The following is a 57,671-nucleotide window of genomic DNA, read 5'->3' as shown; positions in this document are numbered from 1 at the left end:
CGATGGCCGTGACGCCTCCGAGGCCGGCCGGGACCAGGCCCTCGCCCAGCCCGTTGCTGCCCCACGACGTGACGGTGCCGTCGTTGCCGAGCGCGAGGCTGTTGTCGCGGGAGGACGAGATCGCGACGATCCCGGTCAGCGCGGCACTCCTCGACACCTGCCCGTCGCCGTCGTAGCCCCAGGAGACGACGGTCCCGTCGCTCTTCAGCGCATGGCTGCTGTAGTCGCCGGCGGAGACCGCGACGACCCCCGTGAGACCGTCGGGGACGCTGGTCTGCCCGTACGACCCGCGGCCCCAGGCGACGACCCCGCCGTCGCCTTTCGCGGCGAGGCTGTGGGTCCGGCCCGCGGCGAGGGAGAGGACGCCCTCGACCCCGGCCGGGACCGTGGTCTTCCCGTCGGTGCCGCTTCCCCAGGCCGCCACCCCGAGGACAGGGGCGGACGGAGCGGCGACCGCCGCGAGAGGAACGGCGGTGCCGACGAGGAGCGCGACGGCCGCGGTCAACCCGAGCAGACCCCGCCGGAGCCGCCGCGCCGCTCCTGGATCCCGCGGCTGCGACGTGCCGTCCTGGACGGCGGGCGGACGAGGGACGGTGCTGGAGCGCATGTGCTGCCTTCGATCGGGACGGCCCTCATCGGCCGTCCTCGAACCGTGGCACGGCCGTCCCGCCGCTGACAATGTCCTCTAGCGGCCCTGTCCGGAAGAGGGCGCCGCGGAGCTCCGCGGAGGGGACGTAGGCCCGGTCTCACTGCGGCCGAGCGCTCCCGCCGCGGGCCCGTGACGGTCAGCGCATCCCGAGGGACGCCGTCGCGTCCGGACCGCTCAGCGGGGTCGGAACGGGGACCCCGGCTCTCCCGCGTACGGGGCGTCCGCCTGGTCGAAGTCCCAGCGGCCCGCGGTGGACGGGCGGACGACGGGGGTCTTCGTCGGGGTCGGCGTCGCCGACGGCGCCGGCGCGGCGGCCAGCCCGGCGTGCCAGCGGAAGATCGCGTCGATGCCGTCCTGGTTCACCCACGACGGTGCGTTGTGGCCGAGCGCGTGCGTCCGGACGGTCGCCTCCCTGGCCGTGGCCGTCGCCTTCTTCACGAGGGCGAGCCCGTGCAGTGCCGGCGGCACGCTCGGGTCCGGGTGGGCCGTGTCGGACACCACCGCGCGGATGTTCGCGCCGGCCCAGGCGGAGGCGGGCAGCCGCTTCGGGTTGTGGGAGTCGATCTGAGCGGTGCTGCCGCCGAAGGCACCGCCGATCGAGAAGCGGCCCCGCGTCGTGCGGTCGTGGGTGTCGCGGAGGTCGTAGACGCCGTTGACCAGGTAGACGCCGTTGATGCCGGGGAAGACCCGCGCGCCGTAGTCCTCGCAGGCGAGCGCGCCGCCGGCCGACATCGCCCAGAGGTAGCTGGCGGCGATCGGGAACTGGCCGGAGAGGTAGGCGTAGCCGTTCCGCTGGTGCTTCTGCGCGGTGTCGTTGGTCCAGATCGTTCCGCCGAGCGTCTGGCAGATCGCGATGGCGCCCCGCTCGACGGCGAGCTCGGCCGGGTACGCGAAGACGCTGGACAGCGAGGTGTGGTCGGCCTGCGCGGAGTGGATGAACCAGATCACCGGTACCGCCGCGGCCTGCCGCGGCTTCACCGTCTGCGGCACGAAGATCCGCGCGAGGTCGCCCGCGATCGAGACCGTGAGGACGTCGTAGAGCACGCCGCGGTTCTTCGTCCTCACGTTGATCGTGCGGGTCCTCTCCCCGGGCAGGCCGGGCACGGGGGAGGCGGAGGCGGAGGCGGCCGGGAGCGTCGCCGCGCCCAGAGCGAGAGCACCCGTGAGGGCGCCGCCGATGACGGCGCGCCGCCGGAGGCCGGGAGTTCGAGAGGGGGGTACTGCTGAATCGTCGGGGGACACGGGGGCTCCTCGTGCAGGGACCGCGAACCGACGAGGTCGGCGGAGCGGTCCGGGTCGGCGGGGGGTGTGCCTGCAACGCTAGCCGGAGGACCGGCCGGACGACCCGTCGATGCGCGCCAGTCGCGGGACGGCGGAGGGACGACGCCGCACGGACGGAACGGTCGGCGGCTCGGCGACCGCATCGGCGGCGGATCGAGGCGCTCAGGAGGCGAAGGAGAGGCCCGTTCCTGATCGTCCGCCCCGCCGGTTCCGACCCTTTCGCCCCGTTCGGGAGCACTTCCCCGCACCGGTCTGGCCCCCCGGTGTGAAGGCTCCCAGGTTCCTCGCGCTCGTCGGCGGACCGGTGCCAGCGTGAAGGGACCGAGAAGCAGAAGGAGAAACGACCATGACTCTTCGACGAACTCTTGCCACCCTCGCCCTCACGGGCGCCATCGCCTCCGTCGGCGTCGTCGCTGTCGCGACGCCCGCCTCCGCGGCCGAGGTCGCGAACGGACAGTACGTGAGCGCCGGGAACTACGCGTGCGGAGCCCAGGAGGTGGCCACCGGCGCCACCCTCGGACCCGAGGGCGTCCTGCGCCAGCGCGCTCTCGTCTTCCGCAACTGCGGGTCGAGCACGGTCGAGCGCAAGGCCGACATCATCGCCGACTTCGACGGCAGCTGCTACTCCGTGGCGCCGGGCAAGGCCCGAGTCCTCGACGCGCTGTTCGTGGCGGCGGGACGCAACACCTACCGCGCGTCCAAGGCCTGCTGAGGTCGCGTGCTCCGCCGGAGGGGCGGGTCGGGGACATCCCCGGCCCGCCCCTCCAGCTGTCCGGAACGACCACGCCGTCCGAGCCGTCCTCCCGTCGACCCGCCCGAGCATCACTCCAGCACAGGCCCCAGCTCCGCCAGGACCTCCGCGACCCGGGCCCGCGCCCGTGCACCGAGCCCGCGGACCGGACGCGGGAGGCAGCGCGCCTCGGCGAGACCGAGCTGCTCCGCCATCGCTGCGACCACGCGGTAGCTGCCGCCGTGCTCCGCGAAGAGGTCCCAGACGGGCTGCAGGCGTGCCGATCCCGCGATCGCGGCCGCCTCATCGCCCGACTGCGCCGCCCGGGCGATCGACAGCGCCGTCCGCGGGAAGATGCCGCCGATCACCGAGTACCAGGCGTCGCAGCCGCCGAGCAGCCCGCGCGCACCCGCGGCGTCCCCCGAGACCCCGACGGTGACCCCCTCCGGCACCCGCGCCCGGATCTCGCTGACGCGCGCCGCCGCGGCGCCCGGTCCCTCCGGCACGCCGGGGATCTTGAGGGAGGCGACCTGCGGCAGCCGGGCGACGGCCCCGTAGAGGTCGTCGGAGAAGGAGAAGCGCGTCGTCCCGGGGTTGTCGTACACGACGAGCGGCACCGAGAGCTGAGCCGTCACGTCTTCGTAGAGCCCCAGCACGTCCTCGTCCGTCAGCGGCTGGTAGCCGAGCGGCGCCAGGAGCACCGCGCTCGCTCCGGCGCTCTGCGCGTCCTCGGCGAGCGCCAGCACCTGCGAGGTGCGCAGCGCCCCGATCCCGACCACGACCGGCACCGGGCCGGCGCCGCGGACGGCGATCTCGGCGGCGCGCCGGCGCTCGCCGCGGTCCAGGTACGGAGCCGAGCCGGTCGAGCCCAGGGCGCCGATCGAGTCGACTCCCGCCCGCGCGAGCCGCTCGACGAGAGCGGCGAACGACCGCTCGTCGATGCTGTCGTCGCGGAGCGGTGTGAGGGGGAAGGCGCTGAGTCCGGTGAGCACGTCGGTCCGTTCGCTGAGGGCGGGAGGGGCCCGGACAGTCTCCCCGGCGGCAGGGGCCCGGTCGAGGCCAGAACCGCCGGGGGCCGGGGGACCAGCCGTCACTCCGCGTCGAGCACCACTCGGGAGTGGAGTCCGAGCCGGTCGAGGAACGCCTCGTCGTGGCTGACGACGACCAGGCCGCCCCGCCAGGCGGCGAGAACGTCGACGAGGTGGTCGGTCGTGGCGAGATCGAGGTCGTTCGTCGGCTCGTCGAGCACGAGCAGCTGCGGAGCCGGCTGCGCCAGCACGAGCCCGGCGAGCGCGACGCGGAACCGCTCGCCGCCCGAGAGCGACGCGATCCTCCGATCGACCACGTCGCCGCGCACCAGGAGCCGCGCGAGGGCGTTCCGCAGCTCGACCGCAGGACGATCCGGCGCGGCCCGGGAGACGTGCTCCCGCACGGTGGCCTCCTCGTCGAGGAGTCCCTCGCGGCGCTGGGGGAGCCAGCCGACCCGCTCCGTCAGCGCTCGGGCCGTGGTGCCGGCGAGCGGATGCTCCCGCGCACCCGGCGCCCCGACGAGGTGCTCGAGCAGGGTCGTCTTCCCCGTCCCGTTCGCGCCGACCACGGCGATCCGCTCCGGCCCCTGGAGCACCGTCGTCCGGCCGCGCACCGTCACCTCCGCCAGCCGGCGCCCGGCCGCGACCCCGGGGTCCGGCAGGTCGAGGCGGACCCGGTCGTCGTCCCGGACTGCTCGCGACGCTGCGTCGACCTGCTCGCGCGCCCGCGCCTCCGCGGCCCCGTGCCCGGAGCGCAGCCGTCCCGCGGTCGCCTCGGCTCGTCCTCTCCGCGCGTTCGCGAGGATCGCGGGCATCGACTCCGCCGATCGCGCCCCCGCCCGCGCGCGGCGGGCGATGGTCGTCTCGGCCTCGATGCGCTGCCGCCGCTCGGCGCGGAGAAGCCGGTCGGCGTCGCGCAGATCGCGCTCCGCGGCCGCCTGCTCGAGGGCGAGCCGCTCCTCGAACGCCGAGAACGTCCCGCCGGAGGTGCGGACCGCCCCGTCGCGCAGCTCCGCGATCTCGTCGACGTGCTCGAGCAGCTCCCGGTCGTGGCTGACGAGCACGAGCGTCCCGCGCCACCGGTCGACCAGGTCGAGCAGAAGCCCTCGGGAGCGCCGGTCGAGGTCGTTCGTCGGCTCGTCGAGCACGGCGATCGGCCGACCGCGCAGCCGGACGCCGGTCACGGCCGTGAGGACGGCCTGCCCTCCGGAGAGGGTCGCGACCGGCCGCAGCAGGTCCGCCTCCTCCAGGTCGAGACCGGCGTCGCCGAGTGCGGCGAGCGCTCGGGCCTCGAGGTCCCAGTCGTCCGCGAGCACCTCGAAGTGCCGCGGATCCGCGTCGCCGCGGAGGATCGCGTGCAGAGCGTCCAGGCGATGCCGGATCCCGAGGAGATCGGCGACGGTGTCGTCGGGCCCTCGCCGGAGGCGCTGGGGCAGCAGGTCGACGGGTCCCGTCGTCGAGACGCTCCCGGCGGTGGGGGAGAGGCCGCCGGTGACGAGGCGGACGAGGGTCGACTTGCCGGCGCCGTTCGCGCCGACGAGACCGGTGCGCCCGCGTCCGAACGCAGCGGTGACGCGGTCGAGGACGACGGAGCCGTCGGGCCAGGCGAACGTGCAGTCGTGGAGGACGACGGCGGGCGGGGTGGTGCGGGACGAGGAGGGCACGGTGCTCCAGTGGTCGGTGTCGGCGCACGACGACCACCGGGCTCCGAGGGAGCAGGGGCTCGCCCCTGAGGGGCGGGCACGGGGGACGTCAGTGCGAGAGCAGCTGCTGCGTCGTGGACGCAGTACCGGTGCTGGAGCGCAAGAGTCCGTCTTCCGTGCGGGGGGCCCCCGTGACCGCGAGCCGCTGGATCGGCCGGTGTGGCGGCCGCACCGACGTCGCGGCTCGCGACGAGGTACCCGACGACCGTACGTGCCCGTCGATACACGCGCAACCGTGACCGACTGCTCGTCCGCGGCCTGCGTCCGTCGGCGCCGTCGCGCGGCTCGCGGCGGACGGCTCTCCACCCACGGCGGGACGGCCGGACCGCCCTGGTATGCACGCTGCTGCCCACCGGTCGAGGGGGTCGCCGGCGGGCCCTCCCGTCGCCGGGCCCTCACTACGCTGAGCCCATGGTGACCATTCGCGACGTCGCGGCCGATGCGGGGGTGGCCCGCAGCACGGTGTCCTACGTGCTCTCCGGCAACAAGAAGCTCCCGGAGGCGACCCGCCTGCGCGTGCTCGCGAGCGTGGAGCGGCTCGGCTACCGGCCCGACCCGATGGCGCGGGCCCTGGCGCTGCGGCGCACGAACATCCTCGGCTTCTTCGCCTCCGTCGATCCGGAATCGCGGCAGACCGATGTCGACGTCTTCATGCGCTTCGTGCGGGCGGCGATGTACGCGGCCCGCGCCCGCGGCTTCGACCTGCTGATGATGGGCACGGGCGAGGGGGAGCTCGCGCGCGACGTCCTCGCCGATGCGCTCGTCGTGATGGACATCCGCCGGGACGACCCCCGGCTGCCGGTCCTCGCGAGCATCGGCCTGCCGACCGCGCTGGTCGGCTACCCGGGCGAGGGCAGCCCGTTCAGCGCGATCGACCTCGACTTCGACGGCGCGGCGCGGGTCGCCGTCGACCACCTCGCCGACCTCGGGCACGTCGAGATCGCGGTCCTCGGGATGGGCCCCGACGCCTACGAGAGCGGCTACGCCTTCGCCCTGCGGTTCCGCGAGGGCTTCCTCGACCAGTGCCGCCTGCGCGGCGTGCGGGGCGCCGTCATCCCCAGCACCGACGACGTCGACGACTGGTTCGAGCAGGCGCAGGAGCAGCTCCCCGGCCTGAGCGCCGTGGTCACGCACGGGCCGGGCGTGCTCGAGCCGTTCCTGCAGCGCCTCAGCGGCCTGGGCCTGCGCGTCCCGGAGGACTGCTCGATCATGACCATCGCCCCGGAGGCGGTGATGCGGCACGCCGACCAGCCGGTCACCGTGGTGGATCTGCCCGGCGACGAGATGGTCTCGCGGGCGGTCGACCTGGTGCTCGACGAGCTCGCCGGCACCGCGACTCCGGGAGTGACGGAGCTGCTGCCCGCGGTGGTCGTGGACCTCGGCACCACCGCGCCCTTCTCGCCGGGCACCAGCCGGGGCGTCGTCCCCTCGTGGCGGCGGGCGCGCGGCTGACGTCGACCGGGTCGCCCGGGGCGTTCCCCGGGCGATCGGTGAACCGGTTCTCCGAAATCTATTGAACCGGTTCTCCGACTCGGTTAGGCTCGCCACGACTTCCGGACGGACCGCCCCAGCGGGCGCCCCGGAGGGTCTTCCCGGCGCGAGCGCTCCGCTCGTTCCGACCGTATTCAGAGAGGAATACCGTGAAGAACAGCATCCGACGGGCCGCAGGCGCCGCCTCCCTCGTCCTCATCGCCGGAGTCGCCCTCAGCGCGTGCAGCGCACAGGGAGCGGGCGACGACTCGTCGAAGTCGCTCACCCTCTGGGACAGCTTCACCCAGTACGACGCGTCCTCCCCCTACGGCCAGCTCCTGGCCGGCTGCGAGGCCTCGACCGGGATCACCCTCGAGCGCACCTCCGACCCCGACCTCACCACCAAGCTCCTGCAGTCGGCCGCGTCGAAGACGACGCCGAACCTGGTCGTCCTCGACAACCCCAACGTCGCGAAGTTCGCCGACACCGGCCTGCTCGTCGACAACGCCGCCTCCGGGCTCGACACCAGCGACGTCCTCCCGAACGTGCTCGCCGCCGGCCAGCTGGACGGGAAGACCTACGGCTCGTCGATCGGCTCGAACACCCTCGCGCTCTTCTACAACAAGGCGCTCTTCGAGGCCGCCGGCGTCACTCCGCCGACGACCTGGGACGAGCTGACCACCGCCGCGAAGGCCCTCACCGCGGGCGACGTCACCGGGCTCGGCTTCTCCGCTATCGGCACCGAGGAGGGCACCTTCCAGTTCCTGCCCTTCTTCTGGGGCTCCGGTGCGACCCTCGAGGACATCTCCTCCGACGACGCCGTCTCGGCGCTCGCGCTCTGGACCGACCTGGTGAAGAGCGGCTCGGCCTCGCAGGCGAACGTCAACGCCAACCAGCAGGACGTCCGCGACCAGTTCCTCGCGGGCAAGCTCGGAATGATGGTCAACGGCACCTGGCAGCTCTCCGCCCTCGACGAGGCGGGCATCGACTACGGCGTCGTGCCGATCCCGGCGAAGGACGGGGGAGCGGCACCGAGCCCGCTCGGCGGCGAGTTCGTCGAGGTGGTCGCCTCCGACGCCGCGAAGCAGACCCTCGCCACGGAGTTCGCGCAGTGCGTCATCCAGCCCGACAGCCTGAAGGCCTGGGCGGCCGGCCAGTCGTACATCATGCCGTACGCCGACGCGGCCGCCGAGCAGGCGACCGAGGAACCCGCGCTCCAGCCGTGGGTCGAGGCCATCTCGGTCGCGCAGGGACGCACCAGCGACCTCGGCGTCGCCTACCCGGACACCTCGAAGGCGCTCTGGACCGCGATCCAGGAGTCGCTGACCGGCTCGAAGACGCCGCAGGCGGCCCTCGACGACGCCGCGGCGAGCCTGAAGTAGCGGCCGCATGACCGACCCCGCCGTGCTCACGGCGCCGGTCGCGGGCGGGGCGGCCACCAGGCCGCCCGCCCGCCGCCGACCCCGCTCTCACCTCCGCCTCGCCGCCGCCGCGTTCATGGCGCCCGTGGTGATCTTCCTCGCCGTCTTCTTCGTCTACCCGATCATCCGCGGCGTCGTCCTCAGCCTCCAGGACTTCGGACCGTCGTCCTTCGTGACCGGGATCGCCCCCTTCGTCGGCTTCGACAACTACGTCACGGTCGTCACCGATCCGATCTTCGCGAGCATCGCCTGGCACACCGTGGTCTTCACCGTGGTCTCGCTGGTGGGCCAGTTCACGATCGGCATGGCCCTGGCGCTGTTCTTCAGCCGCCGGTTCCCGCTCTCGGCGACGTTCCGCTCCCTCATCCTGCTGCCGTGGCTCCTGCCGCTGATCGTCTCGGCGACGGCCTGGCGCTGGATCTTCGACCAGCAGTTCGGCATCCTGAACGCCGCGATCGGCACGCCGGTCGGCTGGCTGACCGATCCGTCCGTCTCGCTGTGGGCGGTCATCATCGCCAACATCTGGCTGGGCATCCCGTTCAACATGGTGCTGCTGCACGGAGGCCTGCAGGGCATCCCCGAGAGCCTCTACGAGGCCGCGGCACTGGACGGCGCCTCGCGCTGGCGGTCCTTCTGGAGCATCACCTGGCCGCTGCTGCGACCGGTGACCTCCGTCACGCTCCTCCTCGGCCTCGTCTACACGATCAAGGTGTTCGACGTCATCTGGATCCTCACCAAGGGAGGCCCGGCCAACAGCTCGCACACCCTCGCGACCTGGGCCTACGAGCAGTCCTTCACCGACCTGCAGTTCGGAGTCGGTGCGGCGGCCGGCCAGATCCTCGTGATCGTCGCCCTCGTCTTCGGCGTGATCTACATCCGCGCCCAGCGCAAGGAGGACCTCGGATGAACCGGCACACCACAGGGCTGCGCCGCGGGATCGACGTGGTCATCGCGATCGTGCTCTGCGGCTTCCTCCTCTTCCCGCTCTACTGGATGGTCAACGTCTCGCTGACCAAGCCGCAGAACCTGATCCAGACCCCGCCGAGCCTGTTCCCCGGCGACCCGACCCTCGACGGGTACGTGCAGGCGTTCTCGACGCAGCTGCCGAACCTCATCACGAGCCTCGTGATCTCGATCGGCTGCGTGATCCTGACGCTGGCGATCGCCCTGCCCGCCGCTTTCGCGATGGCGAAGTTCCGGGTGCGGGGGACCGGCGTCGTGATGTTCGTGTTCCTCCTCGCCCAGATGATCCCCGGGATCGTCCTGGTCACCGCGCTGTTCGCGATCTACAACGCGCTGGGGCTGCTCAACACCTATCCGGGCCTGATCCTCGCCGACGCGACCGCCTCCGTGCCGTTCGCGGTGATCATCCTCCGGGCCTTCATGCTCGGCATCCCAGACGAGCTGATCGAGGCCGCGCGGATCGACGGTGCGAGCAACTGGCGCTCCTTCGTCTCGATCGTCATCCCGCTGAGCCGGAACTCGATCGTGACCGCGGGCCTGTTCTCGTTCCTGTTCGCCTGGGCCGACTTCCTCAACGCGAACTCGCTCACCTCGGGCAACAGCATCGTGCCGTTCACCCTCGGCCTCTACCGCTACATCGGATCGACCACCACCAACTGGAACGGGATCATGGCGACCGCCGTGATCGCCTCCATCCCGGCCGCCGTGCTGCTGATCGTGGCCCAGCGCTACGTCGCCGCCGGGGTCACCGCCGGCGCGGTCAAGGACTGAGCGCCGTGCCCGACTCGAGGAAGCAGGAGCACATGGACACCGACGCGTTCGCGCTCGAGGGGGACCGCCTCGTCTGGCGCGGCGACGGCGAGACCGTCGTCGTCGAGCCGTGGGGGAGGGACAGCGTCCGGGTCCGCGCCCGCCGGTCCGGGGAGGTCCTCGACACCGACTGGGCGCTGATCGCCCCCGAGCGCCACGCGCCGGAGGTCTCGATCGAGGGACCGCGGGCGACGCTGCGCGCCGGCGGCATCACCGTCGTCCTCGAGCAGCAGGAGGGCTACGGGTACCAGACCGGCTACCACGAGCTCTCCTGCTCCCTCTCCTTCTACGACCGTCGGGGGGAGCTGCTCTTCCGAGAGCTCGGGAGCGGGGGAGCGCTCAAGCTGCGCGCCCGCGAGCAGCGTCCGCACCTGGGCGGCGACTTCCGGCTGACCGCGCTGTTCGAGACGTCCCCCGACGAGAAGCTGTACGGGATGGGGCAGTACCAGCAGGACATCCTCGATCTGAAGGGCTGCACGCTCGAGCTCGCGCACCGCAACTCCCAGTCGAGCGTCCCGTTCGTGCTGTCGAGCCGCGGCTACGGGTTCCTCTGGCACAACCCCGCGATCGGCCGCGCGACTTTCGCAGCCAACCGCACGGAGTGGTCCGCCGAGTCCTCCCAGCAGCTCGACTACTGGGTGACCGCGGGGGAGACCCCGGCCGACATCACCCGGGCCTACGCCGACGCGACCGGGCACGTCCCGATGATGCCCGAGCACGGCCTCGGCTTCTGGCAGTGCAAGCTGCGCTACTGGAACCAGGAGCAGCTGCTCGAGGTCGCCCGCGAGCACCGGCGCCGCGGCCTGCCGATGGACGTGATCGTGGCCGACTTCTTCCACTGGCCGCACATGGGCGACTTCCGCTTCGAGGAGGAGTTCTGGCCGGATCCGTCCGCCATGGTCGCCGAGCTGCGCGAGCTCGGGATCGAGCTGATGGTCTCGGTCTGGCCGCAGGTGTCGGTCGAGTCCGAGAACTACATCGCGATGAAGAAGGGGAACCTCCTCGTCAAGGCCGAGCGGGGCCTGGACCTGCACATGCAGTTCGAGGGTCCGAGCGCGTTCTACGACGCGACGAGCCCCGCCGCCCGGAGGTTCGTCTGGGAGGCGTGCCGGCGCAACTACGGCGAGCACGGGATCCGGCTCTTCTGGCTCGACGAGGCCGAGCCCGAGTACGGCGTCTACGACTTCGACAACTACCGCTACGCCGCCGGCCCCGCCGTCCAGGTCGGCAACCTCTACCCGCAGGCGTTCTCCCGCGGCTTCTTCGAGGGGCAGAGCGAGGGCGGGGAGACCGCGATCGTCAACCTCGTCCGCACCGCGTGGGCGGGCAGCCAGCGCTACGGTGCGCTCGTGTGGTCGGGCGACATCCACTCGACCTTCGCAGACCTGCGCCACCAGATCACGGCCGGCATCCACATGGGCGTCGCGGGGATCCCGTGGTTCACGACCGACATCGGAGGATTCGCCGGGGGAGACCCGTCGGATCCGGAGTTCCGTGAGCTCCTCGTGCGCTGGTTCCAGTTCGGCGCGTTCAGCCCGGTGATGCGCCTCCACGGCGACCGCGCGCCGTCGGCCCCGGTCACGGCCGCCGACGGGACCCGCCGCGCCGCGACCGGAGCCGCGAACGAGGTGTGGAGCTTCGGCGAGGAGGCCACGCCGATCCTCACCCGCCTGCTGCATCTGCGCGAGACCCTGCGCCCCTACACGCGCGAGGCGATGCGGGAGGCGCACGAGCTGGGCCAGCCCGTGCTGCGCGCGGTGTTCCACGAGTTCCCGGGGGACCCGGAGGCCTGGGATCTGGCCGACCAGTACCTCTTCGGCTCGGACCTGCTGGTGGCTCCGGTCACGCACGCCGGAGCCGTCTCCCGACGGGTCTACCTTCCCGCCGGGGCGCGCTGGACGGAGCTCTCGACGGGCGCCGAGCACGAGGGCGGGCAGTGGATCGTCGCCGACGCGCCGCTGGCCGTCATCCCGGTCTTCGCGCGCGACGGCCGGCAGGCGCACCTCGTCGGGCAGCTCTGAGCGGAGGCTCCCCGCTGACCGGAGGGTTCCGCCGCGAGGAGCGCCCCCGCGTCAGCCCGTCCCCGCGAGCCAGAAGTCGACCGCGTCGGGGGACGGGCGCCCGGCGACCCGGACGACGTCGCCGAACTCGAGCACGCTGTCCGGATCCTCCTGGACGGCCGGCCACCGCTCGCGGCCGGCGGCGACCGGATCGCCGTGGGAGACGAACGCGAGCCAGCGCGCGGTCATCTCCTGCTCGAGCCGGCGGTCGACGTCCGTGTAGTCGGCGTCGCCGTCCGCCCCGAGGTTCCCGTACGCGTACATCACCTCGGCGCCGTGGTACGCGCCGAACCGCTCGAGTCCGCTCTCCGGGGGAGTGCGCGTGAAGATGTAGGCGTGGACGCCCGCCCGCCCGGTCCGGGCGGCCGTCAGCGCCCAGAGCCGCATCGGGGCGGTCATCGTCCGGTCGCTGTCGGCGCGCAGCCGGGAGTCGACGACCTGGTCCTCGACGGCACCCGGGTACAGCGCGAGGAATCGGTCCGCGTCGTCTCCGTGCTCCCGGCGCACCTCCTGCTCGTAGGCGTCCGGATCCGGGTCGACGCCTCCCAGCAGATCGAGCGAGGTCTCGTCGGAGTTGCTGCCGAGCAGGAGGGGGACGTCGTTCTGCCGACCGGCCTCGTAGACGGCGAGCGGCGTGTCGGGGAGGACGACGCCGTCGATCGAGGGCCACCAGTGCTGCGAGAGGCCCGCGGCGGCCGCGACGATGCGCTCGGCCGGCAGGGCTCTCATCTCGGCGAGGCTCGCCCCGCCGAGGGCCTCGCTCAGGCGCGCAGCCGCCTCCCGTGCGGTGGCGGCGTCGTCGTAGAGGTCGCCGGCCTCGCGATCTCCCGCCGACCCCAGGCATCCTCCGCTCTCCCCGATGATCCCGTGGAGGAGGCCGGCCGCGAGGGGCGAGGCCCCGAGGATGCAGGCGCTGCCGGAGCCGGCGGACTGGCCGGCGACCGTCACCCGCCCCGGGTCCCCGCCGAAAGCGGCGATGTTGTCCTGCACCCACTGCAGAGCGGCGACCTGGTCGAGCAGTCCCTGATTCCCCGGGGTGCCGCCGCCGAGCACATCACCGGCGAGGAAACCGAGGACGCCCAGACGGTAGGCGACGGTGACGACCACCGCGCCCCGGGAGGCGAGCGCCGCGCCGTCGTAGGCGGGGAGGGCGCCGGACCCCGAGACGAACGCGCCGCCGTGGAGGTAGACGAGGACCGGGCTGGAGTCGCCCGCCCCGCCGGCCGGCGTCCAGATGTTCAGGCGGAGGCTGTCCTCGTCCGTCGCGTACCCGCCGAGGAGCGTCTCCTCCAGCGGCAGGTCGAGCACGCGGGTCGCCGCTCGGGAGAGGAACGTCGGCTCCGGCTGAACGGCGGAGGGGCCGAAGTCGTCGGCCACGAGGGTCGCCGACCGCTGCGGGGCCGGCCGGGGCGCCTCCCAACGCAGCGGGCCGACCGGGGGAGCGGCGTAGGGGATCCCCGCGAAGGCGTCGACCCCGGCCGCGGCGTCATGCACACCGACGACGTCGCCCTGCCGGGTCGTGACCGGGGCGGTGTGCGGACCGGCGAGCGTCCGCGTCGCCGGGAGAGGACCCGCGGCGAGCGCGACGGCTCCGACGAGCCCTGCGGACGCGACCCAGGCCGCCGTACGCAGCATCCAGTGCCGGTGCCGCCAGCTCCTCGAGACGGCCGCGATTAGGACCGCGGCCGCCGCGACGACGAGCCACCCCCACCACTCCACCCGGTTCAGCCAGGCGAGGACCGCCCCGATGAGCACGACGGTCGCGGTCGGCAGCCACGGGGACCGTCGCCGTCGAGGTTCGGGCGTTTCAGTTTTCGATACGGTATGCATTGAAAACGAAACGTACTGAAAAGGCCCATTCAGCGCAAGGATCCGAATAGGCTGGGGGCGTGGTCACAGGCGAGCAGGCTCCGGTCCGGCGGAGGAGCGAGACGCGACGACGTCTCCTCGCCGCGGCCGCCGAGCTCTTCGAGAGCACGGGCACCATCGGCCAGCGCGTCGAGGACATCTGCGCGCAGGCGGGCTTCACCCGCGGCGCGTTCTACTCGAACTTCGCCGGTGTCGACCAGCTCTTCCTCGCACTCCACGAGGAGCAGGCCGCGAGAGTGTGGGGGAGCCTGCAGGAGGCCCTCGACGTCCAGCTGCAGGAGGAGCACCGCGCGGCGACCCTCGACGGCGCCGTCCGCTCCCTCCTCGACGCGCTCCCGTCCAGCCGCGAGTGGTTCTCCCTGCGGTCGGTGCTCCTGGCACGCGCTGCCGCGGACCCGGAGTTCGCCGAGCGGATGATGATCGACGACGACCGCGTCTCGCGCGAGCTGGGCGAGCGCTTCGCCACCCTCGCGGCCGTGCACGGCCGCGTCCCCGCCGTCGAGTCCGCCGTCCTGGCGAAGGCGGTCGTCGCGGCGCACGTCGGGTCGGTGAGCCAGTGGCCCGTGGACACCAGCGCCGAACTCACGCAGCGCATGGTCGTCGCCGCGGTGATCCGAGGCCTCACCGTCGAAGCGCCCGGTCTGCCATCGGAGCGCGGCGGCGATCGATGACGTCCTGTCGCAGGAGCGTTGAGGGGAGCCGATCGCCATCCCTGCAGAACGGGACTTCGGTCGAACTGACATAATGTGCATTATCGGATAACGGCGGAAGGGCCGGACGGACCGGGACTGAGGCCGCCCGACGGTCCGGAACGTCATCAGCGGATCGGCGAATGCTCCACCCACGCCTCGACGTCCTCGTACCAGCACGTCTCGGTCGAAGTGTCGAATCGCGTGACCAGCCGCAGCCGCGGATCGACGGTCATCGTGCCGCGGACGCCGTCGTCGGCCTGGTGTCGAAGACGGATCACGGTGAGCGCGCCGTCGATCGACGCGCCGGTCATCCGGTACCCGTCGCTCGGCCGTCCCCAGACCGGCAGGTTCAGCGGGAAGGCCAGGCGGGCCGCCAGCGGCTCCGGCAGCAGCTGCCATCGGTCCAGCGGACGCTCCTCGCCCCCGGAGACGTACCGGCCGGTCGGGGCGTCGTACGCGTCGACCGTCCCGGTGCGCTCGTCGACGCAGGAGAACGACGCCTCGACGGGCCGCACCTCCAGTCGGTAGGTCTCGGTCCTCTCGGGCGTGCGCCGGAAGGCGCGGCACCGGAAGGGCGAGCGCCTCCTCCAGTTCGCCATCACCGCGACGGCGTCGAGGAGGATGCTCGTCTCGCCGTCCCTGTCGAGATCGCCGCTCCGCCCGGCGGCCGCCGCTGCCGATGTGCGGAACCCGTCGGCGCGGACGGACTCCCCCGATGCCGGTCCGCTGCCGTCCATTGGAGTCATCCGTCGAGGATCGCAGACCCGCGCGCCGGGGTCATTCCGCGAAGGCGATCAGGCGAAGTCGGAGATGTCGCCGACGAGGCGGGTGTTGTCCGCGGGGATCGGCTCGACGGCCGCCAGAGCGACCTCGGCCGCGAACTCCTGCACGTTGTACAGCTTGCCGGCCGACTCGCGACGCGAGCTGATCGCGCCCGGGTTCGCGCGCTCCAGCAGGGTCGCGGTGATGGTGCCCTCGATCATGTCGCCCGAGACGACGACGAACTCGATCCCGCGCTCGGCGAGCTCACCGATCCGCTCGCGCAGGGCGTCCTCGCCGGCGCGCTTGGAGAGCGCGACGGGCTCGTACTCGGGCATCGTGGGCGTGGTCCGGATGAAGTGCGCCTGGTGGCTCGTGACGAACACGACACGGGATCCCTCGGAGAGCAGCGGCAGCGCCGCCTCGAGCACGGCGACCTGCGAGTCGCGGTTGAGGACCATCGCGTAATCCTCCCCCATGTTGCTCTCCATGCCGCCGGAGGCGTTCAGGACGAGCACGTCCAGACCTCCGTACTCCTTCTCGATGCGCGAGAAGAGCTCGGCGCGCGACTCGGCGTCGGTGAGATCGGCGCCGACGGCGATGGCGGTGCCGCCGGCTTCGACGATCTGCGCGACGAGCTTGTCGGCGCGCGGCGCCTTCGAGCGGTAGTTGACGACGACGCGGGCTCCGGCCTCGGCCAGGTAGCGGACCGTGTCGGCGCCGATGCCGCGGGACGACCCGGTGACGAGAGCGCGCTTGCCGTCGAAGGAGCCGGGGGCGAGGGGATTGGACACGGGTATTCCTCCAGAACGCCGGCTCGGAGACCGGATCGGGCACGATGACGGGCCACGGCCCGACGGAGGAGTCTACCAAGGGCCTCGAGACCGTCGGCGCACCCCCTCTCCCAGCCCTCGTCCGGGGGGCGTTGATAGCCTGGGAATGCTCGTCGAGGGGAAGGAGCACACAGCATGGACGCTGTCACCCAGTACGCGTGGATCCTCTGGCTCGCGCTGATCCTCATCTTCGTGATCGTCGAGATGATCACTCTCGAGTTCACGTTCCTGATGCTCGCCGTCGGCAGCATCGGCGGACTGCTGACCGGGCTGGTCGGGGCTCCCTTCTGGGTCCAGGTCCCCGTCGCGGCCGTCCTCGCCGCCCTCCTGCTGTTCACCGTCCGGCCGCCGCTGCTGCGGCTGCTGAAACGGGGCGGCGATCCCACCCCCAGCGGAGCGGACGCCCTCCTCGGGCTCTCCGGCAGCGTCGTCCTCGCCGGCCCCGGAGCCGGCCAGGTCAAGCTCGCCAACGGCGAGACCTGGACCGTCCGCCTGTCCCCGCTCGTCGAGGACCGCACACTCGGAGTCGGCGAGAGAGTCGTCGTCACCGCCATCGAGGGCGCGACCGCGATCGTCGTCCCCGCCGAAAGGAGCACACCGTGACACCGTCCTCCGTCGTGACCATCGTCGTCGTCGCCGCCGTCGTCCTCTTCGCCCTGGTCGTCCTCTTCCGAGCGGTCCGCATCATCCCCCAGGCCACCGCCGGGGTCGTGGAGCGCCTCGGCAAGTACCACAAGACCCTGCTGCCGGGCCTCAATCTCGTCGTGCCGTTCATCGACCGGGTCCGCCCGCTGATCGATCTGCGCGAGCAGGTCGTCTCGTTCCCGCCCCAGCCCGTGATCACGGAGGACAACCTCGTCGTCTCGATCGACACGGTCGTCTACTTCCAGGTGACGGACGCCCGCGCGGCGACCTACGAGATCGCCAACTACCTCGGCGCGGTCGAGCAGCTGACCACCACCACGCTCCGCAACGTCGTCGGCGGCCTGAACCTCGAGGAGGCGCTGACCTCCCGCGACAACATCAACGGGCAGCTGCGCATCGTCCTCGACGAGGCCACCGGCAAGTGGGGCATCCGCGTCGGACGCGTGGAGCTCAAGGCCATCGACCCGCCCCTCTCCATCCAGGACTCGATGGAGAAGCAGATGCGCGCCGAGCGCGACCGTCGAGCCGTGATCCTCACCGCCGAGGGCACCAAGCAGTCCCAGATCCTGAACGCCGAGGGTCAGCGCCAGGCCGCGATCCTCGCTGCGGAGGGCCAGGCGAAGGCGGCGGTCCTGCGGGCCGAGGGTGAGGCCAAGGCGATCACCACCGTCTTCCACGCCATCCACGAGGGCCGCCCCGACAGCGAGCTCCTCGCCTACCAGTACCTCCAGACACTCCCCAAGATCGCCGAGGGCAGCGCGAACAAGCTCTGGGTCATCCCGAGCGAGCTCACCGAGGCGCTGAAGGGCATCGGAGGAGCGCTCGGCCAGCGCGGCCAGTCCGCCCCGGCGGTCCGCCCACAGGACGCGGCACCCACGTCGGCGCCTGCGGCTTCCGCGCCTGCCGCATCCGGGTCCGTCGGCTCCACGCCTGTCGTGCCCGGATCCGACACGTCCGCCCCCTTGGCGGCCGCGACGACCGACGGAACCCCGGACTCCGCGCCCACTCCCCCGCCGCCGGCCGTCTGAGCCGCGGACCCGGTCCGCGATGCGCGCCTCCGAGCCACCCCTCGTCCTGAGCGGGCCGATGCCCCGGGTGATCGCGCATCGTGGATTCGGCCCGCCGGCCGAGGGCAACACGCTCGCCGCCTTCGAGCGCGCCCTCGCCGCGGGTGCGGACCTCCTCGAGACGGACGCGCGCGCGTCCCTCGACGGGGTCGCCGTGCTCGTCCACGACGCCGAGGTGATCGACCGCTCCGGCCGCCGCCACGTCGTCGCCGCCACCCGGTGGGAGGAGCTCGCCGACCTCCGACTGGCGGGCGGCGCCCGGCTCGCCTCTCTCGAGCAGGCCCTCGCCGCACTCCCCCGCGCGCGCTTCAACATCGACGTGAAGTCGCGGGACGCGATCGACCCGGTCGTCGCGGCGGTGTCCGGCGCCGCCGCCGCGGAGCGCGTCCTGATCACCTCGTTCTCCGAGATCCGTCGAGCAGCGGCCCTCCGCCGTCTTCCCGGCGCCGCGACCTCGGCGTCGGCGGTCCGCTTCGTCGTCGCCCTGGTCGCCGCCCACCTCGGCGCCGCCCTCCCCGTGCGTCTCGCTCTCCGCGGCATCGACGCGCTCCAGGTGCCCGAGCGCGCGCTCGGCCTCCGCGTCGCCGAGCCGCGGATCCTCGCCCGGCTGCGGGTGACCGGCTGCGAGATCCACCTCTGGACCATCGACGATCCGGAGCGGATGGAGCAGCTCCTCGCGCTCGGGATCGACGGGCTCGTGACCGACCGCACCGACCTCGCCCGAGCGGCCGTCGACGCCTTCCTCAGCGCCCGTCAGCCACGCCCTCAGGAACCGCGGAATACGCCTCCGACCTGAGGATTCTCTGGCAATGGCAGGGACGGGAAGACCACCTCCAGGTACGACGTTGACACTGGGGAAGCACAGCGAGAGGAGACCACACAATGGCAGATCGAAGCTTGCGAGGAATGCGGCTCGGATCCCAGAGCCTGCAGAGCGAAGAAGGCGTCGTCTTCTCCCCGCGATCGACGTACGAGTACCACTGCGCGAACTGCGGCCACGACACCGACATGGTGTTCTCGGCCGATGCGGAAGCACCGGAGACCTGGGAGTGCCGCTCCTGCGGTCACGAGGCCACTCTGATGGTGGACTCGAAGCCGGTCGTCGTGGACAAGGGCGAGCAGAAGGCTCCGCGCACCCACTGGGACATGCTGCTCGAGCGCCGGACCCGCGCGGAGCTGGAGGAGCTGCTCGAGGAGCGGCTCGCCTATCTGCGCGCCAGGCGTGGCGAGCACAAGATCGGCGCGTAGCGCCGGTCAGCGGGAACGGCGTCGCGGCTCGCGCGTCCTGAGGACGAACGAGACCATGCCGATGAGACCGGCGGCCAGGAAGTACCAGCCGAGGTCTCGCGCCCACACCAGAGCCGGGGTCGTGGTGGAGCTGAGGGGGACCTCGTCCACCATGGCACCCGGCTCGAACCATGTCAGGGAGTCGATCGTCGCGCCGTCCGGCCCGATGATCGCACTCGTCCCGACGGTCGAGATGTTGACCACGCTGCGCCCGGTCTCGATGGCCCGCAGGCGAGCGATCGCGAGCTGCTGGACGCTCTCGTCGGTCCGGCCGAAGTCGGCGTTGTTGGTCTGCCCGAGGATGACCTGGGCTCCCCCGTCGACCATCGCGTTCGTCAGCGCGTCGTCCGAGATGTCGAAGCAGATCGCGATGCCTGCGAGGACGCCGTTCACGTCGAAGACGTTGGGACGGGTGCCGATCGAGTAGTCGCGGCTCACCAGGTCGACCAGGTCCGGAGCGAACATCCGCCAGAACGCCCGGTCCGGCATGTACTCGGCGAACGGGACGGGATGCACCTTGTCGTAGACCTGCGTCGCCCCCTCCCCCGCCTTCCAGAGCAGCGAGCTGTTGTAGAAGACGTCGTCCGAGGGGTTCGTGATCGTGCCCACGACGAACGGCGCGTCCATCGTCCGGCTGAGGTAGTCGAGGACGGCGGCCGACTGGGCGTTCCGGGTCGGATCGATGTCGACGCCGTTCTCGGGCCACACCACCATGTCGACGTCCTGATCGAGGATCGGCAGCGTCGCCGAGGTGTGGTCCTCGAGGATCTGCCCGCGGTAGCTCTGCGAGAACAGGCCCGCATCGGAGTCGCCCTGGACGGCGGCGATCCGGGTCGTGCCCTCCGTCGGTGCCGGCCAGGCGGGGAACACCAGCGCCACGATCGCGAAGCCCGCGAGAGCGCTGACGCGAGCGGAGGCCGGGACGGACATCTCGCGGACGGCCTGCGCGAGCACGGCGGCGAGGAACGCGACCACGAAGCCGAGGCCGGCGAAGCCGATCCACGCCGCGAGACCGGCGAGCGGGCCGAGGGACTGCGAGATCGCGAGGCGGCCCCAGGCGAAGCCGCCGTAGGGCCAGACGCTGGTGATCGACTCGCGCCCGATCCAGAGCGCCGCCAGGAGGGCGGGGAGGCCGACCATCCGGCCGAGCGGTCCCGTCCAGACGCGGTGGCCGCGCGTGGAGACGACCGCCATCAGCCCCGCGGAGAGCGCGAAGAAGATCGCCTGCAGGCCGGCGAGGGCCGCCCACGGGACCGGGCCGAGGTAGAGGGTCAGCCACTCGATGTGGACGCCCCAGAAGACCGCTCCGCCGACGAGGCCGACGAGGCTCCCGCTCCAGAAGCCGCGCCCCCCCAGCGCGAACAGGATCGCCGCGGCGCCCACGATCGCCAGCGGCCAGACGTCGGAGTCGGGGAAGCCGCGGTCGAGCACGGCGCCGCCGAGGGCGGCGAGGGGCAGCGCCACCCACAGCGGAACGGTCCGCCCGTCGGGCGGAGGAGCGATCGGCGTCATGCGACCGTCGAGTACGCGACGATGCCGCGGCGGACCAGGTCGAGGGCGGTCCGGGCCGCGCGGCCGACCTTGCCCTCGGCGACGACGGAGAGCTGGTCGAGGAGGTCGATGGTCTGCTTCGCCCAGCGCACGAAGTCGCCGGCGGCCATGTCGGACTCGCGGAGCACCATGTCGAGCGGCATGCCCTTGGCCCACATGTTCATCGACAGCGCCAGGCTCGTCGAGATCGGGTTGCTGCCCGGCAGGCGGTGCTCCCGCTCGACGTCGTCGAGCCGGGCCCACAGAAGCTGGGTCCTCTCCAGCGCCTCGGGGAACGCGCCGCGGGGCAGGAACTGCTCGCCGAGCGTCCCCTCCTCGCGTCGCGGCTCGAAGACCAGGCAGCACGCCATCGCCGCGAGGCCGGCCGGATCGAGCTCCGTCCACGCCTGCTTCCGGAGGCACTCGGCGACGAGCAGGTCCCGCTCCCCGTAGATCCGGCGGAGCGTGCGACCGTTGGGCGTCAGCGAGAGCTCGCCGACCTCGTCCCGGCGGAAGTAGCCGAGCTCGAGCAGCACGTCCGTGATGTGGTCGAAGATGCGGGCGACGGCGCCGGTGCGCGAGCGGATCTGGCGCTCGATCTCGTCGGTCTCGCGGCGCAGCTTCCACCAGCGCTCGGCCCAGCGCGCGTGCTGCTCGCGGTCGGAGCAGGCGTGGCACGGGTGCGCCTTCATCCGACGCCGCAGGCTCGTGAGCTGTCCCTGGCGCTTCTCGCGCTCGGCGTGGGAGGCCGACTCGCCGCGCACCGCGCCCCGGCGCTCGAGGTCGCCGATCTCACGGCGGATCGCCGCGTACTGCTCGAAGTCGCCCAGGTGGCACTGCATCGCCGTGACGTAGCCCGCCATCGACTCCTCCTGCTGGCGGACCCGGCGGGCGAGATCGACGACGGACCGGTCGGCCTGGAACTGCGCGAACGACGACTCGAGGATCTCGCGCGTGCGCACCCGCCCGAACTGCTCGATCAGGTTCGCGGCCATGTTGTAGCTGGGGCGGAAGCTGGAGTTGAGCGGGTAGGTCCGCCGGGAGGCGAGGGACGCGACCGCCTGAGGGTCCATCCCGCCGCGCCACTGGATCACCGAGTGGCCCTCGACGTCGATGCCGCGTCGGCCCGCCCGGCCGGTGAGCTGGGTGTACTCCCCCGGTGTGATCGGGACGCGCGCCTCGCCGTTGAACTTCTCGAGCTTCTCGAGGACGACCGCGCGGGCCGGCATGTTGATGCCGAGCGCGAGCGTCTCGGTCGCGAAGACCACGCGCACGAGCCGGCGCAGGAACAGCTCCTCGACGACCTCCTTGAAGGCGGGGAGCATCCCGGCGTGGTGCGCGGCGACGCCCCGCTGGAGTCCGTCGAGCCACTCCCAGTAGCCGAGCACCGCGAGGTCCTCGTCGCGGATCGTCCGGCACCGCTCCTCGACGATCGCGCGGATCTCGTCGCGCTCGTGGCGCTCGGTGAGGCGCACGCCCGACCGCAGCACCTGGCGCACGGCCTGGTCGCAGCCCGCACGGCTGAAGACGAAGAAGATCGCGGGGAGGAGGTTCTTGCCGCGGAGGATCTCGACAACCTCCGAGCGCAGCACGAGCTCCTCGGTGCGCTGCTCCGGGTAGCGGCCGCGACCGCCTCGGCCGTTGCGGCCGCCCCTGCCGCCGCGCTCGACCCGGGAGCCGCCCTGGGCCATGCGGGCGAGCTCGGGGTTCACCCGGTTCGTCGCCGCCCGACCGGAGGAGTCGAAGAGATCGACCAGCTTGCCGCCCACCAGGACGTGCTGGTCGAGCGGGACGGGCCGCTCCTCGGAGACGATGACCTCGGTCTCGCCCCGGACGGTCTGGAGCCAGTCGCCGAACTCCTCGGCGTTCGACACGGTCGCGCTGAGCGAGACCAGCCGCACGCGCTGCGGGAGGTGGATGATGACCTCCTCCCAGACGGCGCCGCGGAAGCGGTCGGCGAGGTAGTGCACCTCGTCCATCACGACGTAGGCGAGGTCGCGCAGGAGGTCCGAGTCGGCGTACAGCATGTTGCGCAGCACCTCGGTCGTCATCACGACGATGCGGGCGCGCGCGTTGACGTTCGAGTCGCCGGTCAGCAGGCCGACCTCGGAGGCTCCGTAGTCCTCGACGAACTCCTGGAACTTCTGGTTGCTCAGCGCCTTCATCGGCGTCGTGTAGAAGACCTTGGCCGTCGGGTCCTGCATGGCCAGGTGGATCGCGAACTCGGCCACCGCCGTCTTGCCGGCGCCGGTGGGCGCGGCGACGAGGACGCTGTGGCCGTCGTCGAGCGCGCTGCAGGCCTCGTACTGGAAGGGGTCGAGGTCGAACGCGAGGGTCGAGCGGAACGCCTCGACCCTCGCGTGGCCCTGGCGCGTCCGGAACGCGGCGAACCGCTCGGCGGGAGACGGTCCGGTCACGCGGGCAGGTCGGAGGGGCTGCCGTCGAACACCAGCTGGCGCTTGGCGGCGCGCCGGTCGTGCAGGATCGCGATCCCGCAGGCGAGGAAGAACAGGAAGATGATCGGGATGGCCAGGAGGAACATCGAGATCGGGTCGGCCGCGGGGGTCGCGATCGCCGTGAAGAGCACGATCGCCATGATCGCGATGCGCCACGACTTGAGGATCAGCATGCCGGGGAGGATGCCGAGGAAGTTGAGGAGCACCAGGAAGACGGGCAGCACGAAGGCGATGCCGACGACCAGCACGAGCTTGAGAACGAACTCGTAGTAGATCTTGGCGTCGAGGAAGCTCGCCGCGTTGCTGCCGGTGAAGCTCGTCAGGAGCTCCACGATGTGCGGGAACACGAACCAGCCGGCCGCGCAGCCCGCGAAGAACAGCGGGATGGCGGTGAGGATGAAGCCGAGGCCGTACCGCATCTCCTTGCGGGTCAGGCCCGGGACGAGGAACGCCCAGATCTGGTACAGCCAGACCGGGCTTGCCAGGACGATGCCCACCGTGATGGCGATCTGCAGCCGCAGGTCGAAGGCACCGGCGATCGTCGGGAAGTTGAGGATCGCCTCCTTGCCCTGGGTGGAGGCCACCTCGGAGATCGGAGCCTTGAGGGCCTCGAAGACCCACTCCGAGACGAACCACCCCGCGACGCACGCGATGACGATCGCGATCGCCGACTTGAAGAGCCTGTTGCGAAGCTCGACGAGGTGCGCCCCGAGCGACATGCGCCCGTCGGGGTTCTTCGTCCGCTTCGTCCGTGGCTTCTTCGGTGCCACGGACGTCATTACTTGAGCGGGGACTCGGGCGGCGTGGTGGTGCCGGTGCCGGTGGTCGTGCCGGTGGATCCGGCGACGGTGCCGGTGGTCCCCTCGGTCGACTCACGGCGCTCGGTGCCGTCCTCGTCCTTCATGGTCTTGACCTCGCTCTTGAAGATCCGCATCGACTGCCCGACACTGCGGGCCAGCTGCGGGAGCTTGGGCGCACCGAACAGGAGGAGGATCACGGCGAGGATGATGAGGAGGTGCCACCCCTGGAGGCCAGCGAACATTGCAGACTCACTTCACTTGTCGGTTGCGGTGTACGAGGAGCTTACCCTGTTCGACCCGTTCTGACCGGCGGAGATCGATCCTGTCGCGACGTGCGTCACGCCGGCCCTCGTGCGCACGCCTCACGTCGTCGCGATCGGCGAACAGCGACGAGGACGGCCGGGGCGGCAGGTCGTCCGTCATTCCAGGACTCAGTGTCTCGAGTTTCGCGGTGACCTCGGACAGCTGTCCGAGGAGCACCTTCCCCTTGCGCCAGTAGGAGAGGGCGAAGAGGACCAGCATCGCCAGAGCGCCCAGCGCGAGGCCGAGCCAGATCAGGATCCACGACCACCAGGTCACGACGGCTCCCCCTCGTTCGCGGCGAGCGCGGAGGCCGCCCAGAGCGCGACCGCGGTGCGCGCCTCGGGGGGTGCCACCACGGTGACGAGACCCGCCAACGACGCCACCAGGCGCGTCAATCCCTCCAGATGGGCGACGCGGAGACGGACGAGGACACCGTGGTCCTCCTCCCCCGGCACGGGATCGGGGAACTCGGCGTCGGCCGCGTAGTCGCCCAGCAGCACGACGGCGCTGGGGGCGACGCGCAGGTCCACGACGAGATCGGAGGCGGAGGCCTCGAAGAGCCGTTCCGAGAGGGTCACCTCGTTGCGGCGCCGGACGATCGGCGTCCCCGTGTCGCGGAGGGAGCGCATCCTGTCGACCCGGAACGTCCTGACGCCCTCGCGGAGGTGGTCCCATCCGCGCAGGTACCAGTCCCGATCGACCGATTCGAGCACGAAGGGGTCGACGAGCCGGGACTCGGTCTCGCCGCGGGCGCTGCGGTAGTCGAAAGCGACCTGCGTCGCCGAGCCCATCGCTGTCCGCAGGAGCGCCACAGCGCTGTCCGCGCCCGTGCCGCGCGAGACCGCGACCGCGCTCGGGGCCGAGGAGGCGCCGCGTGCGAGCTTCCCCATCAGCGAGGCGATCCGGTCGTTGCCCTGGTTCTCGGGCAGCGCTGCGAGGTACTGCATGCCGGCGATGAGGGCGGCGGCCTCCCGCGCCGAGAACCTCGGCGAGTCGTCGATCGCGACCTGGTGGGTGAGGACGACGTGGTCGTTCTCCTCGAAGTCGTCCCAGCCGATGTCGAAGAGGTCGTTCGCCTGGTACTGCGCGGTCTCGCCGGGGATGCCCGAGACGGCGATGAGGCGCACCGCGCGGCGCACCTCCTCCTCCGGGATCTCGAAGTGCGCGGCGACCTCGGCGACGGAGACGCGGCCCCGGTCGAGCAGGTAGGGAACGAGGGAGAGGAGGACGGCCAGGCGGTCGCGCGCCTGCAGGGAGCGGGGTCTAGCCACGGGGATCCCCTCCATGGTCGTCCAGGGTGCGGCGGAGGCGGTCGAGGACGCGGCGGCGGAGCTCCTCCGGCTCGAGCACCCGCACCTCGGGACCGTGACCGGCGAGCTCGTCCGCGAGCACGTCCGGGTCGGTGTAGTGCAGGCGCAGCAGGCCCTGGCCCTCGCCCTCGGCCTCGGCACGCCCGCCGAGACGGAGGGCGGCGTCGGAGTCGGGGGCGACGCGCAGGAGCGCGCTGTTGCGCTGCAGGATCTCGTCGAGCTGGGCGAGAGCGGTCGCCGCGTGGTCCCCCTCCACGAGAGGCGCGGTGCGGCCGGTGGACGCGACCGGCCCGACGATCCGCGACAGGAGGAAGGTCCGCGTGCCCTCGGCGCCCTCGTCCCAGCCGTGGAGGTGCCAGCGCCCCTGGTGGTTCACCAGGGCGCGGGGCTGCACGGTGCGCACGCGCGGCTCCTCGCCGCCGGGCTTCAGATAGGGGAAGCGGACGACCTGGCCGCGGTCGAGCGCAGCGTTGAGCGGCTCGAACGAGGCCTCGCGGACCCGGATCGAGGGGCTGATGCCGATGACGGGGTCGACGGACTCGACCCCGATCGAGCGCAGCTTGATCAGCGCGCGCCGCGACTCCGCCGAGAGCGTCCCCTCGCGCCAGACCGCCCCGGCCAGGCGGAGCAGCGCGAGCTCCTCCGGGTCGAAGGTCAGGTCGGCCGGGAGGTCGTAGCTGCGCTTCGCGATGCGGTACCGGACGGTCTGGGTGTTGCCCGGGTCGCCCGGGGCGTCGACCGTCTCGATCGGGATGCCCAGCTCGCGCAGGTCGTCCTTGTCGCGCTCGAACTGGCGCTCGAGCGAGGTCCGGTCGCCCCGGCCCACCCGCTGCCGGTAGCCCTGCACCGTGGAGAGGACGTCGGCCTTCGTCAGTCCGTTCTCGGCCGCGACGAGCGCGAGCACGAGGTTGAACAGACGCTCCTCGGCCGGGACGCGGCTCGAGGACGGGGCGTCGGAAGGCACGCCCTCCAGTCTAGGGCCGGGCCCGGTCAGACCTTTCCGAGGATGTCGGCGACGAAGATCAGCGTCGCGCCGCCGGGGATCCCGCCCTGAGGGGAGCCCTGGTCGCCGTAGCCCTGGTCCGGCGGGATGACCGCGATGACCTGGGATCCGACGGGCTGGCCGATGAGGGCGTCGGCGAATCCGGCGATGACTCCGCCCTGGGTGGTCGAGCCGTCGGCGGCAGTGAACACGGCGGGAGCGCCCTTCTCCCAGCTGGAGTCGAACACCTTCCCGTCGCTCCACTGCCAGCCGGTGTAGGCCACGACGACCTGGTCGCCCTCGGCGACGACGTCGCCGTCGCCCTTCTTGAGCTGGGCGATGCGGAGGTCGGACGGTGCGTCGCCCGAGGGCTTCGCGAGCCCCGGGCGTCCGTCGTCGCCGAGCGTCACCGTCGGGAAGCCGTCGGGAGCGGGCTGGGCGGCGCCGTTCGCGCGGGCCAGCGAGGCCTCGCGGACGTCCGCGACGAGCACGAGCGTGTCGTCCTCCGAGATGCCGAGCTGCGACGAGGACTGGCCGAAGCCGTCCTCGGGGGCGATCGCGATGGCGACGCGCGAGCCGACCTGCGTGCAGAGGAGGCCCTCGTTCAGGCCGACGAGCCCGGCTCCGCCGACGCCGAAGCGGGCGGTGCTCGACCCGTCGTAAGGCGAGGTCTCGAGGACCGTGCCGTCCGCGCCGTTGACCAGGGTGTAGTCGATGGTGACGAGCTGGCCCTTCTCGAGCGGTGCGCCCGAGCCCTCGATGAGGGTGCTGACCTGCGTGCCATCCGCCTTCAGCGGCGTCGGGACGCTGACGTCCGGCTTCGCTCCGAAGTCGCCCGTGGCGCTGACCGCCGCCGAGGAGTCGCCGGAGGAGAACGGAGCGTCGCAGTCCGCCTGCGAGGAGGACGCGGTGCATCCGGTGAGAGCGGCGACGATGCCGATGCCGGCGATGAGCGCGGTGGTCCTGCGCACGGGTCCTCGATTCGAGAGAAGGGGAGCGGTGACGCCCGAGGTGGAGACGGCCCGGAGGCCGGGAACAGCTTAGAGGATGCCCTCGTCGTCGGGCTCCGCGGTCTCCTCGCCGAACCCGCGGGCCCGGGAGAGCTCGGCGCTGGTGGCGGACTCGCGGACCCGCTTGCGGAGGCTCTTGGGGCTCACGGCGCGCTCGCCGAGCGCGCCGGGGGTCCAGGCCTCCACGTCCTCGTCGCTGAAGTCCGTCTTCGACGGGCGACGCTTGAGCTCGGGGAGCACGGTGTCCGGAGCGAGCCGGCGAGCGGTGATGAGGAAGCCGGTGTGGCCGATCATCCGGTGGTCCGGCCGGACCGCGAGGCCCTCGACGTGCCAGCCGCGGACCATGGTCTCGTTCGACGACGGGTTCGTGAACAGGCCCGAGGCGCGGATCGCCTCCGCCGTCCGCGAGAGCTGCGTGACGGTGGCCACGTAGCAGAGGAGCACTCCCCCGGGCGTGAGAGCCTCGGCGGCGACGTCGAGGCACTCCCAGGGCGCGAGCATGTCGAGCACGACGCGGTCGGCCTCGCCGGACGGGACCGTGCCGGGCAGCGCCTCGACGAGGTCGCCGACGGTGACGCTCCAGTTGTCGGGCGTGTAGCCGAGGAAGGTCTCGATGTTCGCCCGTGCGACATCCGCGAACTCCTCGCGCCGCTCGAACGACGACAGCCGGCCGGTCGGACCCACCGCCCGCAGCAGCCAGAGCGAGAGCGCGCCGGAGCCGACACCGGCCTCGACCACGCGGGCGCCGGGGAAGACGTCGGCGAGGGCGAGGATCTGGGCCGCGTCCTTCGGGTACACGATCGCCGCGCCGCGGGGCATCGACATCACGAAGTCGGCGAGGAGAGGGCGCAGCGCGAGGTGCTCGACGCCGACGGTGTTGGTCACCACCGAGCCGTCGGGCAGCCCGATCACCGTGTCGTGCTCGATGCCGCCCCGGTGCGTGTGGAACACCTTGCCGGGAACGAGCGTGATGGTGTTCATCCGCCCCTTGGGTCCCGTCAGCTGGACGCGGTCCCCCGCGCGGAAGGGTCCGGAATGCTGCAGTGCCTCACCGGTCATCGGCGGGCCTCCGTCTCGGTCGTGGCCGGGCCGGAGCCGCGGTGCTCGGAGGACAACGTCGCGAGGTCCGCGACGGTGCGGCCCGCGAGAGTGGGCCAGAGGGCGTAGGGGGCGGCGGGATCCAGCTCCAGCTGGTGCGGGACGCCGATCGCCGCGGCTCCGGAGGCGACGGCCGCGCCGAGGCCCGTGAGGGAGTCCTCGATCGCGACGCATGCGGTGATGTCGACACCGAGGGTGCTCGCGGCGAGGAGGTACGCCTCGGGGTGGGGCTTGCTGCGCTCGACCATGTCGCCGCTGACGACGGCGGCGAAGGCGGGGAACGGGATCCGGTCCACGACGGCCGCGGCCATCCGCGAGATCGACATCGTGACCAGCGCCTGCGGCACACCCGCCTCGGACACCGCGTGCAGCAGCTCGAGCGCGCCCGGTCGCCACGGGATGCTCACGGCCAGCTGGTCGACGACCTCGTCGGTCATCCGGTCGATGATCGCGTCGACGGAGAGGTCGACGCCCTTGCCCTGCAGGATGCGGGCGGCGGCGGGCAGGCCCGAGCCGACGAGTCCCATCGCGTCCTCGTGGGTCCACACTCCGCCGAAGGAGGAGACGAGCGCGTGCTCCGACGCCATCCAGTACGGCTCGGTGTCGACGAGCGTCCCGTCCATGTCCCAGAGGACGGCGGCGGGGGCGGACGCTCCTCCGAGCGGCTCGGAGGACAGCGGCCGGGCGGAGGTCTCGGGAGTCACGAGCGACCATGGTACCGGCAGGGCCGCGCCCCTCCCCGGCCGCGGGCCGAGAGCGAACAGCGCGGCCGATCCCGCCGGACGGGACGGGCGCGGCCGGGGGCGGTCCTATCCTGGACGGAGGGACAGGCGCGGTGTGCGCTCCCCGCACATCGAGCCGAACGCGGAGATCCTGCCTATGAACGTGATCACGGGGAACGTCCTGGTCGTGGCCTTCGAGGGCTGGAACGACGCCGGGGACGCCGCCAGCGGCGCGCTGCGGCTGGTCAAGGACGCCGGGGAGTACGTGCCCCTCTTCGCCGTCGACGCCGAGCAGTACTACGACTTCCAGTACACCCGCCCCATGCTCTCGATCGGCGAGGACGGCCGCCGCAGCCTCGCCTGGCCCGGCACCCAGATCTTCGGCCCGGCCGACACCTCGGTCGACGCCGAGAGCGCGCTGTACCTCATGATCGGCACCGAGCCCTCGCGCAGCTGGAAGAGCTTCGCGGCCGAGGTCGTCGACGCCATGCTCGCGATAGACATCTCCGCCGTCGTCTTCCTCGGCGCGATGCTCGCCGACGTCCCGCACACCCGGCCGATCTCCATCTTCGCCTCGAGCGAGAACGCGGAGCTGCGGAGCTCGTTCGAGCTCGAGCGTTCCAGCTACGAGGGGCCGGTCGGCATCCTCAGCGTGATCGGCGAGGCCGCACAGAAGGTCGGCATCCCCGCCGTCTCGATCTGGGCCTCCGTCCCGCACTACGTGCACAACGCGCCCTCGCCCAAGGCGATGCTGGCGCTGCTCGAGAAGCTCGAGGAGGTCGTCGGCCTGGCGATCCCCCGCGGCGACCTCGTCGAGGAGGCGGAGGAGTGGGAGCGCGGCATCGACGCCCTCGCCGCCGAGGACGAGGAGATGGCGTCGTACATCGCCCAGCTCGAGCAGGCGCGCGACACCGTCGACTCGCCCGAGGCGAGCGGCGAGGCGATCGCCCAGGAGTTCGAGCGCTACCTGCGCCGCCGCGGCGACGGCCGCTCCGGCGAGGAGCCCTGGCGCCCGTAGCCTCCGCCGGCGCCCGCTCGTCCGAGACGGTCGTCGATCACGGGACCGCTCCCGGCCGCCCTGACGGGACTCGCCCACGACGGGACTCGAGCCTTACGGGACTCGAGCCTGACGGGGTTCAGGCCGGGCGCACCCCGAGCAGGGCGTCGACCGCGTCGCGCAGGAGCGACGGGTCGTCCACGCCCTCGGTCAGTGCGGCGTCGACGACGGCGAGGGCGGCCGGAGTGCCGAGGTCGTCGGCCAGCGCCTCGCGCAGCTGCGCCAGCACCTCGAGCGCCGAGCGCGGTCCGACGGCGGCGAGGGCCGCCTCCCAGCGCGCCAGGCGCGCCTCGGCCGACGGCAGGTCCTCGGGCAGCCACTCCCAGTCGGAGCGGTAGTGGTGCGCGAGGAGCGCGAGGCGGATCGCCCGCGGGTCCGCGCCCTCGCTCCGCAGACGTGAGACCAGCACCAGGTTCCCGAGCGACTTGCTCATCTTCTCGCCCTGGTAGGCGACCATCCCGGCGTGCGCGTAGGCGCGGGCCAGAGGACGGCCGGACAGCGACGCGGCGTGGCCGGCGCTGAACTCGTGGTGCGGGAAGACCAGGTCGCTCCCGCCGCCCTGCAGGGTGAACTCGGGTCCGAGCCGGTCGAGGGCGATCACCGAGCACTCGATGTGCCAGCCCGGACGGCCGCGGCCGACCTCGGCGTCCCAGGCGGGCTCGCCGGCGCGCTCGGCCCGCCAGAGCAGCGGATCGAGGGGGTCGCGCTTGCCGGCGCGCTCCGGGTCGCCCCCGCGCAGCGCCGAGAAGCGGGCCATCGACTCCGCGTCGAGCCGGCTCTCGCTGCCCAGGTGCCAGACGGCGCTCTCGGCCGCGGCGATGTCGTAGTAGAGGTCGCTCGCGCCCTCCTCCGCCGCGTCCGGAGCAGCGACGCGGTAGGCGACGCCGTCGCGCTCCAGGCGGGCGACCGCCTCCGCGATGGGATCCACGGTCTCGGTGACTCCGACGTAGTGCTGCGGAGGCAGGACGCGCAGGGCGGCCATGTCGCCGCGGAACAGCTCGACCTGCTCCTCGGCGAGGTCGCGCCAGTCGACACCGGTGGCCGTCGCACGCTCGAGCAGCGGGTCGTCGACGTCGGTCACGTTCTGGGCGTACTCGACCGTGTAGCCCGCGTCGAGCCAGACGCGCTGGACCGTGTCGAAGGCGAGGTAGGTCGACGCGTGCCCGAGGTGGGTGGCGTCGTAGGGCGTGATGCCGCAGACGTAGAGGCTCGCGACTCCGCTGGGCGCGTCGAGCTCGACGGGGCCGGCGGTCGCGGTGTCGTGCAGGCGCGGTGCGCTCCCCCGGCCGGGCAGGGCGGGGACGTCGGCGGCGGTCCAGGCGCGCATCTAGGCGGCGATCAGGCCGGTGGCGAGCGCGACCATGAGGACGACGCCGAGGACGATGCGGTACAGGACGAACGGGAGGAAGCTGCGGCGGGAGATGTAGCTCATGAAGAACGCGATCACGACGAAGCCGACCACGAACGCGACGATGGTCGCCACGAGAGTCTCGAGCCCGCCGACCTGGACCTGGTTCGGGAGCACGACCGGGTCGCTGATGCTCTTGTACAGCTGGTAGAGACCGCTGCCGAACACCGCGGGGATCGCGAGGAGGAAGGAGTAGCGCGCCGCCGCCTTGCGCTCGTAGCCGAGGAAGAGGCCCGCGGTGATGGTGCCTCCCGAGCGCGAGACGCCGGGGATCAGGGCGAGTGCCTGCGCGCCTCCGAAGATCAGGCCGTCGCGGACGCCCAGGTCGCGCAGGCGGCGCTTCTTCGCGCCGACCGCGTCGGCGATGCCGAGCAGGATGCCGAAGAGGATGAGGGTGGTGGCCACCACCCACAGAGAGCGGAGGGTCGTCTCGATCGCGTCCTGGAAGACGAGGCCGAGGACGATGATCGGAAGGCTGCCCAGGATGATGAGCCAGCCCATGCGGGCGTCCGGGTCCGAGCGCGGGATCCGGCCGACGAGGGAGCGCGCCCAGTGCGACACGATCCGCACGATGTCGCGCCAGAAGTAGATGATGACGGCGGTCTCGGTGCCCAGCTGCGTGATCGCGGTGAACGCGGCTCCGGTGTCGCGGCCGCCGAGACCGGGCAGCAGCTCGCTGACGATCCGGAGGTGGGCGCTGGAGGAGATGGGGAGGAATTCGGTCAGACCCTGGACGAGTCCCAGGATCAGCGCGTCGAGCAGGCCCATGCGTCACTTTCGAGGAGGGCTGGGGCGTCGTCGGCCAGCAGTCGGTCGGGATCGGTCGGTGCTGACCCGGTCCGCGGCGCCGTCAGGAGCTCAGCAGGAGATCGGTCAGGACCTTCCTGCCAAACACTAGTGCGTCCAGTGGAACGCGCTCGTCGACCCCGTGGAACAGCGCCGGGAAGTCCAGGGACGACGGCAGCTGGAGCGGCGCGAACCCGTATCCGGTGATGCCGAGCGTCGAGAGCGCCTTGTTGTCGGTGCCTCCGGAGAGCAGGTACGGGAGGACCTCGGCGCCCGGATCGAACCGGCGGATCGAGGCGGCCATGCTCTCGACGAGGGGGCCGGCGAAGGGCACCTCGAGTCCGATGTCGCGGTGCTGGACGAGGATCTCGACGTGCTCGCCCGCGAGGACCTTCAGGCGCTCGAGCACCGCGTCCTCCTCGCCGGGGAGGACGCGCACGTCGATGGTGGCGTCCGCGGTGTCCGGGATGACGTTGGCCTTGTAGCCGGCCGACAGCATCGACGGATTGGCGGTGGTGCGCAGCGTCGCGGCGATGAAGCGCGAGGCGGTGCCGGTGGCGAGTGCCAGCTCCTCCGGAGTGCTGCGCTGAGGGTCGTGGCCGAGCAGGCGGGCGACCTCGTCGAGCAGCTCGCGCGTGGTGTCGGTGAGGCGGGTGGGCCACTCCTCGCTTCCGATGCGGGCGATCGCCTGCGCCAGCCGGGTGACGGCGTTCTCGGAGTTGATCTGCGAGCCGTGCCCCGCCGTGCCGTGCGCGCGGAGGGTCAGCCACATCAGCGCCTTCTCGCCCGTCTGCACGAGATAGGCCCGCTTGCCGGCCAGCTCGATCGAGTAGCCGCCGACCTCGCTGATCGCCTCGGTCGCTCCGGCGAACAGCTCGGGCCGCTCACGGGCCAGGAATCCCGATCCCCGCACACCGCCCGCCTCCTCGTCGGCGAAGAAGGCGATGACGAGGTCGCGGGAGGGGCGCCTCCCCTCACGGAGGATGTCGCCGAGCGAGGCGAGGATCATCGCGTCCATGTTCTTCATGTCGACCGCGCCGCGGCCCCAGAGCATGCCGTCCTTGATCTCGCCGCCGAACGGGTCGACGCTCCAGTTGTCGGCGATGGCGGGCACCACGTCGAGGTGCCCGTGGACGACGAGGGCGCCGCGCTCGCGGTCCTCCCCGGCGACCCGCGCCACGACGCTCGTGCGTCCCGGGTCGGAGTCGATCAGCTCGGGCTCGAGGCCGAGGTCGCGCAGCTTCGCCGCGACGTACTCCGCGGCCGGGCGCTCCGGCTCCGCCTTCCCGTCGCCGTAGTTGCTGGTGTCGAAGCGGATGAGATCGCGCGCGATGAGCGCCGTCTCGTCGAGGGTGCTGTCGGTCACGGGCGCGCTGTCGATGCTGTCGGACATGCGGGCAACGGTACCGGCGCGGGCTCGACGGCGCGCGGAGGACGGTGGGCCGGGAGGTGGCGTGAGAGGCCCCGGAACCGTGCTAATGTCTTCTTCGGCCGCGGAAACGCAGGTCGAAGGAAACACTCGTCCGGGTGGCGGAAATGGCAGACGCGCTAGCTTGAGGTGCTAGTGCCCGTATAGGGCGTGGGGGTTCAAGTCCCCCCTCGGACACACTGATCGGAACCCCTCGTCTCTCCTCGGAGAGGCGGGGGGTTCCGTCGTTCCCGGCACCGTCCGCTCCTCGCGCCGGCGGGAAAGATGCTGTGGTCGGAGAGAGCAGAAGCCCCGCTCTTTCCCGAAGAGGCGGGGCGTCTCCTGCAGTAAACGGGCGCTCCTGCAGTAAACGGGCGCTCCTGCACCGCAGGGGCGCTCCTGCACCGCAGGGGCCCTCCTGCACAGACCGTGCCTCGGCGTCAGACGCCTGCTGTCGCCGGCGACCAGCCGAGAGCCGGAGCGATCGATTCCACGACAGTGCGCAGGAGCCGCGCGTTGTACTCGACCCCGAGCTGGTTGGGAAGGGTGAGCAGCAGCGTGTCCGCCTCCTGCACGGCGGCGTCCGCAGCGAGCTCGGCGGAGACGGCGTCCGGCTCGCCCGTGTAGCTGCGGCCGAATCGGGCGCGGACGCCCTCGAGGGTGGCGACCTGGTCCTGCTCGCCGCGGCCGCCGAAGTACAGCCGGTCGAGATCGGTCGTGATCGGAAGGACGCTGCGCGACACGGAGACGCGCGGAGTGCGCTCCCAGCCCGCCTCGCTCCACGCGTCGCGGTACTCGCGGATTTGGCGGGCCTGCAGCTCGTCGAAGGGCACGCCCTCCTCCTCCAGGAGCAGGGTCGACGACTGCAGGTTCATGCCCTGCTCGGCTGCCCAGCGCGCGGTCGCGAAGCTGCCGGCACCCCACCAGATCCGGTCCTCGAGGCCGGGCGAGCGCGGCTCGATCGAGAGCGGGAGCGACTGGCGCGTCATCGCCGGATCCGACTGCGCGACCGGCGCTCCGGCGAGCGCCTCCCGGAGGATGCGCACCTTCTGCCGGGCGAGGTCGGCGTCGGTCATCCCCTCCGGGGGGACGAAGCCGAACGCCTCGGACCCGCGCAGGGCGGTCTCGGGCGATCCCCGGCTGACCCCGAGCTCGAGCCGGCCGTCGGAGATCAGGTCGGTGGCGGCCGCCTCCTCCGCCATGTAGAGCGGGTTCTCGTAGCGCATGTCGATGACCCCGGTGCCGATCTCGATGCGGCGGGTGCGCGCGGCGATCGCCGCCAGCAGCGGGAACGGCGAGGCGAGCTGCGGCGCGAAGTGGTGCACGCGGACGTAGGCGCCGTCGATGCCGATCTCCTCCGCCGCCTCCGCGAGCTCGATCGTCTGGAGGAGGACGTCGCGAGCCGAGCGGGTCTGAGACCCGGGGACGGACTGGTAGTGGCCGAAGGAGAGGAAGCCGATGCGCGAGACCATGCCTGCCTCAGCGCTCGGGGGTCCCCCGCTATTCCCGGAGGGTGTGCACGGCGGACGCCGAACCGCGACAGCGCTCCCGAGGAGTCCTCAATACACGTATGGTGGTCGCGTGCCCGCTGATCGGGGCGGAGAGGGGTCGTCGTGGAGCCGATGGTCGGTCGCCTCGGGGCGACTCTCGGGGTCGCCATGCAGACGATCAGCGGGTCGCAGGTGCAGGCATGCGCTCTCCGTCCGCAGCGGAACCGGTCGCCCGGTCGCGTCTCCGCGTCAGTGCGCCTCGAAGTCGGCGGAGACCGAGGCGGTGACCTCGATGTCCTCCGGCTTGAGGGCCAGCGGCTCCTCAGGAGAGGAGAACGCCTTGGCGCGGCTCATCATCGCCGAGCCGCCCTCGATGCGCGTGTGCGGCCGCAGTCCCGGCTCGAAGAGGGTCAGCACCCGCACCTCGGTCAGGCCGAGGGCCGCCGCATAGGCCTCGGCCCGCTCGCGCGCGTCGCGCACGGCAGCGGTGCGGACCTCGCGCTCGATGCCCGCCCGTCGCGCCGCCGTCACGTCCCAGTCGATCCCCGAGATCTGGATCCCCGGCACCTCCGAGATCGAGCCGACCCAGCGCCCGAGAGCCGCGAAGTCCCGGTACTTCACCCGGACCCCGGCGGCCGCGACATGGAACAGCTGCGTGACGTCCGAGTCCTTGATGTACCGGCGGATCGAGGAGACCGAGATCTGATCGGAGGACCACCAGGTGGCGGCGCCGGACGCCTGCTCGGCGGCCGCCTCCTCACGGACCCGCGCGTGCAGGGCGGTGACCTCGGCGAGCGCCTGGGGTCGGGATCGCGACTCGCGCCGGATCTCGAGGCGGACGGTGCCCCGCTCGGCGGGGTGGAAGTGCTGGGCGAGACCGGCGACGGTGATAGTGACCATGGCCCCATGGTGCCGTACGCACCCCGTCAGCTCCGAGCGGCGAGCATCTCCCGGATGCGGTCGGCGAGGGCCCGCTCCGTCGTCAGGTTGCTGACCAGCTGGGCTCGGTGCCCCCCGCAGGCGCCTGGGAGGGGATCTCCGGTGCTCGGGTCGACCCGGCCCAGCAGTGCCCGCTCCCCCTGGGCGATCGAGGCCTCGAGCAGGGCGAGCCGCCGCTCGAGCCGCTCGATCTCGAAGCTCTCGGGCGTGATGTCGGACTCGCGGAAGTGGCCGGCTGTGGAAGTGGGGACGCTCATCGATGATCCGTTCCGTCGGGGGCGCCCAGGAGCGGCGCCATCACCAGGAAGACACCGGAGAACGGCGATCATGACGCGAAGGCGCGAAATGCACTGAGACGTGGCGCGCCACCGGCGGTCAGGAGCGGAAGACGGCCAGGTTCTCGTTCTCCACGATGGCGAGGGTGCGGACGAGGCGGGTGTAGCGCTCGACGAGCTCGCCCTCCCCCGCGCCCTGCCCCAGCAGGGCCGAGATGCTCTCGGCGGGGAAGAGGGAGACGATCTCCATCGCGACGGCCCGAGCGTGCTCGGAGGAGAGAGTGCGCGCGTACTCCAGAGCGCGGGTCAGCTGCGGCCTCTCCTCCCCCTCCGGACTCGCCGACGGCGCCGTCGTGGCGGCATGGCCGAGGACCGCCACGAAGACGCGGGCGATCTCGTCGACCCGGAGTGCGCGGACCAGGGTCAGCAGACGCGAGGAGACGCGGGAGACGCCGCGCGCGAGGAGCTCTCCGCTGAGGGCGCGCACCTCGATCACGTCGCCGCCGCCGAACTCGCCGGAGACGCGCTTGATGCCAGAGGCGAACAGGCTCGAGCCGGCTCCGATGCTCCGCTCGGCCTCGAGGTTGATCTCGACGCGGCCGCGGCCGGTGGCCACTCCGGAGATCCAGCGCTGCTCCACGGGCGGATGCGCGTGCACGGCGCGGACGAGGGTGCCCGGGCCCGGCCCTCCCAGGGCGCCCAGGATGACCTCGGGGGTGCGCGCCCCGGCGATCCTGGTCGAGACGCCGTTGTGCGCGGCGAGCTCGGCGGCCCGCAGCTTGGAGCGAATGCCCCCTCGGCCGGTACCGCCCTTCTGCACGCCGATGCGGCGCAGCTCCGAGATGCCCAGCTCCTCGAGGTGCACGCCCTCGGCGATGCTGCCGGCGAAGACGCCGGGGACGTCGGTGAGCAGCAGCAGCAGGTCCGCGCCGAGGAGCATCGCCAATCCGCCGGCGACGCCGTCGTTGTCCGAGCCGGCGGAGTCGATCGTGTCGTTGCCGTTGACCACGGGCACGACTCCGGCGTCGAGGGCGTGGCGGATCGCCTCGGCGACGTGTGCCATCTGCCGGGGAGAGGCGAGGTCGGACTCGCCGATGAGGATCTGCGCGACCAGGGCGCCCGAGAGCTCGGCCACCGAGCGGTAGAAGCCCATCAGGACGGTCTGGCCCACCGCTGCCGCCAGGCGGGCGCTGATCGGCTCCTCCTGCGAGCGGGCGAAGAGCGCCCGGCCCGAGGAGACGGCGCCGGAGGAGACCAGCACGACGTCCCAGCCCAGCGCGCGGGCGGCGAAGGCGCTCTCGAGCGCGCTGGCCAGGAGAACGGGATCCGGACCCGACTGCTTGGTGACCGAGCTGGACCCCATCTTGACCACGAGGGTCCTTCTGCGCGGCGCGGCCGGGGCGGTGGCGTCGGAGTCGGCGGGGTCGAGCAGGGCGTCGGACATGTCTCCCATGGTAGAGGCGCGGCAGGAGGCCCTCCCTCGCCGAGACCCGGTGGAGAACGCCCCAGGACGGGGATGTCGGAGGCGGATGCGAGACTGCCCGGGACGCCTGGAACCTCCTCCTCAGTGCGCCTCGCCGGGCGGTCGCGGAAGGGTCCGAGCGGCTCGCCGGTGGATGTCGGTGGCGATTGACATACTCGAACACATGTTCGAACATGGGCAGATGAGCCCCCCTTCATCCCTCGTCTCCGCGGAGACGGCCGAGGCCGCAGAGCCCCTTCTGCGGCAGCTCGCGTCGGTGAAGGAGCTGCAGTCCCGCATCCGGGACATGCAGGCGACCACTCTCGAGACCAGGAGCCTCGCCACCCTGCCGGCCTTCTCCTCCGTGCTCCCGGGCGGCTCGCTCAAGCAGGGTGCCGCCTACTCGGTGGAGGGCTCGATGAGTCTGGCGATGGGGCTGCTCGCCGGCCCGTCCGCCGAGGGCTCGTGGTGCGGCGTGGTGGGCGTCCCGGAGTTCGGGGCCGAGGCCGCGGCCGGCATGGGGATCGACCTCGAGCGCCTGGTGCTCGTGCCCGCACCGGCCGAGCACTGGCTCACCGTCACCGCCGCTCTGGTCGATGTGCTGACCGTCGTGCTCACCCGTCCGCCCGCCTCCGTCTCCTCGGCCGACGTCTCGCGTCTGGGAGCACGACTGCGCCAGCGGGGTGCCGCGCTCGTGATCCTCGGCGAGTGGCCCCAGGCCGAGGCGCGGCTCAGCATCCGCAGCAGCCGCTGGGAGGGGCTCGGCGACGGCCACGGCTACCTGCGCTCCCGGGAGGCGATGGTCGATGTGGTCGGCCGGGCCGGCACCCGGGTGCGCACGGTGCGGATGAGCATGCCCGGCGTCGAGAGCGCCTTCGGCTCCCGGGTCGAGCACGGCCGCCTGCACGAGCGGGCGGTCTGAGATGGCGAGCGCACCCGAGCTGCGGCGGACGATCCTCGTCTGGTGCCCCGACTGGCCCCTCCTCGCGGCCGCCGCCGACGCCGGCCTCGGCGACGAGCACCCCCTGGCCCTCACTGAGAAGAGCCTGGTCTTCGCCTCCTCCCCCGCTGCCCGGGCGGAGGGGGTCCGGCGGGGCATGCGCGTGCGCGAGGCGCAGTCCCGTTGCACGGGTCTCGCCGTCCTCCCGTACGACCCGGTGCTCGACCACCGGGCGTTCGAGCCGCTCATCCAGGCGCTCGAGGAGATCACCCCGGGCGTCCAGCTGATCCGGCCCGGTCTGTGCGCGATCCGTGCCCGCGGTCCGCGCCGCTACTACGGGAGCGAGCAGAGCGCGGCCGAGGCGATCCTGCAGCGGCTGGCCGAGCTGGGTCTTCCCGACGCCCGCATCGGGATCGCCGACGGGCTCTTCGCCTCCGAGCTCGCCGCGAAGCACTCCGGCCGCCCCGTCGCCGTCGTGCCCCCAGGAGCAGCGGCAGACTTCCTCGCCCCGCTCCCGCTCGACGCCCTCGAGACCGAGTCCGTCGCAGCCCCTGCCCGTGCTCCCCGCCGGGGGGACGACCTGGTGGCGCTCCTGCGCAGACTCGGCGTCCGCACCCTCGGCGCCTTCGCCGCCCTCCCTCGCGAGGACGTCGCCGCCCGGTTCGGACCGGAGGGCGCCCACGCGCACCTCCTCGCCGCCGGTGCGGAGTCGGAGACGGTGGTGCCCCGGCTCCCGCCGGAGCGCCTCGACCGGGCGATGGAGTTCGAGCCCCCTCTGGACCGCATCGACCAGGCCGCCTTCGCCTTCCGCGTCCCCGCGGAGGAGTTCGTCGCCGGGCTCACCCGCGCACAGCTGGTCGCGACCGCTATCCGCATCGAGGTCGTCAGCGAGCGCGGTGAGGTCTCCTCCAGGAGCTGGCTGCACCCGAGATGGTTCACCCCGGGCGACGTGCTCGACCGGGTCCGCTGGCAGCTGCAGGGCAGCGGGGAGATCGACACCGGTCTCGGAGCGCCGATCTCGCGGCTGTGCGTCGAGCCCGAGGCGGTCGACGCGATCGGCAACCACGAGCAGGGTCTCTGGGGCACCGCTCCGGAGGAGCGCGTCCACCACGGGCTGAGCCGCGTGCAGAGCATGCTCGGGCACGAGGCCGTGATGACCGCGTCGATCGGAGGGGGTCGATCCCTCCGCGACCGCCAGCACCTGATCCCCTGGGGCGACCGGGAGCCGGGCGACGCACGGCCGAGGACCCTGCCCTGGCCCGGCTCCCTGCCGCCGCCCCTCCCGCCGACGGTCTTCGCGGAGCCCGCGGCCGTGCTGGTCCGCGGACCGAGGGGCGAACCCGTCGCCGTCGACGAGCGCGGCGCCCTCAGCTCCGTGCCCGCCTACTTCACCCCCGGGACCTCTCAGGCACGCCTGGAGCCCCTCGCCGGATGGGCGGGTCCCTGGCCGATCGACGAGCGCTGGTGGGATCCGAGCACCGCCGTCCGCTACGACCGCTTCCAGGTGGTCGACGCCGCCGGTGTCGCCTGGCTGCTGCTCTGCCTCGACGGGGTCTGGGCCGCAGAGGCCCGCTACGACTGAACCGGAGCATCCCTCCACCACCGCGAACGAGCACCGAAGGAGCCCCGATGGGCTGGAACAACCCGCCGATCCCCTGGTCGGAGTTCGAGCGCCGCCTCTCCAGCGGCAAGCGCGCCGACGGCACGGTCGTCCAGGGCGACGGCGGCGACAGTCCGGCCTGGTCGCACAAGCGCCCCGCCTACGTGGCAGGGGACGACGTCCGGCCGCCGGCTCATCCGGTGCCCTACGCCGAGCTGCACGCCCACTCCCACTTCAGCTTCCTCGACGGGGCGAGCAAGCCGGAGCAGCTGGTCGAGGAGGCGGTCCGGCTCGGCATCGACACCCTCGCGCTCACCGACCACGACGGCCTCTACGGCATCGTGAGGATGGCCGAGGCCGCGCAGGGGCACGCCGTCCGCACGGCCTTCGGAGCCGAGCTCTCCATCGGGCTCACCTCGCCTCAGAACGGGGTCGCCGATCCGGAGGGGACCCACCTGCTCGTCCTCGCGCGCCGCGAGGAGGGCTACCACCGCCTCGCCCGTGCGATCACCACCGCCCAGCTCGCCGGAGCCGAGAAGGGCAAGCCGAGCTACGACCTCGAGGAGCTCGCGCGCGCCGCCGACGGCCACTGGATCGTGCTGACGGGCTGCCGCAAGGGAGCGGTCCGTCAAGCGCTCGCCGCCGCAGGAGTGGCCGCGGCCGAGCAGGAGGTCCGCGAGCTCGTCCGGCTCTTCGGTCCCGCCAACGTCCTCGTGGAGCTGTACGACCACGGGGATCCCCTCGCCTCGCGCGCCAACGACCAGCTGGCGGCGATCGCCGAGAAGCTCCGGCTGCGGACGGTCGCCACCGGGAACGTGCACTACGCCCGGCCGGAGGAGCGCCCCCTCCAGACGGCCCTCGCCGCGGTCAGAGCACGCCGGAGCCTCGACGAGATGGACGGCTGGCTCCCCGCAGCGGGCGGCGCCCACCTGCGCTCCGGCGCCGAGATGGCCGAGCGCTTCGGCCGCTACCCCGGCTCCGTGGAGAACACGGTGCGCGTCGCCGACGAGATCGCCTTCGAGCTCGGCCGAGTCCGGCCCCGGCTGCCGCGCCAGGAGGTCCCCGAGGGGCACACCTCGATGAGCTGGCTGCGCGAGCTCGTGCGCGAGGCCGTGCCGGCCAAGTACCCCCGCGCCGACGCCGACGTCCTCGCGCGCCTCGAGAAGGAGCTCGCGGTGATCGAGCAGAAGGACTTCCCGGGCTACTTCCTGATCGTCCACGACATCGTCCACTACGCCAAGCGGAACGGCATCCTCTGCCAGGGACGCGGCTCGGCCGCCAACTCGGCGGTCTGCTACGTCCTGGGCATCACGGCGGTCGACTCGATCTTCTACGACCTGCCGTTCGAGCGGTTCCTCTCCAGCATCCGCGACGAGGAGCCCGACATCGACGTCGACTTCGACTCGGAGCGACGCGAGGAGGTGATCCAGTACGTCTACCGGAAGTACGGACGTCTGAACGCGGCCCAGGTCGCCAACGTCATCACCTACCGGCCCAAGTTCGCCGTGCGCGACATGGCCAAGGCCCTCGGATACAGCGCCGGGCAGCAGGACGGCTGGTCGAAGCAGGTCGAGCGGTGGGGGTCCGTCACCGAGAGCACCGACCACGACATCCCCGAGGACGTGGTCGCCCTGACCACCCGGGTGCTGGGCACGCCCCGGCACCTGGGCATCCACTCCGGCGGCATGGTGCTGACCGACCGGCCCGTGGGCGAGGTCTGCCCGATCGAGCCCGCTCGGATGGAGGACCGCACCGTCCTGCAGTGGGACAAGGACGACTGCGCCTGGATGGGCCTGGTCAAGTTCGACCTCCTCGGGCTCGGGATGCTCGCCGCCCTGCAGTACACGTTCGACCTCGTCGCCGAGCACGTCGGCGAGAAGTGGGACCTCTCCACCCTCCCCCGGGAGGAGAAGGGCGTCTACGACCAGCTCTGCCGCGCCGATTCCATCGGGGTGTTCCAGGTCGAGAGCAGGGCGCAGATGGGCACCCTCCCCCGGCTGCAGCCTCGCCGCTTCTACGATCTGGTGATCGAGGTCGCGCTCATCCGCCCCGGCCCCATCCAGGGCGGTGCGGTCCACCCCTACATCCGCCGCAAGCTCGGCGAGGAGCCGGTGACGTACCAGCACCCCCTCCTCGTGACGCCGCTCAAGCGCACCCTCGGCGTGCCGCTCTTCCAGGAGCAGCTCATGCAGGTGGCCGTGGCCGTCGGCGACTGCAACGCGGAGGACGCCGACCTGCTGCGCCGGGCGATGGGGTCCAAGCGCGGGACCGAGAAGATCGAGACCCTCCGCGAGCGGCTCTACCAGGGGATGGCCCGCAACGGCATCACGGGCGAGGTCGCGGACGACATCTACCTCCGGATCCAGGCCTTCGCGAACTTCGGCTTCGCCGAGAGCCATGCGATCAGCTTCGCCCTGCTGGTCTACGCGAGCGCCTGGCTCCGCCTGCACTACCCCGCTGCGTTCACCGCCGCGCTGCTGCGGGCGCAGCCCATGGGCTTCTACGCCCCGCACACCCTGGTCGCCGATGCCCGGCGTCACGGAGTGGAGGTCGTCTCGCCCGACGTCAACCGCTCGCTGGCGCCTCCCGGGCTCGAGGCGAAGGAGGACACCCCCGCACGCCGGAGGGGCGGTGCCGCCTACGGGAGCGACGACTGCCTCCGCGCCGATCAGCCGCCCACGGGGCTGTTCGACCGCACCGAGCACTTCCACACGGACGACCACAGGCGCGACAGCGGCTTCGTGATCAGGCTCGGGCTGGCCGGGGTGAAGGGCATCGGCACCTCGCTCGCCGAGCACATCGTCGCCGAGCGCGAGCGCGGCGGACCCTACGCGAGCATGGCCGACCTCTCGCGTCGGGTCGGCACGACCGCGGCTCAGCTGGAGGCCCTCGGTGCCGCGGGCGCCTTCGACACGCTCGGTCTGCAGCGCCGGCAGGCGCTCTGGGAAGCCGGCACCGCCGCAGGCGACCGCGAGGAGTTCCTCGCCGGTTCCACGGTCGTCGTGCAGCCCCCGCTCCTGCCGATGCTCTCCCCTCAGGAGCGCGTGGTCTTCGACTTCTGGGCCACCGGCATCTCGCCCGACGACCATCCGCTGCGCCACCTCCGCGAGGGACTCGCTCGCCGCGGCGCCCGCTCCTCGGCCGATCTCCCCGCCATCCCCTCGGGGACCCGGATCGAGGTCGGCGGGGTCGTGATCCACCGCCAACGTCCCTCCACAGCCGGTGGAGTGACCTTCCTCAACCTCGAGGACGAGCACGGGATCCTCAACGTGATCTGCTCCGTCGGAGTATGGAACCGCTACCGCCGCGTGGCCCGCGAGGCACCCGCCCTGCTGGTCAGGGGGATCCTCGAGCGCTCCGACGAGGGGGTGACGAACCTCCTCGCCGACAGGTTCGAGACCCTCACGGTCGGCGCTCGCACCACCTCCCGCAACTTCCGATGACCCCTCAGCGGCACCGCCCGCTCGCCCCACGAGAAAGCGACACCATGACCACTCTCGACCACGCCGCTCCCGCTCCGCACCTCGATGCGCCGCTCCTGAACGACCGCGAGCTGCGCGAGCGCGTCTCCTCGCTGATCGGACCGGCCTACCGCCGGGCGCTGTGGCCGATCTTCCTCGACCGCGACGGCGTGCAGCTGCCGATCCTCTACCCGGTGGACGGACTCCCCGTGCACCCCGACGAGGAGAAGACCGAGCGGATCGTCGCCACCCTCGCCAAGGCCGTGGCGCACCAGGACGTGGGCTCGCTCGCCTTCGCCCTGGAACGTCCCGGGCGCGCCTTCCTCGGCGAGACCGATCGGGTCCTCGCCCGTCACCTGGCGGCGGCGTGCCACAAGCGGGCCATCCCCCTCCGCGCGCTCCTGCTCGTCCACGACGAGGGAGTGCGGGTCGTGACCGCGACGGAGTACGCCGCGGTCACGCTCTGAGCGCTCGGGCCCCAGGCGGCCGTTCAGGACAGCGGCGGCCGGCCAACTGAACAGCCTGCCGCCACAGAGCTCAGGCGCTCAGCGTCACCAGCAGCGAGGAACCGCCGAGATCCACCTCGGTGTCCCCGGGCTGCACCGCGTACTCCCCGACGCCGAGCAGCGTCTCCGACACCTCCGGCAGGGCGATGCGGGCGGCGGACTCGCCGACGTTGATCGCGACGGTCACCCGACCGCGGCCGAGAGTCAGCCAGCGGGCCTCCTCGTCGAACTCCACGCGGAGCGACCCGAAGCGCGGGTCCGTCAGCTCGGGGTAGCGGCGGCGGATCGCCGCCAGCTCGCGGTACACCTCGAGGGTGCGGGCGTGACGCCCCTCCCCGACCTCGGACCAGTCGAGCCGCGAGCGCAGGAACGTCTCCGGGTCCTGCGGGTCGGGCACGACCTCCGGGTCCCAGCCCATTTTCGCGAACTCCTCGATGCGGCCCTTCGCCGTCGCCTCGCCCAGATCCTTCTCCGGGTGCGAGGTGAAGAACTGCCACGGGGTCGACGCCGCCCACTCCTCGCCCATGAACAGCATGGGAGTGAAAGGGCCCAGCAGCGTCAGAGCAGCGGCGATCGCGAGACGGCCCTCGTCGAGGGACGCCGTCAGACGGTCGCCGACCGCCCGGTTGCCGATCTGGTCGTGGTTCTGGCTGCAGACCACCAGGCGCCAGGTCGGCATGTGCTCGGTGTCCACCGGACGGCCGTGGTGACGGCCGCGGAACGTCGAGAGGGTGCCGTCGTGGAAGAAGCCCCGGGTCAGCACCTTCGCGAGGGCGCCGAGCGGCGCGAAGTCCTCGTAGTAGCCCGTGGTCTCCCCGGTCAGCGCGACGTGGACCGCGTGGTGGAAGTCGTCGCTCCACTGCGCGTCGAGCCCGTAGCCGTGCGCCTCCCGCGGAGTGATCAGCGTCGGGTCGTTGAGGTCGGACTCGGCGATCAGCGTCAGAGGGCGCCCGACGTGGGCCGACAGCACGGCCACCTCGCTCGCCATCTCCTCGAGCACGTGCACGGCCCGCTCGTCCGAGAGGGCGTGCACCGCGTCCAGGCGCAGGGCGTCGACGCGGTAGTCGCGCAGCCACATCAGAGCGTTGTCGATGATGTACCCGCGGACGGTGTCCGAACCCTCGCCGTCCAGGTTGATCGAGCTGCCCCAGGTGTTGGCCTTCTCGTTCTTGAGGTAGGGGCCGAACTCCGGCAGGTAGTTGCCGCTCGGGCCGAGGTGGTTGTAGACGACGTCCTGGACCACGCCGAGGCCGGCGCGGTGGGCGGCGTCCACGAAGCGCTGGTACGCCTCGGGTCCGCCGTACGGCTCGTGCACGGCGTACCAGAGGACGCCGTCGTAGCCCCAGTTGTGCGTTCCGTTCACCGCGTTGACCGGCAGCAGCTCGACGAAGTCCACGCCGATCGAGCGCAGGTGCTCGAAGCGCTCCGCCGCCGCGTCCAGGGTGCCCTCGGGTGTGAACGTGCCGAGGTGCAGCTCGTAGATGACGGCGCCGGCGAGCTCGCGCCCGGTCCAGGCGGAGTCGCCCCACTCGTGCGCCGAGGGGTCGAACGTGCGCGAGAGCTCGTGCACGCCCTTCGGCTGGCGGCGCGAGCGGGGGTCCGGCAGCGGACCACTGCCGTCCACCCGGTACCCGTAGTCGACCTCGCCGGTGGCCGGGGCCGACGCGGGCGCCCGCCACCATCCGTCGTCTCCGTGGCGGGTCATCGTCAGCGACGAGTCGTCGCCGAGAAGGAGCTCGACCGTCGAGGCCTCGGGGGCCCAGACGTCGAACCGCTCGGGCCCGGTCGTCGGGAGTGCGTAGCGGTAGGGAGTCGTGCTGATCACTGCTGTCTCCAGGAGGGGTCGGATCGGTCTGCGGTGCGGTGCGGAACCGGTCAGGAGACCGGGGCGAGCAGTGCCACGGGGTAGTCGGCGAGGATCTCGGCGACCGGAGTCACTCCTCCCGCGAAGGTGCGGCCGGTGAGGACGTCCTCCATCGGGTGCCCGGGCAGGACCACGACCGTGCCGTTCCACCCGCCCGAAGCGGCGAGGCCCTCGGGGAGCCTGGTCGCGACGGTCAGCGCGCCGCCGCGGTCGAAGGCGATCGCGTGCTCGGCGGCGGGCCCGATCGCGGGGACGGCGGCGTAGCGGGTGAACAGCTCGGGGCGGTCGCGGCGGAGCCGGAGGGCGCGTGAGGTGACGAGGAGCTTCGCGGCTCCCTCGGCGTCGATCGCGGGCTTCCAGCCGCCGTCGATCCGCTCCAGCAGCGCTCGACGCTGCCCGAAGTCGACCTCGCGGCGGTTGTCCGGGTCGACGAGGGAGGTCTCCCAGAGCTCGCTGCCCTGGTAGACGTCCGGGATGCCCGGGGCGGTGATCTGCACGAGCTTCGCGGCGAGGCCGTTCGACCAGCCGGCGGCCGACACCCGCTCGACGGTCTGCTCGACCAGCCGGCGGACGGCGGGCTCGTCGAACGCCGCGTCGATCGCCGCGTGCATCCGCTTCTCGAACTGCTCGTCAGGAGCGGTCCAGTGCGTCGAGTCGTCGGCCTCGCGCGACGCCTTCTCGGCGTAGGCGTGCAGGCGCTCGCGGCTCGCGGGCCAGGTCCCCACGACGGCCTCCCAGAGCAGGTGCTCGATCGGGCCGTCGCCGAAGCCGACGAGGGCGTGGAGCTCGCGGAGCGTCGCCGCCCACGCCTCCGGGTCCTCGGCCAGTGCGGTGATGCGGGCACGGGTGTCCTCGCCGCGCTTCGTGTCGTGGGTCGAGAGCGTGGTGAGCGAGGCGGGGAACGAGGCCTGGCGCACGGCCTGGCGGCGGTGGAACTCGACCAGGTCGATCGCGAACTCGTCCGGGTCCGCTCCGACCTCGTTCAGCGAGGTGAGGCGGCTGAAGCGGTAGAACGCCGTGTCCTCGACGCCCTTCGCCATCACCATGCCGGAGGTCTGCTGGAAGCGTACGGACACCGGCGTGTCGGTCTCGCCGAGCGCCGCGGCGACCTCGTCGATGGTCGCGCGGATCTCGGGACGGCGGCGCACGGCGTCGACGCGGGCGTGCTCGAGGTGCTCCGCTCCGTAGGGGAGGTAGCTGCGGTAGACCGGGTAGGTCGCCAGGAGCTCCGCCAGCGCGTCGTCCGCTCCCTCGATGCCGGGGATCAGGCGGGCCAGCCGCAGAACCTCGGAGCGGAGGATGCCGTCGGCGATGCCGCGCTTGGTGTCGTGGATGAGGTCGGCCCACTGCAGCGGGGCGCCCTTCCCCGTGAGCTCGGCGTCGAGGCCCTCCAGCACGGGGCGGGCGTCGGGGTCGACCAGGATGCGGTCGACGTCGGCCAGGGCGTCGTAGCCCGTGGTGCCGACGGTCGCCCAGTGCGGCGGGAGCTCCTCGTCGCCCTCGAGGATCTTCTCGACCCAGACCGGGGCGCCGCCGATCGCGCGGGCCAGGTCGTCGAGGTATCCGCCCGGGTCGGCCAGGCCGTCCGGGTGGTCGACGCGCAGGCCGTCTGCGAGCCCCTCGGTGAACCAGCGGACGATCTCGGCGTGCGAGGCGTCGAACACCTCGGGCCGCTCGACCGTGATGGCGGCGAGGGTGTTCACCGCGAAGAAGCGGCGGTAGTTCAGCTCGGCGTCGGCGCGGCGCCAGTTCACGAGCTCGTAGCTCTGGCGCTCGTGCACCGTGCGGCCGGAGTCGCCGGGCTCGGCGGTGCCGGGCGCGATAGGCAGGCGGTTCTCGTAGTAGTGCAGCTCGTCGCCGACGACCTCGAGCGCGTCGAGCTCGCTGTCGCTGTCTCCCTCGCTCGCACCGTCGCCGAGGATCGGCACGCGCAGCTTCCCGCCCCCCGCCTCCCAGTCGATGTCGAAGGCGGTGGCGTAGCGGGAGGACTTCCCGTTCCTCAGCAGGTCCCACCACCACGAGTTCTCGCTCGGGGTCGCGACGCCCATGTGGTTGGGGACGATGTCGATGAGGACGCCGAGGCCCTCCGCCCGCGCCGCGGCCGAGGCGTTCGCCAGGCCGGCCGCGCCACCGCGGTCGGGATCGACCTCGGTGTGGTCCACCACGTCGTAGCCGTGGTCCGAGCCGGGCTCGGCCTTCAGCAGCGGCGAGAAGTACAGCCAGTCCGCTCCGAGCGCGCGCACGTAGTCGGCGACGCGGGCGGCGTCGTCGAGGTCGAACGCCGACCGGATCTGGAGGCGGTAGGTGGAGGCGGGCAGACGCACGTCAGGCTCCTGTCGAGGGTGCGGTCGCGGAGTCGGTCGACTCGGCGTGGGGGCTGGTGGGTCCCGTCGAGGAGACGATCGGGATGGCCGAAGTGGCGGCCAGGGACGCGAGCGAGGCGGCGACCGAGTGGTCGACCTCGGGCTCGGGCGTGCTGTGCTCCTGGAGGATGACGAGCGACTTCGCCTGGACCGTGAGCATCGCCCCCGCCGGACGCGGGATCGAGTCCGCCTCGGCGCCGGCGGTGTCGACGAGGACGCTCCACTCGAGCGCGTACTCGTCGCTCGGGATCGCGAACTCGACGTCGACGTCGTCGGCGTTGAAGTACAGGAGGAAGCTGTCGTCGGTGACGGGGCGCCCGCGCTGGTCGCGCTCGCGGATCCCGTTGCCGTTGAGGTAGATGCCCACCGATCGGCCGAGACCGGAGTCCCAGTCGGACGGGGACATCTCGGTGCCGGCGGCGGTGAACCAGACGATGTCGGGCAGGGGCTCGCCGTCGCCGCGCAGGACGGGGCGGCCGTCGAAGAAGCGCATGCGGCGGAAGGTCGGGTGCTCGGCGCGCAGGCGGATGAGCGCCGCGGTGAACTCGAGCAGCGGCCGGTCGGCGTGCGCCCAGTCGATCCAGGTCAGCTCGCTGTCCTGGGCGTAGGTGTTGTTGTTGCCGTTCTGGGTCCGGCCCAGCTCGTCGCCGTGGAGGATCATCGGAACGCCCTGGGAGATCAGCATCGTCGCGAGGAAGTTCCGCTGCTGGCGCGCCCGGAGCGCGAGCACCCGCGGGTCGTCCGTGGGCCCCTCCATGCCGTGGTTCCAGGAGCGGTTGTGCGACTCGCCGTCGTTGCCGTCCTCGCCGTTGGCGTCGTTGTGCTTCTCGTTGTACGAGACCAGGTCCCGGAGGGTGAAGCCGTCGTGCGCCGTGACGAAGTTGATCGAGGCGACCGGGTAGCGGCCCGAGTGCGCGTAGAGGTCGGCCGAGCCGGTGAGGCGCGAGGCGAACTCCCCCAGCGTCGACGGCTCGCCGCGCCAGAAGTCGCGGACCGTGTCGCGGTACTTGCCGTTCCACTCCGTCCACTGGGGCGGGAAGTTGCCCACCTGGTAGCCGCCGGGCCCGACGTCCCACGGCTCGGCGATCAGCTTCACCTGCGAGACCACCGGGTCCTGCTGGACGAGCTCGAAGAAGGTGGAGAGCCGGTCGACGTCGTAGAACTCGCGTGCCAGCGCCGAGGCGAGATCGAAGCGGAAGCCGTCGACGCGCATCTCCGTCACCCAGTAGCGCAGCGAGTCCATGATGAGCTGGAGCGAGTGCGGGTGGCGCACGTTCAGGGTGTTCCCGGTGCCGGTGTAGTCCATGTAGTAGCGCTTGTCGTCGTCGACGAGGCGGTAGTAGGCCTCGTTGTCGATGCCGCGGAACGACAGGGTGGGGCCGAGGTGGTTGCCCTCCGCCGTGTGGTTGTAGACCACGTCGAGGATGACCTCGATGCCGGCCGCGTGGAGCGCCTTCACCATGCTCTTGAACTCCTGGACCTGCTGGCCCTGGTCGCCCGTGGAGGAGTAGGTGTTCTGCGGTGCGAAGAAGCCGATCGTGTTGTAGCCCCAGTAGTTCGAGAGGCCCTTGTCCATCAGCGTGGAGTCGTTCACGAACTGGTGCACGGGCATGAGCTCGATCGCCGAGACGCCCAGGTGCTTGAGGTGGTCGATCACCGCGGGGTGGGCGACTCCGGCGTAGGTGCCGCGGAGCTCCTCCGGCACGTCGGGGTGCGTCTTGGTGAGCCCCTTCACGTGCGCCTCGTAGATCACGGTGCTGTCGTAGGAGGTCCGCGGGCGGCGGTCACCGGCCCAGTCGAAGAAGGGGTTGATGACGACGCCCATCATCATGTGCGGCGCCGAGTCCTCGTCGTTCGTCGAGTCCGGTTCGCCGAAGGTGTACGAGAAGAGGGACTGGTCCCAGTCGATCTCCCCCGAGATCGCCTTCGCGTAGGGGTCCAGCAGCAGCTTGTTCGGGTTGCAGCGGTGGCCGGCATCGGGGTCGTACGGTCCGTGGATGCGGAAGCCGTAGCGCTGGCCCGGCTGGACCTGCGGGAGGTAGCAGTGCCAGACGTAGGCGTCCGACTCCTGGATCTCGACGCGCGTCTCGGTGCCGTCCTCCGCGAAGAGGCACAGCTCGACGCGATCGGCGATCTCGCTGAACAGGGCGAAGTTCGTGCCGCTTCCGTCGAACGTCGCGCCCAACGGGTAGGCGGTTCCGGGCCAGGTCTCCACGAGACTCCTCAGGGGATTGTTCTCGGGCAGTCCGGGAGACGCCGATGTGCGGTCTGCGGATGCCCGACGTCGGGGGTGATGGTCCGTCACTTCCACGACGGACCGACTGCTCAGCTTAGCGAGCGTGTCTCGAGCATTCCCCTGACGGTCAGCGCTCATCGCGCGGTCCTCCTCCGGTGGTCACGACCGGCGGCCGGAACCGCCGTCCGGTTCGTCCTGCGGGCGCGTGAGCGGGCAGGTCGTTCCGGTGGGTCACGCTCGAACAGTACGGTCGCGCCCGGTCCGCCGGGGAGGGCTGGCGCCGCGCCGGGTGCATCGGCTAGAACGCGCCGGAGGGGCTGTCCGGCCCACGCGGAGGGGCCGGCCGGGCTGGGCGGGAGCAGCGATCGGCCCCGTCGTCAGGGCCACGTCGCCACGGACCGGGGTGCCGCACCGCGATCAGTGCGAGCCGAGCCTGCGCCGCAGGAGATCGATCCGCGCCTGCAGCTGGGTCACGCTCGCCTGCGCCACCGCGGGTCCGCCGCAGAGCCGGCGCAGCTCGGTGTGCACCTGGCCGTGCGACTCGCCCGTCCCCCGTGCCCACAGGCCGACCAGGGAGTTGAGCAGGCTGCGCTGCTCCTTGAGCGTGCGGTAGAGCGGTGCCGGGATCTCGCTCACCGGCTCGGCCGGGGCCGCCGCCCCCGCGCGGCTGCCGGCGCGCTTGGCCTGCCGCTGCTGCCGGTGCTGGAGGAGCTCCCGCACCTGGTCGGGCTCGAGGAGCCCCGGCAGGCCGATGAAGTCGAGCTCCTCCTCGCTCTCGACCTCGACCTCCATCCCGAACTCGGCGCCCTCGTAGACGACGCGGTCGAAGGTGGCGGCCGAGCCGATCGACTCGAAGCGGCCCTCCTCCAGGAGATCGGAGGACGCCTTGTCGCTGCGCTCGGCGTCGGCCATCAGGTCGGCCTCGGGGTACTCCTCGTCGTCGGAGGTCCTGCGGTCGAGGGCGTGATCGCGCTGCAGCTCCATCGAGCCCGCCAGCGCGAGCAGGCCGGGCACGTTCGGGAGGAACACCGAGGCGGTCTCGCCGCGGCGCCGCGCGCGCACGAAGCGGCCGATCGCCTGGGCGAAGAACAGAGGAGTCGACGCCGATGTCGCGTAGACGCCGACGGCGAGCCTCGGCACGTCGACGCCCTCGGAGACCATGCGGACCGCGACCATCCAGCGACTGGTGTCCTTCGCGAACTCCTCGATCCGGTCGCTCGCCTCCTTCTCGTCGGAGAGCACGACGGTGACGGTCTCGCCGCTGATCTCGCGGAGCATCGCGGCGTAGGCGCGCGCGGTGTAGTGGTCGGTCGCGATGACCAGGCCGCCGGCGTCGGGCACGGCGCGCCGCACCTCGGTGAGGCGGGTGTTCGCGGCGCGGAGGACAGAGGGGATCCAGTCGCCCTTCGGGTCCAGCGCGGTCCGCCAGGCCTGCGAGGTGATGTCCTTGGTGTTGCCCTCGCCGAGCCGCGCCTCCATCTCGTCGCCGGCCTTCGACTTCCAGCGCATCTGCCCGGCGTAGACCATGAACAGCACCGGCCGGACGACGCCGTCCGCGAGCGCGCGGCCGTAGCCGTAGGCGTAGTCGGTGAGCGAGGTGCGGATGCCCTCCTCGTCCGGCAGGTAGCTGACGAACGGGATCGCCGCCGTGTCCGAGCGGAACGGCGTCCCGGTCAGCGAGAGCCGGCGGACGGCGGGCTCGAAGGCCTCGCGCACCGCGTCGCCCCAGCTGAGCGCGTCGCCGGCGTGGTGCACCTCGTCGAGGATGACGAGGGTGCGCCCGGACAGGGTGAGCTCGCGGTGGAGCTCGGCGCGGACCGCGACCTGCGCGTAGGTGACGGCGACGCCGTGGTAGTGGCGGGCGTGGCGGCCCATGCGGTTGGTGAAGGTCGGGTCCAGGCGGATGCCGACGCGGTGCGCGGCCTCGGCCCACTGGCGCTTGAGGTGCTCCGTCGGCGCGACCACGGTGATCCGGTCGACCGTGCGGTTGTGCAGCAGCTCGGCGGCCAGCCGCAGCGCGAAGGTGGTCTTGCCCGCGCCCGGGGTCGCGGCGGCCAGGAAGTCGCGCGGCTCGTGCTGGAAGTAGGCCTCGAGCGCCTCCGCCTGCCAGGCGCGGAGCTTGTTCGCGGTACCCCACGGTGCCCTGCCCGGGAACGACGGGGACAGGTGCTCAGCGGCGGAGGTGCCGACCTGATGACCGAAGCTCGAGGGACTGTTCACGTGGACCGAATCTAGCCGACGCCTCCGACAGCGGCTCGGTCTCCGCGGCCCGCCGGGAGGCGCACGGCGTGTCGCGCCGTGCCACCGGCGGCCGGGTGCGGAGCATGATGGAGGGATGGTCGAGCAGCGTCATCCGTGGTCCCGCTACGTCGCCCTGGGCGACTCCTTCACCGAGGGGATCGGCGATCCCGAGCCCGGCAGCCCCGGCGGGCACCGCGGCTGGGCGGACCGCGTGGCGGAGGTCCTGGGCAGCCAGAACGAGGACTTCGCCTACGCCAACCTGGCGGTGCGCGGCCGCCTCCTGCAGCAGATCGTCGACGAGCAGGTCGAGCCCGCCCTGGAGCTGCGCCCCGACCTCATCACCATCTCCGCGGGCGGGAACGACGTCATCCGCCCGGGGACCGACCCCGACGACATCGCGTCCCGCTTCGAGTCGGGCCTCGCCCGGCTCCGCTCCGACGGGGCGACCGTCGTCCTCTTCACCGGAGTGGACGTGGGCTTCTCCCCCGTGTTCGGGCGGATCCGCGGGAAGGTCGCGATCTACAACGAGAACCTGCGGGCGCTGGCCAAGCGGTACGACTGCATCGTCGCCGACCAGTGGTCCCTCCAGGAGATCCAGGACGTGCGGATGTGGGCGCCGGACCGCCTGCACCTCAACCCGCACGGCCACCACGAGGTCGCGCGCATGGTCCTCGAGTCGCTGAACGTCGAGAACGACCTGCGCCCCCTCGCCCCGGAGCCGCTGCACGCCCGCACGTGGCGTGCCGCCCGCACGGAGGACATCCAGTGGGCGCGGGAGTACCTCGTGCCGTGGGTGCTGCGCCGCGTCCGCCACCAGTCCTCCGGCGACTTCATCACCGCCAAGCGGCCCTCCGCCGAGCGCTGGAGCACCGATCCCGCGGCCTCGGAGCCGGGATCGGTCGTGCCGGGCAACGCGACGCCGGAGGAGGTCGCCGAGGACATCGCGACCGCGGGCGTGCGGATCGTCGGCGACCGGGCCGCGGATCCCCTGGCCTGATCCGCTCCCGGGAGGCGGCGGCTCGCCCCGCGCTCAGCCGAACAGCTCGGCCGGGTGGCCGAGGCGCCAGGCGAAGCCCGGGTCCTCGATCGACCCGTCGGCGACGAGGGGAAGCTCGTACGGGGTGCCGTTGACGTCGACGGTCGCGGTCCCCACGCGCTCGCCGTCGGCGACGGTCTCGAGCGGATCGAGGGCGACCGTGGTCGACGTCGAGACCGCACCCCACACCAGCACGGACCGCGCCTCCGCGGTCTCGGCCGTCGCCGTCTCCCCCCAGGCGCTCGTGAGGGTGCCGTAGTCCTGGCCCTCGACGGTCAGCGGGACGGTCCGGAAGCCCGCCTCGACGGTCGGGACGAGGGTCAGCACGTCCGCGGCGAGCTGCGGGTGCGTGCGCGCGCCCACCACCACGCCGACGAGGGTGACCGGCCGGCCCTCGACGGTCGCGTCGAGCGAGAACAGCAGGCACGAGCCCGCCTCGTCGGTCGTCCCCGTCTTGATACCGTCCACTCCCGAGCGGCCGAGGAGCGAGTTGGTGTTGTCGACCTCGCCGACCCCCGGGATGACCGCGGTCGGCGTCGCGACGATCGGAGCGAGCACCGGGTCCGCGATCAGCAGCTCGCCCAGGCGCACCATCTCGGCCGTCGTGCTGACCGTCGCCGGCGAGAGCCCGCTGGTGTCGGCGAGGGAGGTCCGCTCGAGCCCCTGCCCGTCCAGCCAGCCGCGCGCCGCGGCGAGGAAGGCGTCCTCCGAGCCGTACGCCCAGATCGCGAGGGACTTCGCGTAGTTGTTCGCGGACGGGAGCATCATGGCGGTCAGCGCCTCCCGCTCGGTCAGCTGCAGACCCGCGGTGACCGGAGCGTTCGAGCCGTTCTCGGCCAGGGTGTCGTTGTAGTACTGCACGTCCGCGCTCGTGAAGGTGATGGTCTCCCCGTCCGTCCCCTCTGCGATCGGCTTCGCCGCGAGGACGACGAGAGCGGTGACGACCTTGGCGATGCTCCCCGTCGGCACGGTTCCGGTGGAGCCGTAGCGGGCGAGCAGCCCGTCCTCCTCCGTCCCGTCGATGCCCACGGCCGCCACGGCGCCGGAGCCGTAGGCCGGCCAGGCCGGAGCGGGCGCGTCGACGGTGCTCGAGACGGGGTCCACCGCGACGGCGCTCGCCGTCGGCAGCTCCGCGGTCGCCGCGTTGGTCGCGTAGGCACCGCCTCCACCGACCAGCACGGTCGCAGCGACGAGACCGGCGACGACTGCCCCGCGCCGTCGACGCGGTCGCGGCTCCGGCGCGGCGGGCTCCCCGAACAGGTCGAGGGCGTCGTCGGATCGGGTCGGGGAGGTCACCCCGTCATCGTACGGGCGGGCCTCTCACCCGTCCCGGACGCCGCCCCGTCGTCGGACGCGGCGGGTGACGCGCGGCACCGACCCCGATCCAGCGGCGGGAGCGTCAGCAGCAGGTCACCGCGGGGCCGCCGAGCGCCGGAGCCGGGCGGTCAGCGCCCGCGGGTCAGCGCCCACAGTGCGACGGCGCTCGCCGAGGCCACGTTGAGCGAGTCGACGCCGTGAAGCATCGGGATGGTGACGACGGTGTCCGAGGCGTCCAGCGCCGCGCGGCTGAGCCCGTCCCCCTCGGCGCCCAGGACGATCGCGACGCGCTCAGGGCGAGCCGCCGCGTACTCGTCGAGCGGCACCGCGTCCGGAGCGAGCGCCAGCGCAGCGACCGAGAACCCGGCCTCCTCCAGAGCGCGGCGAGCCGGAGCCCACTCGGGGGTGCGCGTCCACGGCACCTGCAGGACCGTGCCCATGCTCACCCGGACGCTGCGCCGGTACAGGGGGTCCGCGCACCGCGGCGTCACGAGCACCGCGTCCGCGCCCATGCCGGCCGCGGCGCGGAAGACGGCGCCGACGTTGGTGTGGTCGACCAGGTCCTCCAGGATCACGACGAGGCGCGCGCCCTCCAGCAGCTCGGCCATCGGCCGCAGCGGCGGACGGTGCATCGAGGCGAGCGCTCCGCGGTGGAGGTGGAACCCGGTCAGCTCCTCGATCAGCGGATCCGGCGCCACGAAGACCGGCACCTCGGGATGACGCTCGAGCACCCCGGCCGCGTCCGGCAGCCGCTTCTCCTGCACCAGGACCGAGCGGGGACGGTGCCCGGCGTCGAGCGCCCGCTCGATCACCTTGGCCGACTCGGCGATGTACAGACCGCCCTCCGGCTCCAGCACCCGCCGCAGCGCCACGTCGGTGAGGCGGTGGTAGTCGGCGAGGAGCGGGTGGTCGAGGTCGGTGATGTGCACGATCGGCATCCCGGCAATCTAGGGCACGGCGCGGACTAAACTCGTCCAGGGGCCGCTCGAACGGCCCTCGAAGGAGGCGCGGATGGAGTCGAGTCCGACACCGGTCGCCGAGGGCCCCGAGGCGCTCGCGGTCGAGCAGGCCGTCGAACTCCTCAGCGGGCGCCGCGTCGCCGCCGTCACCGGTGCGGGCATGAGCACCGACTCGGGCATCCCCGACTACCGCGGAGCCGGGGCACCGGTGCGCAGCCCGATGACCTACTCCCAGTTCGTCGCCGACCCCGACTACCGCCGCCGGTACTGGGCCGGCAGCCAGCTCGGCTGGCGCCGCTTCACCAGCACGCTCCCCAACGACGGCCACCGGGCCCTGGCCCGGCTGGAGGAGCGCGGCCTGCTCACGGGCGTCGTCACCCAGAACGTCGACGGCCTGCACGTCCGGGCCGGCTCGCGCCGCGTGGTGGATCTGCACGGCTCGGCGGACCGTGTGCGCTGCATGACCTGCGGCCAGTACTTCGCGCGCGACGCGGTGGCCGAGCGGATCGAGGCGCTCAACCCCTGGCTCGACGACCCCGACGTCTCCTCCCTCAACCCCGACGGCGACGCCGAGGTCCACGACGTCTCGGCGATGACCGTCCCCGAGTGCACGGTCTGCGGCGGGATCCTGAAGCCGGACATCGTCTTCTTCGGCGAGTTCATCCCGACCGAGCGGTTCGAGGAGGCGCGCGCCATCGTCGCGGGCGCCGACGCGCTGCTCGTGGCCGGCTCGTCGCTCGTGGTCAACTCCGGCATCCGCTTCCTCGAGATCGCCCGTCGCGCCCGGATGCCGATCGTGATCGTCAACCGCGGCACCACCAAGGGCGACTCGCGCGCGAGCATCA

48 protein-coding genes and 1 tRNA gene (2 of these 49 only partly in view) are annotated in these 57,671 nt (G+C 72.3%); 19 read left to right on the top strand and 30 right to left on the bottom strand.

Annotation, left to right across the window (positions count from 1 at the left end):
* Positions 1-607 carry the 5' portion of a putative Ig domain-containing protein gene (locus tag C5C56_RS01585; RefSeq protein ID WP_104319005.1) on the bottom strand. 1,799 nt of this gene lie to the left of the window's left edge, so 607 of the gene's 2,406 nt are visible here — the first part of the coding sequence; the start codon lies at positions 605-607; the stop codon falls past the left edge of the window.
* A gap of 216 nt (positions 608-823) precedes the next feature.
* Positions 824-1,891, bottom strand: coding sequence for a hypothetical protein (locus C5C56_RS01580; protein WP_104246834.1), 1,068 nt, complete (start codon positions 1,889-1,891; stop codon positions 824-826).
* A 385-nt stretch (positions 1,892-2,276) separates the two neighbouring features.
* Between C5C56_RS01580 and C5C56_RS01575 the strand changes: the two genes are divergently transcribed.
* Positions 2,277-2,642 carry a hypothetical protein gene (locus C5C56_RS01575; protein WP_104222056.1) on the top strand — a complete coding sequence of 122 codons (366 nt, stop codon included), beginning with the start codon at positions 2,277-2,279 and terminating at the stop codon, positions 2,640-2,642.
* 110 nt (positions 2,643-2,752) lie between these two features.
* Here C5C56_RS01575 and C5C56_RS01570 read toward each other — a convergent pair whose 3' ends face one another.
* Both C5C56_RS01570 and C5C56_RS01565 read right to left on the bottom strand, forming a co-directional pair.
* Positions 2,753-3,652, bottom strand: coding sequence for a dihydrodipicolinate synthase family protein (locus tag C5C56_RS01570; RefSeq protein WP_104222054.1), 900 nt, complete (start codon positions 3,650-3,652; stop codon positions 2,753-2,755).
* 98 nt (positions 3,653-3,750) lie between these two features.
* Positions 3,751-5,352, bottom strand: coding sequence for an ABC-F family ATP-binding cassette domain-containing protein (locus C5C56_RS01565; protein WP_104246832.1), 1,602 nt, complete (start codon positions 5,350-5,352; stop codon positions 3,751-3,753).
* Between the two features lie 450 nt (positions 5,353-5,802).
* On the opposite strand from C5C56_RS01565, the gene C5C56_RS01560 reads away from it, so the two are divergent.
* The 5 genes from C5C56_RS01560 to C5C56_RS01540 all read left to right on the top strand — a co-directional run bounded on the left by C5C56_RS01560 (position 5,803) and on the right by C5C56_RS01540 (position 12,076).
* Entirely contained in the window at positions 5,803-6,843 is a 1,041-nt protein-coding gene (locus C5C56_RS01560; RefSeq protein WP_104222050.1) for a LacI family DNA-binding transcriptional regulator, read from the top strand.
* A 188-nt stretch (positions 6,844-7,031) separates the two neighbouring features.
* Entirely contained in the window at positions 7,032-8,243 is a 1,212-nt protein-coding gene (locus C5C56_RS01555; RefSeq protein ID WP_104246831.1) for an extracellular solute-binding protein, read from the top strand.
* Positions 8,244-8,250: 7 nt separating this feature from the next.
* Entirely contained in the window at positions 8,251-9,189 is a 939-nt protein-coding gene (locus tag C5C56_RS01550) for a carbohydrate ABC transporter permease (RefSeq protein WP_104225253.1), read from the top strand.
* Positions 9,186-10,016 (top strand): carbohydrate ABC transporter permease, encoded by an 831-nt coding sequence (locus C5C56_RS01545; RefSeq protein ID WP_104222044.1) that lies wholly within the window; start codon positions 9,186-9,188, stop codon positions 10,014-10,016. Before C5C56_RS01550 ends, C5C56_RS01545 begins: the two co-directional genes overlap by 4 nt.
* Before the next feature lie 32 nt (positions 10,017-10,048).
* Positions 10,049-12,076, top strand: coding sequence for a TIM-barrel domain-containing protein (locus C5C56_RS01540; RefSeq protein ID WP_104246851.1), 2,028 nt, complete (start codon positions 10,049-10,051; stop codon positions 12,074-12,076).
* Positions 12,077-12,127: 51 nt separating this feature from the next.
* Here C5C56_RS01540 and C5C56_RS01535 read toward each other — a convergent pair whose 3' ends face one another.
* Positions 12,128-13,870 (bottom strand): carboxylesterase/lipase family protein, encoded by a 1,743-nt coding sequence (locus C5C56_RS01535; protein ID WP_219813865.1) that lies wholly within the window; start codon positions 13,868-13,870, stop codon positions 12,128-12,130.
* Positions 13,871-14,004: 134 nt separating this feature from the next.
* Between C5C56_RS01535 and C5C56_RS01530 the strand changes: the two genes are divergently transcribed.
* Positions 14,005-14,655 carry a TetR/AcrR family transcriptional regulator gene (locus tag C5C56_RS01530; RefSeq protein ID WP_104246829.1) on the top strand — a complete coding sequence of 217 codons (651 nt, stop codon included), beginning with the start codon at positions 14,005-14,007 and terminating at the stop codon, positions 14,653-14,655.
* A 146-nt stretch (positions 14,656-14,801) separates the two neighbouring features.
* Here the strand turns inward: C5C56_RS01530 and C5C56_RS01525 are convergent, their stop codons facing one another.
* Together C5C56_RS01525 and C5C56_RS01520 are read right to left on the bottom strand one after the other, a co-directional pair.
* The gene (locus tag C5C56_RS01525) at positions 14,802-15,422 is read right to left on the bottom strand and encodes a hypothetical protein (RefSeq protein WP_146078791.1); all 621 of its coding nucleotides are present in this window, start codon (positions 15,420-15,422) and stop codon (positions 14,802-14,804) included.
* Positions 15,423-15,470: 48 nt separating this feature from the next.
* On the bottom strand, positions 15,471-16,229 hold the full coding sequence (locus C5C56_RS01520) for an SDR family oxidoreductase (RefSeq protein WP_104246827.1): 759 nt from the start codon (positions 16,227-16,229) through the stop codon (positions 15,471-15,473).
* Between the two features lie 174 nt (positions 16,230-16,403).
* Between C5C56_RS01520 and C5C56_RS01515 the strand changes: the two genes are divergently transcribed.
* From C5C56_RS01515 to C5C56_RS01500, 4 genes are all read left to right on the top strand, one after another.
* Positions 16,404-16,871: an NfeD family protein gene (locus C5C56_RS01515; RefSeq protein WP_104246826.1), complete on the top strand. Its 468-nt coding sequence runs from the start codon at positions 16,404-16,406 to the stop codon at positions 16,869-16,871.
* 14 nt (positions 16,872-16,885) lie between these two features.
* Entirely contained in the window at positions 16,886-17,941 is a 1,056-nt protein-coding gene (locus C5C56_RS01510) for an SPFH domain-containing protein (RefSeq protein WP_374953135.1), read from the top strand.
* A gap of 58 nt (positions 17,942-17,999) precedes the next feature.
* Complete coding sequence (locus tag C5C56_RS01505) at positions 18,000-18,776, top strand: glycerophosphodiester phosphodiesterase family protein (protein WP_258063223.1); 777 nt, start codon at positions 18,000-18,002, stop codon at positions 18,774-18,776.
* Positions 18,777-18,862: 86 nt separating this feature from the next.
* Positions 18,863-19,228 carry an RNA polymerase-binding protein RbpA gene (locus tag C5C56_RS01500; protein WP_068207052.1) on the top strand — a complete coding sequence of 122 codons (366 nt, stop codon included), beginning with the start codon at positions 18,863-18,865 and terminating at the stop codon, positions 19,226-19,228.
* A gap of 6 nt (positions 19,229-19,234) precedes the next feature.
* Here the strand turns inward: C5C56_RS01500 and lnt are convergent, their stop codons facing one another.
* The 10 genes from lnt to C5C56_RS01450 all read right to left on the bottom strand — a co-directional run bounded on the left by lnt (position 19,235) and on the right by C5C56_RS01450 (position 29,460).
* Positions 19,235-20,779, bottom strand: coding sequence for an apolipoprotein N-acyltransferase (gene lnt / locus C5C56_RS01495; RefSeq protein ID WP_104319003.1), 1,545 nt, complete (start codon positions 20,777-20,779; stop codon positions 19,235-19,237).
* Positions 20,776-23,214, bottom strand: a complete 2,439-nt coding sequence (locus tag C5C56_RS01490; RefSeq protein ID WP_104319002.1) for an RNA helicase — start codon at positions 23,212-23,214, stop codon at positions 20,776-20,778. Before C5C56_RS01490 ends, lnt begins: the two co-directional genes overlap by 4 nt.
* The gene (tatC, locus tag C5C56_RS01485) at positions 23,211-24,032 is read right to left on the bottom strand and encodes a twin-arginine translocase subunit TatC (protein ID WP_374952911.1); all 822 of its coding nucleotides are present in this window, start codon (positions 24,030-24,032) and stop codon (positions 23,211-23,213) included. The genes C5C56_RS01490 and tatC overlap by 4 nt, the downstream gene beginning before the upstream one ends.
* Entirely contained in the window at positions 24,032-24,295 is a 264-nt protein-coding gene (gene tatA, locus C5C56_RS01480) for a Sec-independent protein translocase subunit TatA (RefSeq protein ID WP_104222022.1), read from the bottom strand. Before tatA ends, tatC begins: the two co-directional genes overlap by 1 nt.
* Positions 24,296-24,302: 7 nt before the next feature.
* Positions 24,303-24,632, bottom strand: coding sequence for a hypothetical protein (locus C5C56_RS01475; protein ID WP_104222020.1), 330 nt, complete (start codon positions 24,630-24,632; stop codon positions 24,303-24,305).
* Positions 24,629-25,627: a YafY family protein gene (locus tag C5C56_RS01470; RefSeq protein WP_258059235.1), complete on the bottom strand. Its 999-nt coding sequence runs from the start codon at positions 25,625-25,627 to the stop codon at positions 24,629-24,631. The genes C5C56_RS01475 and C5C56_RS01470 overlap by 4 nt, the downstream gene beginning before the upstream one ends.
* Positions 25,620-26,630 (bottom strand): YafY family protein, encoded by a 1,011-nt coding sequence (locus C5C56_RS01465; protein WP_104222016.1) that lies wholly within the window; start codon positions 26,628-26,630, stop codon positions 25,620-25,622. The genes C5C56_RS01470 and C5C56_RS01465 overlap by 8 nt, the downstream gene beginning before the upstream one ends.
* Positions 26,631-26,656: 26 nt before the next feature.
* Positions 26,657-27,619 carry an FKBP-type peptidyl-prolyl cis-trans isomerase gene (locus tag C5C56_RS01460; RefSeq protein ID WP_104237455.1) on the bottom strand — a complete coding sequence of 321 codons (963 nt, stop codon included), beginning with the start codon at positions 27,617-27,619 and terminating at the stop codon, positions 26,657-26,659.
* A gap of 69 nt (positions 27,620-27,688) precedes the next feature.
* On the bottom strand, positions 27,689-28,717 hold the full coding sequence (locus tag C5C56_RS01455; RefSeq protein ID WP_104222012.1) for a tRNA (adenine-N1)-methyltransferase: 1,029 nt from the start codon (positions 28,715-28,717) through the stop codon (positions 27,689-27,691).
* Positions 28,714-29,460, bottom strand: coding sequence for an HAD family phosphatase (locus C5C56_RS01450; RefSeq protein ID WP_258064119.1), 747 nt, complete (start codon positions 29,458-29,460; stop codon positions 28,714-28,716). Before C5C56_RS01450 ends, C5C56_RS01455 begins: the two co-directional genes overlap by 4 nt.
* A gap of 175 nt (positions 29,461-29,635) precedes the next feature.
* Here C5C56_RS01450 and C5C56_RS01445 point away from each other — a divergent pair, with 175 nt between their 5' ends.
* The gene (locus tag C5C56_RS01445; RefSeq protein ID WP_104222142.1) at positions 29,636-30,496 is read left to right on the top strand and encodes a proteasome assembly chaperone family protein; all 861 of its coding nucleotides are present in this window, start codon (positions 29,636-29,638) and stop codon (positions 30,494-30,496) included.
* 118 nt (positions 30,497-30,614) lie between these two features.
* On the opposite strand, the gene mshC is transcribed toward C5C56_RS01445, so the two are convergent.
* From mshC to C5C56_RS01430, 3 genes are all read right to left on the bottom strand, one after another.
* Complete coding sequence (gene mshC / locus C5C56_RS01440; protein ID WP_104225264.1) at positions 30,615-31,862, bottom strand: cysteine--1-D-myo-inosityl 2-amino-2-deoxy-alpha-D-glucopyranoside ligase; 1,248 nt, start codon at positions 31,860-31,862, stop codon at positions 30,615-30,617.
* On the bottom strand, positions 31,863-32,711 hold the full coding sequence (locus tag C5C56_RS01435; RefSeq protein WP_104319001.1) for an undecaprenyl-diphosphate phosphatase: 849 nt from the start codon (positions 32,709-32,711) through the stop codon (positions 31,863-31,865). It lies immediately after the preceding gene.
* 82 nt (positions 32,712-32,793) lie between these two features.
* Positions 32,794-34,122 (bottom strand): M20/M25/M40 family metallo-hydrolase, encoded by a 1,329-nt coding sequence (locus tag C5C56_RS01430; RefSeq protein WP_181068004.1) that lies wholly within the window; start codon positions 34,120-34,122, stop codon positions 32,794-32,796.
* A gap of 128 nt (positions 34,123-34,250) precedes the next feature.
* Here C5C56_RS01430 and C5C56_RS01425 point away from each other — a divergent pair.
* Positions 34,251-34,335: transfer RNA gene (locus tag C5C56_RS01425), tRNA-Leu, on the top strand.
* Positions 34,336-34,577: 242 nt separating this feature from the next.
* Here C5C56_RS01425 and C5C56_RS01420 read toward each other — a convergent pair.
* The 4 genes from C5C56_RS01420 to proB form a co-directional block, all read right to left on the bottom strand.
* Positions 34,578-35,609, bottom strand: a complete 1,032-nt coding sequence (locus tag C5C56_RS01420; RefSeq protein WP_104260693.1) for an LLM class flavin-dependent oxidoreductase — start codon at positions 35,607-35,609, stop codon at positions 34,578-34,580.
* 267 nt (positions 35,610-35,876) lie between these two features.
* Positions 35,877-36,527 carry an SIMPL domain-containing protein gene (locus tag C5C56_RS01415; RefSeq protein ID WP_104222004.1) on the bottom strand — a complete coding sequence of 217 codons (651 nt, stop codon included), beginning with the start codon at positions 36,525-36,527 and terminating at the stop codon, positions 35,877-35,879.
* Positions 36,528-36,553: 26 nt separating this feature from the next.
* A complete protein-coding gene (locus C5C56_RS01410) occupies positions 36,554-36,823 on the bottom strand; it encodes a hypothetical protein (RefSeq protein WP_104222002.1) in 270 nt (89 codons plus the stop codon).
* 118 nt (positions 36,824-36,941) lie between these two features.
* A complete protein-coding gene (gene proB, locus C5C56_RS01405; protein WP_181065651.1) occupies positions 36,942-38,285 on the bottom strand; it encodes a glutamate 5-kinase in 1,344 nt (447 codons plus the stop codon).
* Between the two features lie 220 nt (positions 38,286-38,505).
* Here proB and C5C56_RS01400 point away from each other — a divergent pair, with 220 nt between their 5' ends.
* The 4 genes from C5C56_RS01400 to C5C56_RS01385 are packed head-to-tail and all read left to right on the top strand — an operon-like array spanning position 38,506 to position 44,771.
* Complete coding sequence (locus tag C5C56_RS01400) at positions 38,506-39,225, top strand: hypothetical protein (protein ID WP_104273061.1); 720 nt, start codon at positions 38,506-38,508, stop codon at positions 39,223-39,225.
* Between the two features lies 1 nt (position 39,226).
* Positions 39,227-40,825: a DNA polymerase Y family protein gene (locus C5C56_RS01395; protein ID WP_104262932.1), complete on the top strand. Its 1,599-nt coding sequence runs from the start codon at positions 39,227-39,229 to the stop codon at positions 40,823-40,825.
* A gap of 47 nt (positions 40,826-40,872) precedes the next feature.
* A complete protein-coding gene (locus C5C56_RS01390; protein WP_104318999.1) occupies positions 40,873-44,286 on the top strand; it encodes an error-prone DNA polymerase in 3,414 nt (1,137 codons plus the stop codon).
* Positions 44,287-44,330: 44 nt separating this feature from the next.
* A complete protein-coding gene (locus C5C56_RS01385) occupies positions 44,331-44,771 on the top strand; it encodes a hypothetical protein (RefSeq protein ID WP_104221992.1) in 441 nt (146 codons plus the stop codon).
* Positions 44,772-44,841: 70 nt separating this feature from the next.
* Here the strand turns inward: C5C56_RS01385 and treZ are convergent, their stop codons facing one another.
* From treZ to C5C56_RS01365, 4 genes are all read right to left on the bottom strand, one after another.
* Complete coding sequence (gene treZ / locus C5C56_RS01380) at positions 44,842-46,635, bottom strand: malto-oligosyltrehalose trehalohydrolase (RefSeq protein WP_258063226.1); 1,794 nt, start codon at positions 46,633-46,635, stop codon at positions 44,842-44,844.
* A gap of 50 nt (positions 46,636-46,685) precedes the next feature.
* Positions 46,686-48,998: a malto-oligosyltrehalose synthase gene (gene treY / locus C5C56_RS01375; protein WP_104318998.1), complete on the bottom strand. Its 2,313-nt coding sequence runs from the start codon at positions 48,996-48,998 to the stop codon at positions 46,686-46,688.
* 1 nt (position 48,999) lies between these two features.
* Complete coding sequence (gene glgX, locus C5C56_RS01370; protein WP_104318997.1) at positions 49,000-51,252, bottom strand: glycogen debranching protein GlgX; 2,253 nt, start codon at positions 51,250-51,252, stop codon at positions 49,000-49,002.
* A 438-nt stretch (positions 51,253-51,690) separates the two neighbouring features.
* Positions 51,691-53,493 carry a DEAD/DEAH box helicase gene (locus tag C5C56_RS01365; RefSeq protein WP_104246815.1) on the bottom strand — a complete coding sequence of 601 codons (1,803 nt, stop codon included), beginning with the start codon at positions 53,491-53,493 and terminating at the stop codon, positions 51,691-51,693.
* A gap of 115 nt (positions 53,494-53,608) precedes the next feature.
* Between C5C56_RS01365 and C5C56_RS01360 the strand changes: the two genes are divergently transcribed.
* Positions 53,609-54,511, top strand: a complete 903-nt coding sequence (locus C5C56_RS01360) for an SGNH/GDSL hydrolase family protein (protein ID WP_104254992.1) — start codon at positions 53,609-53,611, stop codon at positions 54,509-54,511.
* Between the two features lie 33 nt (positions 54,512-54,544).
* Here C5C56_RS01360 and C5C56_RS01355 read toward each other — a convergent pair whose 3' ends face one another.
* Together C5C56_RS01355 and C5C56_RS01350 are read right to left on the bottom strand one after the other, a co-directional pair.
* Positions 54,545-55,846 (bottom strand): D-alanyl-D-alanine carboxypeptidase family protein, encoded by a 1,302-nt coding sequence (locus C5C56_RS01355; RefSeq protein WP_104287901.1) that lies wholly within the window; start codon positions 55,844-55,846, stop codon positions 54,545-54,547.
* A 149-nt stretch (positions 55,847-55,995) separates the two neighbouring features.
* Positions 55,996-56,805: an RNA methyltransferase gene (locus C5C56_RS01350; RefSeq protein WP_104232619.1), complete on the bottom strand. Its 810-nt coding sequence runs from the start codon at positions 56,803-56,805 to the stop codon at positions 55,996-55,998.
* Between the two features lie 73 nt (positions 56,806-56,878).
* Here C5C56_RS01350 and C5C56_RS01345 point away from each other — a divergent pair, with 73 nt between their 5' ends.
* Positions 56,879-57,671, top strand: partial view of a Sir2 family NAD-dependent protein deacetylase gene (locus C5C56_RS01345; RefSeq protein WP_104318996.1) — the 5' portion only. It continues 77 nt past the right edge of the window; only the first 793 of its 870 coding nucleotides appear in the window; the start codon lies at positions 56,879-56,881; the stop codon falls past the right edge of the window.

This window comes from Rathayibacter sp. AY1D1, from assembly GCF_002932635.1.
Classification (GTDB): Bacteria; Actinomycetota; Actinomycetes; order Actinomycetales; family Microbacteriaceae; genus Rathayibacter.
This window is presented reverse-complemented; position numbering and strand designations above follow the sequence as displayed.

Bases quoted from the DNA above. Each gene is read 5' to 3' on its own strand.
- C5C56_RS01575 (WP_104222056.1), top strand. From the start codon at position 2,277: ATGACTCTTCGACGAACTCTTGCCACCCTCGCCCTCACGGGCGCCATC.
- C5C56_RS01560 (WP_104222050.1), top strand. From the start codon at position 5,803: ATGGTGACCATTCGCGACGTCGCGGCCGATGCGGGGGTGGCCCGCAGC.
- C5C56_RS01550 (WP_104225253.1), top strand. From the start codon at position 8,251: ATGACCGACCCCGCCGTGCTCACGGCGCCGGTCGCGGGCGGGGCGGCC.
- C5C56_RS01545 (WP_104222044.1), top strand. From the start codon at position 9,186: ATGAACCGGCACACCACAGGGCTGCGCCGCGGGATCGACGTGGTCATC.
- C5C56_RS01540 (WP_104246851.1), top strand. From the start codon at position 10,049: ATGGACACCGACGCGTTCGCGCTCGAGGGGGACCGCCTCGTCTGGCGC.
- C5C56_RS01525 (WP_146078791.1), bottom strand. From the start codon at position 15,422: ATGACTCCAATGGACGGCAGCGGACCGGCATCGGGGGAGTCCGTCCGC.
- C5C56_RS01515 (WP_104246826.1), top strand. From the start codon at position 16,404: ATGGACGCTGTCACCCAGTACGCGTGGATCCTCTGGCTCGCGCTGATC.
- C5C56_RS01505 (WP_258063223.1), top strand. From the start codon at position 18,000: ATGCCCCGGGTGATCGCGCATCGTGGATTCGGCCCGCCGGCCGAGGGC.
- C5C56_RS01500 (WP_068207052.1), top strand. From the start codon at position 18,863: ATGGCAGATCGAAGCTTGCGAGGAATGCGGCTCGGATCCCAGAGCCTG.
- lnt (WP_104319003.1), bottom strand. From the start codon at position 20,779: ATGACGCCGATCGCTCCTCCGCCCGACGGGCGGACCGTTCCGCTGTGG.
- tatC (WP_374952911.1), bottom strand. From the start codon at position 24,032: ATGACGTCCGTGGCACCGAAGAAGCCACGGACGAAGCGGACGAAGAAC.
- tatA (WP_104222022.1), bottom strand. From the start codon at position 24,295: ATGTTCGCTGGCCTCCAGGGGTGGCACCTCCTCATCATCCTCGCCGTG.
- C5C56_RS01455 (WP_104222012.1), bottom strand. From the start codon at position 28,717: ATGACCGGTGAGGCACTGCAGCATTCCGGACCCTTCCGCGCGGGGGAC.
- C5C56_RS01445 (WP_104222142.1), top strand. From the start codon at position 29,636: ATGAACGTGATCACGGGGAACGTCCTGGTCGTGGCCTTCGAGGGCTGG.
- mshC (WP_104225264.1), bottom strand. From the start codon at position 31,862: ATGCGCGCCTGGACCGCCGCCGACGTCCCCGCCCTGCCCGGCCGGGGG.
- C5C56_RS01435 (WP_104319001.1), bottom strand. From the start codon at position 32,711: ATGGGCCTGCTCGACGCGCTGATCCTGGGACTCGTCCAGGGTCTGACC.
- C5C56_RS01430 (WP_181068004.1), bottom strand. From the start codon at position 34,122: ATGTCCGACAGCATCGACAGCGCGCCCGTGACCGACAGCACCCTCGAC.
- C5C56_RS01420 (WP_104260693.1), bottom strand. From the start codon at position 35,609: ATGGTCTCGCGCATCGGCTTCCTCTCCTTCGGCCACTACCAGTCCGTC.
- C5C56_RS01415 (WP_104222004.1), bottom strand. From the start codon at position 36,527: ATGGTCACTATCACCGTCGCCGGTCTCGCCCAGCACTTCCACCCCGCC.
- C5C56_RS01410 (WP_104222002.1), bottom strand. From the start codon at position 36,823: ATGAGCGTCCCCACTTCCACAGCCGGCCACTTCCGCGAGTCCGACATC.
- proB (WP_181065651.1), bottom strand. From the start codon at position 38,285: ATGTCCGACGCCCTGCTCGACCCCGCCGACTCCGACGCCACCGCCCCG.
- C5C56_RS01400 (WP_104273061.1), top strand. From the start codon at position 38,506: ATGAGCCCCCCTTCATCCCTCGTCTCCGCGGAGACGGCCGAGGCCGCA.
- C5C56_RS01395 (WP_104262932.1), top strand. From the start codon at position 39,227: ATGGCGAGCGCACCCGAGCTGCGGCGGACGATCCTCGTCTGGTGCCCC.
- C5C56_RS01390 (WP_104318999.1), top strand. From the start codon at position 40,873: ATGGGCTGGAACAACCCGCCGATCCCCTGGTCGGAGTTCGAGCGCCGC.
- C5C56_RS01385 (WP_104221992.1), top strand. From the start codon at position 44,331: ATGACCACTCTCGACCACGCCGCTCCCGCTCCGCACCTCGATGCGCCG.
- C5C56_RS01360 (WP_104254992.1), top strand. From the start codon at position 53,609: ATGGTCGAGCAGCGTCATCCGTGGTCCCGCTACGTCGCCCTGGGCGAC.
- C5C56_RS01350 (WP_104232619.1), bottom strand. From the start codon at position 56,805: ATGCCGATCGTGCACATCACCGACCTCGACCACCCGCTCCTCGCCGAC.